This is a genomic window from Methylophaga sp. UBA3603 (genome assembly GCF_002375335.1).
Lineage (GTDB): Bacteria > Pseudomonadota > Gammaproteobacteria > Nitrosococcales > Methylophagaceae > Methylophaga.
This window is the reverse complement of sequence record NZ_DFMC01000007.1, coordinates 57672-115342: the sequence shown is the minus strand read 5'-3', so window position 1 is coordinate 115342 and position 57671 is coordinate 57672. Positions and strand designations below refer to the sequence as shown.

Here is a 57671-nt window from a genome sequence, read left to right as displayed (position 1 = left end):
AAGAAATATCCTGCATACATTTGTGATGACCTAACGGACAAGTCCGCTGAAAACAGGGGCTACACTCAATAGGAATCTGCACCAGTTGGGCATTATCAGAGAGCGGTGGGGTAAAGGCTGGCGATGTCGGGCCGTAAATCGCGATTAAAGGTTTATTGAGTGCAGCAGCAATATGCATTAAGCCGGAATCATTACTGACAACCTGATCGGCTGTGGCAATTAAATCTATGGCTTCGCCCAGTTTGGTTTTGCCACATAGATTCACAACATTCTGTTTATCGGTTATACCTGCAACGATCTGTTCACCTACCGCTGTATCGGCTTTAGAGCCCATAATCAAAACTTGCCAGCCTTGCTGCGTAAGCTGCTCACCCAGCTCTGCGTAATGAGTCGCTGGCCATTGTTTTGCTGGGCCAAATTCAGCGCCCGGACATAAAACCAGACGTTTCTGATTTGGCGATTTAACTGGAGCCAGTTCATTGGATACAGCTTCGGCAATCATTTTTGGGGGAAAATATTCCGGTGCAATATGTGCCTGACTGGCCGGGTGTGCCAGCGATACAAAACGTTGCACCATTAACGGTAAAGCTTGTTTATTGAGTTTGCGAGGATCATTAAGCAATCCATAACGCATTTCGCCAAGCCAGCCGGTGCGAGTTGGTATTTGGGCAAACCAGGGAATAAGCGCCGATTTCCAGGAGTTCGGCAGCACAATAGACTGATCATATTTTTTATGCCGCAAGCCCAGACCTATTTGCCGCCGTTGTTTCCAGCCAAACACACCATGGGTTACCGGCATGCTAATCGCTTCGCGGATTTCAGGCATACGCGCCAGTAAGGGACGGGTCCATTCCGGCGCCAGCACATCAATATTGCCATCGGGATAACGCTGCTTAAGCGCAGCGAATAAAGACTGCGCCATCACCATATCACCGACCCAGGAGGGCCCGATGACCAATATATCGTGTTTAGCTGGCATTAATGCAGCGTGCTATGCGCCAGATAAATAAACACCACCCCTGCAGCAATCAAGGAGATTTGCTGGAATGTTTCGGAAGGCTTTACTTTGCTGTGCAGGCCCGGAATTAAATCGGCCACAGCGATATAAATAAAGCTGGAAGCCGCAACAACCAGGATATACGGCAGAATGTGCTGCATATCAGCCAACAGGAAGTAAGCGGCTACAGCACCGACTACCGTTGCCAGACTGGAAAGCATATTGAAATAAAGTGCTTTGCGCCGTGAGTAACCACTGTGCAACAAGATGACAAAGTCACCCAGTTCCTGGGGGATCTCATGTGCAGCAATCGCCAATGCGGTGACAATCCCCAGATGTACATCCGTTAAAAATGCGGCGGCAATCAACACACCATCAACAAAGTTGTGAATGGCATCGCCAATCAAAATTAAAGCGCCAGCGGCTTTTTTGGTATCTTCCTGATGATGGTGGTGATGGTGATCCTCACCTAGTTCTGGAATATTTTCATGACCATGATGGCTGTGGCAGTGACGCCATAACACCATTTTTTCCAACAGGAAAAAACTCAATAAACCAATCAGTAATGTCAGCCCGATATTATGTGGATCAACCACAAATTCGTGCTCAATCGCATGCGGTAGCAAACCCAGGAAGGAGGCACCAAGCAAGGCTCCAATGGCAAAACTGACCAGATGTGGCACTGCGTGTTGGCGAGTATTGGTGGGTAATAGCAGAAAACTTGACGCAATTATTACGCTTAGCAGCCCCCCCAGAATACTGAAAATGATAATCCAGATTAATAAGTCCATATGCACCTGACCGACAAAAATAATGCGCAAATCATACCTTATTCAGCTGCTATCCATATCAGTGATGCCATTCGCCCGGTAACACCATCGCGGCGAAACGAGAAAAAACGCTGTTTTTCAGTGAAGGTACAATTTTCCCCTCCATAGATTGCAGTTACGCCTTGCGCAATCAGGCGTTGTCTGGCGAGTAGATAAATATCTGCCAAATAACGATCGGTATGTGTTGAGATAAAAGCCGATTCAGCTGCAGCATCCATTACCACAAATCCAGCTTTAACTTCCGGCCCAACTTCAAAAGCCTGTGGGCCAATCGCAGGGCCCAGCCAGACAATGATCTCTGATGATGGCGCTTTGAACTGGGCCAATGTGTTTTCAATAATGCCGTTTTTTAAACCACGCCAGCCAGCGTGAACAGCAGCCACCTGGGTACCTGATTTATCCGTTATTAATAATGGTAAACAATCTGCTGTCATTACCGTGCAGACAGTGTCTGGTGAATCACTGATAATGGCATCGGCTTCAATATCGGCTTGCCAAAGGTTTGCATCGATAACGTCGGTGCTATGGGTTTGCTTAAGCCATAACGGCTCGGCTGGTAATAAAGCCTTTTCAAATAGTCTCTGTCGGTTAGCCGTTACCACCTCCGGATTATCGCCAACATGATCGCCCAAATTTAACGAAAAATAGGGACCCGTGCTCTGTCCACCGTTTCGAGTGGTGGTAATTGCTCTAATATGTTTTGGAGCAGGCCAGTTTACTTCGAGAAATAATTCAGCCATCACTACGCGGTACATGCAGGTAATCACGCCAGGCGGCAAACAGGTTTTCATCGCTGGCTGCACAGGTTGAACGGGGAGTTAAACTGCGGCTGAACACCGGCTCATTATCCAAGGTACAGGCAAATGCACCAGCTTCCTGAATAACCAGCTGCGCTGCAGCATAATCCCAAATTTGCTGCCGTCCATGCAAATACAATTGGGCACGTCCCGCAGCCAGCCAACATAGCTCCAAGGCAATTGAGCCAAGACTGCGTTGTGACCCATAAGGCTTTTCTTCAACCAGTCGTTGAGAAAGGGATATGGGTAAACGTTTGAAATCTATGATGGCCAATGTCTGATTAAGTGCAAGCCCGGAAATTTCAGCTTTTAATCGCTGACCATTAAGCCATGCTCCTGCACCTTTTTTTGCCGCAAAACACTCATTCATTACTGGGTCATAAACCAACCCAAGCGTTACTTCGCCCTTTTCAATAAGGGCAAGGGAAATGGAAAAGAAAGGCATGCCGGCGGCAAAATTACTGGTGCCGTCTATTGGATCGAGACACCAAAGTGCGTCATTACTGTCGAGTAATTCAGCTTGTTGAAGGGCGGTCATTTCCTCGCCCAGCAATTTGATATCCGGGAAATCCCGCTGCAAAACCTCAGTGATGGTCTGCTGCATCAATTTATCTGCAACGGTAACCACGCTGCCATCATGTTTATACTGACGGCTGACAGTATTGAATAATGGCATCAAATGCTGCTGAACTGTGTCAGTCAGGCAGTTTTGAAGTTTGGCGAGGTCGGTATCCATGGCAAAAAGTATATCAGCCATTTAAGGTTTATTATTCAAACTCTGTGATGCAGTCTGTAAACTGCTGATTCATTTTGTCAGTTGAAGCTTGTTTATGCGTGTTTCCCGTTTTTATTGCGCGTCTCTAGTGCCTGCCAATTCACCAATGCAGTTGCCAGATGAGGTTTTCCGCCATGCCGTGCAGGTACTTCGCATGAAGCCTGGTGCTTTATTGAATTTATTTGATGGGCAGGGCCTGGAATATCAGGCGCAGCTGGAGCAGGTTGATAAGCGTCAGGCAACCGTCAGCCTTAAACAGCAAATACACACAGATAACGAGTCTCAATTAGATATCCTGTTGATGCAGGGTATTTCAAGAGGTGAACGGATGGATTACGCCATACAGAAAGCGGTTGAGCTTGGCGTGAAACGTATTATGCCGGTGGTGACCGAGCGCTGTAATGTGCAACTTTCCGGGGATCGTGCCGAGAAAAGAATAAATCATTGGCAAGGTGTCATTATCAGTGCCTGTGAGCAAAGCGGCAGAAGTTATTTGCCTGAGTTATTGCCCATCACGTCAATAGATGCCGCTTTGGAAAATGTGAACGATGCCTGCAAGCTGGTGTTGGATCCAGAGGCGATAAAAAGTTTTTCCAGTATAAAAAAAGCCCAGCAGATCGCTTTACTGATTGGTCCCGAAGGTGGCCTGAGTGAAATAGAGGTACAACGGGCAAATGATGCGGGGTTCACCGGTATTACATTAGGGCCGAGAATTCTGAGAACCGAAACCGCTTCTGCAGCAGCATTAGCGATGGTGCAGGCTGGCTGGGGAGATATCGCGTGAATGATAGTACCATTGTGTTGTTGATTCTGGCGGTCATAGGCTGGATATGGTGGGACAGCCGCGGCGTTGCGGAACATGCCAGCAAGGTTGCCAGTCAATATTGTCAGTCGATGGGAGTGAGTTTTCTCAACGATACCGTGGCCTGGCAAAAAATCCGTCTCAAACGAGGTTCGACCGGCAGAATGCAATTAGAACGTACTTATTTTTTTGAGTTTGCCAGTGATATGCAACAACGTTATCGTGGTGAAATCGTTATGTTGGGCAAACGCGTCAAAACGATCCAACTGGATCCGCACCGTTACAGTTAAGTCATCAGAGGTAGAAGGTATGACCACCAAACTTGCATTAGTCGTTGATGATTCTCGTGTTGCCCGCATGATGCTTTGCAAACTGTTGCAATCTTCTGGATTTTCAGTGGTTGAGCAGGGTAGCGCTGATGAAGCCTTGTTCTGGCTGGAAACCAGTGATCAAACGCCATTAATCATTTTTATGGATTTGATGATGCCGGGCATGGATGGTCTGACAGCAACCCGTCAGATAAAAAACGATGCCCGCTGGCAATCCATTCCGGTGGTTCTTTGCACAAGTAATGACAGTGAAGCGGATAAACTGTCTGCACACGACAGTGGTGTATTGGCTTTATTGTCCAAACCACCTGAAGCGCAACAACTACAATCGATTTTAGCTGCCTTATCATCACCATCAGTGACCACAGAAGAAAAACAACCCTCTGTAGCCGAGCCTTTACAGCCTGTTGAAATTCCCTCAATTCCGTCCATAGAGGAAATTACAGCTGAGGTTGAGCAATCATTATTACCAAGCTGGTTACAACAAGCTCAACAGCAAACAGAGCAGCGTAGTCAGCAGATTGCAGAAAATATCGCCAGGCAGTTGATTGATGAAAAACTGGATGGATTAGCGGCAAGGCTGTCTACTGAGATAAGTCAGCAGATCAGTGGTGAAGTGCAGGAAAAGGTTCAGCATCAACTCAATACGCAAACGGAACAAATGCAGACGGTATTGCTGGAAAAAGCCTCTGATGCCGCTGAAACAGCAATGCAAAACCTGAATCAGTCCAATCACTGGCAACAGCAAGTAACTGCTCAAACCGAGCGCTGGTTGGCCAGTCAGCAACACACGATTGAACAACAACTGGTGACGGCACTGCAACCCAGCATTGAAACAGCAATAGCCGAGCAGCTGTCCGCAATGCCTGACTCGGTCGATCCAATGACCGAAACTCTCAAGCAGGAACTGGCTCAACTGCTGTTACAGCAAAATCAGCTGATTAAGCGGCAGCGTATTACCAATGCTTTATTAATGATCGCGCTGGCGGCGGGTGTATTAGCGTTGTTACAAATCAATTTATTCTGATTTGACGAATTAGTAAAACAATGACGATTCAACAGGCTTTGCAATGGGCCAGATTGCAACTGGTCGCGAGTCAAACGCTGCGACAGGATATTGAAAGTCTGTTATGTCATGTATTGCAGTGCGCACCATCACGATTGATCAGTTATCCGGAACAACAACTTACATCACCCGAGCAACAGAACTTTGTTTCACTGGTGGAGCAGCGCCGGCAAGGCACTCCGATTGCCCACTTGACCGGCAGCCGAGGCTTCTGGTCATTGGATATTGAGGTCAATCAGCATACCCTGATCCCACGACCTGACACCGAGTTACTGGTGTCACTGGCTCTGGAAAAAATTCAGCCGGGAATGTGTATTGCCGATCTTGGAACCGGCAGTGGGGCTATTGCATTGGCAATTAAAGCGGAATGTCATGATATCTGGATGCTGGCAACGGATTATTCTCAGCCGGCCTTGATGCAGGCTAAACAGAATGCGGTAAAAAACCATCTAGACATACATTTTGTTCGCGGCCAATGGTTAGATGCCATACAGCCTGAAGCTCTGGACATCATTATTTCCAATCCACCTTATATTCGTTCAGATGACCCTCATTTAACCGATGGCGATTTACGCTTTGAACCCTTGACAGCATTAGCTTCCGGGGCTGATGGTCTGGATGATATCCGGCAGCTGGTCCATCAATCATCGCGGGTAATAAAGTCGAACGGCTGGTTAATGATAGAGCATGGTTATGATCAGTCGCAGGCCGTTCAAGCATTGTTCCAGCAAGCAGGCTTTAGTGAGATACAGGCTTTTCAGGATTATGGTCAGCAGGATCGCGTGGTCATTGGCAAACGCTCCGTAAGCCGCGAATTCAGGTAATATACTGCTGATGAATGATGAACAGTTGCTGCGTTACAGCCGCCATATTCTTTTGCCGAATTTTGACATCACCGGCCAACAGCGCGTTTTGGAAAGCCGCGTTCTGGTCATTGGGCTGGGAGGATTAGGATCGCCAGTAGCGTTGTATCTGGCGGCTGCAGGTGTTGGGCATCTAGTGCTGGTGGATGACGACATTGTTGAGCTGACCAATCTGCAGCGGCAAATCGTGCATCGACAGACGTCTGTAGGCAAAACAAAAACACATTCAGCTGCGGCGACTTTGCAAAGTTTGAATGACACAATTAAAGTTGAAACCATTGAGCATCGCCTGAACGAAGCCGAGTTAACCCAGCAGGCAACGCTTGCTGACGTGATTGTCGATTGCACCGATAATTTCAGTAGTCGTTTTCTGCTCAACCGGGTGAGTAAGAAAACCAGAACACCGTTGGTGTCAGCTGCGGCTATTCGATGGGAAGGACAGGTTTCAGTTTATGATGCCCGACAAGCCAATGCACCGTGTTATCGTTGTTTGTACGATGATAATGGTGGCGATATTCAGCAAAGCTGTGCGGAGAGCGGGGTGCTCTCACCATTACTGGGCATGATGGGATCCATTCAGGCGATTGAAACACTCAAATTGCTGGCCAATACAGGAACGTCCCTCAATGGTCGTTTATTATTGGTTGATGCGCAGTCAATGCAGATAAGAGAAATGACGTTAAAACAGGATCCGGCCTGCCCGGTATGTCACGATAATGAGAATAGCTAAATGACAGCAAAAACGACGATACGTTTACCGCGAACATTGGTGAATGAGCTATTACATGAAGCACAACTTTCACCGCAGCAGGAAATTTCCGGGTTAATAGGCCGCCATGGACAACGCTGTATGTGTTATCCGGTAGACAGCGTCAAAACCGATGCCAGCGTGTTATTTGCATTAAGTGCCAGTGAACAGTTGGCCGCATTAAAAGAAATGAAAGAACGCAATCAGGAACTGTTCGCCATTTATCACTCTCATCCCGATGCTCCAGCATTACCGTCGGTTATTGACGAGGATGTTGCAGACTATCCACAGGCGTTATATCTGATTATTTCATTGAATACACGCGGTGTTTTGGAAATGCGGGGCTTTCAAAAACATGGACAGAATATCGAAGAGGTTAATTTGATCATATGAGTAAACTTGACGCATCAATCTTAACAAATGCAGCGCAGCAGGCGCTGGATGCGGCTAAAAAGCTGGGGGCATCTGCTGCCGAAGTGGGTATCAGTCAAAGTCTGGGTTTATCGGTAAATGTGCGTCAGGCTGAAATTGAAACGCTGGAGCACAACAAAGATACCGGGCTTGGCGTAACGGTGTATCTGGGGCAAAGCAAAGCTTCTGCCAGTACATCCGATTTGCGGCCTGAAGCCATTCACGAAACAGTGGCGATGGCCTGCAGTATTGCAAAGCACACTCAGGAAGATAAATTTGCCGGGTTGGCCGATGCGTCATTAATGGCTACCTCCTTTCCGGATCTGCATTTGTACTACCCTTGGGAGTTGTCTCCGGAACAGGCGATTGCACTTGCAATGGAATGTGAGCAGGCCGGTCGCGATTTTGATTCGTTAATCAGTAACTCAGAAGGGGCCAGTGTTTCATCACATGAAGGTCAGCGGATTTATGCCAACAGTCACGGTTTTATCGGTCAGACGCAATCCACTCGCCATAGTTTGTCATGTACATTAATCGCCCGTGATGAGACCGGTATGCAACGGGATTACTGGTATGACGTTGCCCGTGACAGTCAGGATCTGACTTCTGCTGTTTCGGTGGGTCGCAAAGCCGCTGAGCAAACGTTGAAACGGCTCAATACCCGTGAAATTGAGACCGGTCATTACCCGGTTATTTTTGCTGCTGAAATTGCCTCATCGTTATTTGGTCAGCTGGTGGGCGGAATTCGAGGCAGTGCTTTGTATCGTAAATCCAGTTTTCTGCTGGATAAACTGGGTGAACAGATTTTTCCATCATTTATGCATATCCATGAACAGCCACATCTCTTTAAGGCGCTGGGCAGTTCGGCTTTTGATGCTGAAGGGGTGGCGACACAAAATCGAGATATTATCCGCGACGGTTTATTACAGGGTTATGTGCTGGACAGTTATTCAGCCCGACGTCTGAATATGACGACCACCGCAAATGCGGGTGGAGTGCATAATCTTACCGTTGATAGTAACGATTTATCATTTCAGGACATGCTGAAGGCGATGGATCGGGGCGTGATTGTGACTGAAACCATGGGCATGGGCGTCAATATTGTTAACGGTGATTATTCGCAAGGCGCTGCCGGATTCTGGGTGGAAAATGGTGAAATTCAATATGCCATTGATGAGTTCACCATTGCCGGTCAGTTGCAGGATATGTTTAAAGGTATCCAAGCGGTAGCTAATGATGTGGACTTACGCAGCAATATCCGTAGCGGATCAGTGTGGATCGATAAAATGATGGTGGCGGCTTAGTTTAAGAATCGATGCTATCGCGGACGAAGCTAGTGATATCAGTTAAATAAGCCACAGCAAATATTGAAAATAGCATCTGCCTTAGGTTTTTAATGCGATGAGCGCTTTGGTTACGTAACGCATTGATTTGACGTGTCAAATCCTGCTCATCATGCAACCAGTCAGTTTTGTTGTTGACCAGCTGACAATGGAAAATATAATAACTTTCCGAATTAAACAGTCTGTGCAACAGCAGATTTTTGGCTTCTGCTGATTGCAGTTCATGTTCACAGATGATCTGCCAGGGCTGATGACCTGAGCGGTAACAATACAGTCCCATTCCATGAGTCACCACATTTTCAGTATGAACGGTTTTCAACTGTAATGTGATCCGCTGAATGGAATTGGAAATCGACTGCCATAATTTGTTGTCGGTATGATTTAACAACTGAGAATGGCCAGCCACCGCCTGCAACACGCGTTTTTGTTGAATATCCAGGCCAAAAAATAACGCTGTATTGAGCGGTGCGTGACTCAGCAGATCCAGATAAACCCGACTGTACTGCATTTGCAATAAATCATCTTCGCGCCGCGACAAGGACTGTTGGTTATCTTTAATGGCCTTTTCAAAAAACTGATTTACAGCGAATGGGCATTGGGTGACCAGGCGTTGCAAACCAAGTTCAGTTTGTTCAGCAAACTTCTGCACTCGCTTAACTTCATACGGCACACTACGTAAATTTAATTGCGGACGCTGTGATTGCCAACGGGTGAAATGTAAGGTTACCCGGGCACCTATCTTCACCGGCAAATCAGCATTGACCGATAACGACAATCCATTAATCGAAACCTCGTTGGTTTGCGACGCATGTTCCTGGCTATTTATAAATAAATTGACGGGGGTAAGCACGTTATAGCGGCTTTGCTGGCGTCGAATAAATGCTTTGAGCGAACTGACGGGGGGTAAGTTAAAAAACACCGCCGGTTTTTCGATATTTTCATCAGCATGAATTTGCTTTTCATCATTGCTCAGCTGTTGCAAGCAGGCCGAAATATCGGTGATTTCTATCAGATTTTTTAATTGTGAAACCTTGCGTGAAAAATCAACGGCAATGCGCGGGTCCGATTGAGCCATGATATCAAAATGCGGATGATAAATTGATTCATCAACTGCCAATGCTGTTACATTGAAATGCCACAGTTGTGTTTTTTCGGGCCAAGGCCAAAATTGTCTTAGCCTTGCACTTTCACTGACATCAATCACCACCAGCTTTTCAGCATGAAGCGCCACAAACCCGCAATTTAAATTGTTTTGCTCAATATGAGAGAGCACTCTTTTCACGACGGACAACAAGTCAGGTGTGTTGATGAAAATCTGATCACAGACAGTGCTGCTATGGAGAGCGGTGACATTGGGCGATTGCTGTTCACCCATCCAGCAGAGCAGGCTGGGCATTTGCTGGCTGTATAAACGTAACAGACAATTTTGGGTCAGATTAAGAATTTCATTATTCAGCTCAGCAGGACTGTGCTGATTTCGATTGCTTAACCAGTTTTGCCACGCTTGACGAATGTCATCACCCACCGAGTCATGAAAGCGTAATACAGCAAAGGTTCGCTGATCCTCATGATGCATCCGGGTAACGTCAAACGCTATTTGTGTGGGTTCAGTATTATGAGCGTCGGGAAAATGTTCAAAACTGACGTTAACGGTATCGTTTTTTTCCAATGCAGATACATGCTTCATGCTGACACGGATAGCATCAATGCTGACATCCAGGGTCATCGCATGGTAGCTAAGTTCACCCACTTGTATGGTGACCGGCAGCGTCAGTAGCATGCGAGGCGCCTGACGACTTACCGGTTTATCCAGCCGGATAAGCAACAAGCCATCGTCCTCAACGGGAGTTGGTTGCTGCTGTTGTGATTGCTGTTGAAACTGACGGATGGCCTGCATCAGTGCTTCGTAAACACCGACGGTGTAACGCCCCCCCATGCGTTCAACCAGCTGCTTGAGTATTAAATAACTACGGTCGTCCAGATAGTGGGTGACATCGCCAAATTCATAAGGCTGACATTCACCGGTCACTTTACCGCGTAAATCAATGATGCGTTGACAGGGTTTTTGTAGTCTTTGTCGATCCAGCTGGGCCAGAAAAGCCTGGTTTTGTGCTTTACTGTTTTCCGTTGCCATTGCCCGAATTATTTCAGTTCATCAGGCGTTTTAGCTTGAATGCTTAACGCATGAATAGCAGAGGGGAGTAATTCAGCCGCTGCGTCATAGACCAGCCGGTGACGCTTGATTAAAGATAAACCGGCAAACGCGTCGCTGACAATAAATACCGTAAAGTGGCCACCACCAGTATTGCCTGCATGTCCTGCATGCAGATGACTGTCATCAGTGATCTGCAACTGAATCGGATCAAGCTGCTGTAACGCCTGTTCCAGTTTTTGTTGTGTTGATAAACTCAAGGTAAGACCTTACGAAATGGTTTAACAGTTACTTTGGCGTACACATCGGCCTCAATATAGGGATCGGCCTCGGCCCAAATCCGGGCGCTTTGCAAGTCGTCAAATTCGGCGACCACTAAACTGCCACTGAATCCGGCTTCACCGGGATCTTCGCTGTCAATTGCCGGATGTGGACCAGCCAAAACTAAACGACCTTCATCCTGTAACGCCTTAATACGACCAAGATGAGCCGGACGGGCAGCCATACGCCGCTGCAGGCTATCGGGCTTATCTTCGCTGATAATGGCATATAACATCAGGACGCATCCTTCGAATCATTATTTCCATTTATATGACGGGATAGATAAATAGCCTGCCCGGCAATAAATACCACTGTAATGGCCAAAGAGCCAAATAATTTAAAGTTCACCCAGGTTTCTTCTGAGTAGTAATACGCGATATAAATATTCAGAAATCCGGAAAAGATAAAAAACAGAATCCACGCAGTATTCAGTCTTGACCAGACCACGGTTGGTAATTGCATATGCGCTGCCATCAGACGTTCAAGCAGGGTTTTATCGGTAAACACTCTGGCACCAATGAAGGCTAATGCAAACAACCAGTTCACCGCGGTGGGTTTCCACATCACAAATTCCGGGTTCTGTAACCAGAGCGTGGCCCCGCCAAGCACCATCACCAGAATAAAGGTGATTAAATGCTGTCTTTCCACTTTGCCGTGACGCAGCAAACCATAAAGAACCTGAACCAGTGTAGCGACCATCATTACCGCTGTTGCAGCATAGATGCCGGCCACCTCATATTCCTGACCATTCCAGTGGTAGACGCCGCCACCAAATTTATAGGCAATGAAAAACAGAATAATGGGCAGGAAATCAGTAAATAGTTTCATCTTTTTGTTCAGTTATTACAGAGATGCCACATTCTAACGTAAAATCAACACCATGACGCACTATGACCTGCATTGCCATTCCACCGCCTCTGATGGCGCATTGTCTCCGAAAGCATTGGTTGAACGAGCTGTTCAGCAAGGAGTCGACGTGCTGGCGCTTACTGATCATGATGGTACAGAGGGCATTACGGCTGCGCTTGAAGCTGCCGCAGATCAGCCACTCACATTGATTCCCGGGGTCGAAATTTCGGTCAGTTGGAATAGCAGCACGGTGCATATTGTCGGGCTGAACATTGATATTGAAAACGTTAAATTGCAAAACGGTTTAGCCAATATCCGCCAATATCGGCAACAAAGAGCCGAACAAATTGCGCAGCGTTTGGAAAAATCCGGTATTTCGGGCGCGCTTGAAGGTGCGGGAAAATATGCATCTAAGACCATGTTAGGACGACTGCATTTTGCACAATTTCTGGTCGAACAAGGTCATGCCTCCAATACGAAAGATGTCTTCAAACGTTTTTTGTTGAGGGGGAAACCTGGATATGTGCCGGGACAGTGGACTGATCTGGAATCCGCAGTTGAATGGATAATCGAGGCGGGCGGCCAGGCGGTTATTGCTCATCCGTTACGTTATAAAATGACTGGTACCAAGCTGCGACGGCTGATTGATGATTTTAAAACAGCGGGCGGACAAGCCATTGAGGTTAGTTCCGGCCATCAGCATCCAGATCAACTGAGAAATGTAGCAGCACTGGCAAAACATTATGAATTGCTTGCTTCCTGTGGATCGGATTTTCATGGTCCGGAACAGACTTGGAGTGAGCTTGGACGCTTCCTCCCATTGCCTGCTTCCTGTAAACCGGTATGGTCTTTATGGCAGTAAGACGGTCATGCGGCATGGGTTATGGTATATACAAGTAATTAACGAACTAAAGAATTAACGAAGGTTTTAGATGAGCCAGTATTTTCAAATTCACCCGGATAACCCGCAACCGCGCCTGATTAAACAAGCCTGTCAAATAATAATGAGTGGTGGCTTGGTGGTTTATCCAACCGATTCGGGCTATGCACTGGGATGCCATTTGGGTGACAAAGGCGCTATGGATCGTATTCGTCGTTTGCGCCAACTGGATGCTGATCACAATTTCACGCTGGTGTGCCGGGATTTGTCTGAGCTATCGGTTTACGCCAAATTCAATAATGCAGTCTTCCGCTTGATTAAAGCGCATACCCCTGGCCCCTATACATTTGTATTACCGGCGACTAAAGAGGTGCCACGTCGATTGCAACATCCCAAACGTAAAACCATCGGTTTACGAATTCCGGTTAACAATATTGCCCTTGCCCTACTGGAAGAACTGAATGAACCCTTAATGAGTTCAACACTTATCTTGCCGGGTGAGACCATGCCTATGACAGAGGCTGATGAAATAGCCGATCAATTGAGTAAACATGTGGATTTGATTATTGATGGCGGAGCATGTGGCAGTGAGCCGACGACCGTGGTCGAGTTTATAAATGACTTACCCGAAGTGGTTCGCGTTGGTATGGGTGATCCTGAACCGTTTGAGGTGGAATGATCATCTATCTTGGTTTATTCCTGTTAATCGCTTTCAGTATCTGGCTTATCGGCATTATTCATGCTGAAGCCGATTGGGGCGGACCGTCAGTTAACTGGCTGGATGGCTGGACTCGCTTAATCTGCCGGTATATTCAGCATTTACCGGAACAGAAAATAAATCTGCCAGAGACTGGCCCGGCGATTATAGTCGCTAACCATGTATCTGGTGTTGATCCCTTATTACTGATATCTGCCAGTAAACGTCCGTTACGCTTTTTGATTGCTCGGGAAGAGTATGAGCGGCCATTGGTCAGTTGGGTTTTTAAAAAGGCAGGTTGTATTCCTGTTGATCGTTCCGGCCGCCCTGAGCAGGCGTTAAGGCAGGCCTTAAGAGCATTGCAGCAGGGTGAGATCATCGCGCTGTTTCCCCACGGAAAAATTCATCTGGATACTGATCCACCGAGAAAAATTAAGGGTGGCGTCGGCAGGCTGGCAAGCTGGTCGGCTGCACCGATATTTCCAGTACGTATTGATGGTGTTGCGGCACAGGGCAAAGTGTTTACTGCACCTTTTATACCGAGTCGGGTGCTGTTAACGATGGGCCAACCATTACAGTGCACCCCGCAATCAATGGAAGAATGTTTGCAGGATATTATTCTGACAATCGAAACGCCGATTCCCCGACCCTAATTTTCATCATAGTGTCTTAATCCCTAGGTAGTCTGAGAAGTTATTTTGCCTGCACTGAAAGACTTTGATGATAACCGACACTACTCCCACCTGGGTTCGTTACTCCCAAACTGCACTGCCATGGTTATTACCGGCATTATTGTTATTTTCGCGGGCCATTGCCGATTTGACTGTACTGTTAACTGGCATTCTGTTTTTAATTTGGTCGTTTCAGCGACATGACTGGCTTTGGGCGAGAAAGCCCTGGTTTCGTTTAAGTCTGCTTTTATGGGCTTATTTATTGCTTGTAAACTTACCTCTTAGCGTTGATCCGTCTGATAGCTTGCTATACGCCATTACCTTTATGCGCTGGCCTTTATTTGCCGCAGCATTAGCTTACTGGTTATTAACAAGCCGCGACCGACAAAAACACTTTCTCATCGCCTTGCTATTCACATCTCTATTTATTGTCTTGGATACTGGCTGGCAATATGTAACAGGTGTGGACTGGTTTGGTATTCCTATTGCTCCAGAAAACCGGTTGACCGGGCCGTTTCGTAATCCAGTGGCTGGGATTATGATGGTGCGGGTGGAATTTATCTTATTGCTTGCGCTAGCAGTATTTTCCAGTTTGCAGTCTACCTATCGGCAAGTGCTGTTTATCGTTGGTATTTTGCTGAGCTTTTTATTGTTAATTTTTATCACAGGCGAGCGCATGGCGTTTATGTTGTGTGTTTCGGCTAGCTTAATGGTATTACTCGGGGTGGCGCTGCAATATCCTGCCAGACAAAAACTGGTGGTGCTGGGCGGATTGCTACTTATTTTAATCATTATTGCTTTGATGTTTTTGCTACCGGAGATATCGCAGCGGATGGTGTTTAGTACGGTCGAAAAATTACAGAATTTCCGGGAATCGGATTATGGCCAGGTGTTTCGCGGGGCCTTCGAAGTTTGGCAGCACTATCCGTGGTTTGGTAGTGGTCTGCACAGTTATCAAGCTGTTTGTAATGAACTAGCGGTAATGGCTAACACTCCTCTTGAATGTACACATCCACATAATCTGTATCTGCATATTGGTGCGGAAACCGGTATTGTTGGAGTAAGTTTATTTTGCTTGATGGTGTTGGCGATCTTTCACCAGGCATTGATGTCATTATGGCGACAAAAAAGCTGGCTGTTGCTGACCATCAGTTCGGCGATTTTGCTACTGAGTTTTTGGCCATTAATTGGTGGTATCAGCTTGTTAAACAACTGGGTGGCGGCCCTGGTCTGGTTAGGTGTTGGTTGGGCACTGACAGTTGATTTGCAGCATTCCTCTGCTGAGCATTCAGCTTGAAACGACACCTTGAGCTTGTAAGTAAGCAATGATTGTCTCGACATTCAGTTCTGACAATGAACTGATGCTGTAAGGCTTGAATTGTTTACGTTCAATTTCAGCACGCTGGGCACAGCTGTGCGGTCCAAAAATCGCCATACCGGCCTTACCCAGATGCGCAGCCAGATGGCTTGGGCCGGAATCGTTGCCAATCACAAAACCGGCTTGTTGAATAACACCGGCCAGTTGAAACCAGTTGAGATCTTTTAACAATTTGCCATTAAATTGCTCGGCTAATTGACTTTCATCTGGCCCGAGCACGGTGACAACATTGATGCCTTTTGTGGCTAATGTTTCAGCAAGTTGAGGATAGAAGGGCCAGCGTTTTTCGGGACGTCTGGCCGAGCAACCGGGCAATAATAAAATAAAACCAGAGTTAATTTCGCACTCAGTCAGCCACTGTTGCATATCATCTGCCAGCCAGCGTAAATCTGCTTGCCGGGCATATTGACTATCAATTCCTGCTTGTTGCAACAACTCAATCTGGCCTTGTAAGCCACTGACTGGAGTATGTTTAGTCGCACGTTGAACCCATGGCGATCTTGGCAATAATAGCTTTCTATACAGTCGAGTGCGTTGCGTGTTCTGCAAATCAATCACCAGATCAAAATCCTGCTCTCTTAATGTTTTTCTGAGTAGCCACCAATCTGACACTCGCCATAACGGCCATCGCTTATCTGTTAAGACAAAATCGATATGGGGGCTGCGCTGCATTAGCAATTGATAGGCGGATGAGGTCAGTAAAGATATTCGAGCATGGTCGAAATACACTCTAATATCATGCAATACGCCATCTGCCTGTAGTAAATCACCGAAAGCGCCATGTTTTATCACTAGAATATGAGGCGATTTCATGATGAGATCAACTTACGGTAGAGTGCCAGCGTCTGATCGGTCATGGCCGTTAAGGTCATGCATTGCTCAGCAACAGCATAGGGTTTTTGCATCAGGGCCGACCATTGGCTCATATCAGCTAACAAACTTTGTAGACGCTCTTTTAATACCTGAGGGTCATCAATTGGCACAATTAACTCTTCCGATAAGATTTCATTGGCGACCGGCACATCTGTTGCCAAAACTCGGCATTGTGTGAGCAGTGCTTCATTGAAAACATAAGAAAAGCCTTCGCGCCGCGAGCTGATAATCAGGGCATCGGCTTGCTGCATTAACGGAATAATATCCTGACGATCGCCTATTAATTGGATATCTGCAGTAGTTGAAAGCGCATCTATCAATGATTGAAGATGTTCTTTTTGCGGACCGTCGCCAGCAATCCATAAGGTAACCGGCAGATCTGCAACCGCCTTAATGAGTACATCAAAGCCTTTAGCAGGCACCAGTCTGCCAACTGCCAGCAAAAGTGGGAATGCATTCGGTTTTTCTTGTAGGCCTTTTGTGATGAGCGGCGTTCGGATGCCGTTATAAATCACCGTGACGTTTTCATCGGCAAAGGGTTTTGCGAGATGCTTGCTTACAGCAATAACCTGATTAAAATGCCGATAAGCTCCGAGCTGTCGTTTGATATTGTGTAAAGTTGCGACACGTTGACCTGAAAAAAAATAACGCAACGAATTCACCAGTGTTGCGGCTTTATTTGCCTGCGCATGCACAATATCAAACTGTCCCTGACGAAATGACTTTCCCAGTGACCATAACAGCCTTGGATCGTGGCGACTGTAATGGCTGGGGATGGCAATGCTTTGAATATGTGTTGGCAATTTTCGAATAAATACTGGGTCGGCAATAACCGTGATTTCATGGCCACGTTCAGCTAACGCAAGACTAAGTTCGTATACATGTTTTTCCAAACCACCGTCGCCACGGCTGGCAAGTACCTGAGCAATTTTCATGAAGCTTTTTCTGGTACTGCGAGCGAATGATAAATAGCGAGCGTATTCTCCAGCATGCTTTTTAGCGAAAACTCCTGATTTTTTGGCACCTCAGGTGGTGTGATCAGCCACTGCAGACTTTTTGCCTGTAAAGCAGCTTTATCTCCGGGTGTAATAAGACCGGCTGGCAATATACGATTCAGCTGTTCAGCAACACCACCATGGTTATACGCAATCACTGGTTTACCTAGGCTTAACGCTTCAAGCGGGATGCGGCCAAAGGCCTCCGGTTCTGTGGAGAGCGAATATACGATTTTCGACATCGCCATTATGTCGCGGATATCGCTGCGGTGCCCAGTAAAAGTGATGTGAGATTGCACGTTTAGTTCGGCAATTCGGTCGGTGATTTCCTGTAAATAACGTTTTTTGCCAGGCTTGGTTTCGCCAACGATCAGACCATGAACTTGAGGATTTATTTTGCTAAGTGCTGCAATAAGCTCTATAAAATCATGCTGGCCTTTCCAACGGGTAATTCGTGCGGGCAAACATAATAGAAGTTTGTCGCGAGTTTGCGGAAACTGCTGATACCATTGCGTCTGCCACGCAGCATTTGGTTGATAACCGAAAGGAAAATCTGCTGTATCAACGCCCCGGTAATTTAATTGCAGCTTGTCACTATTAACCTGGTAATGGCGAAGTACGTATTCACGAATCATTTCTGAGATCACAATGACCTTTTCGCCTTTGGTCATAATGGCGCTGTATGCATTTACTGAATAAGGGCCATGAACGGTGGTAATAAACCGTGGTCGTTGTCGATGTGGGATAGTTTTCAAGGTGAGATAACAAATCCATGCCGGTAGCCGTGAGCGGGCATGCACAATATCTACCTTTTCACTGAGTAAAAAACGACGTAATTTGGGGATCTGCCTTAGCGTTAGCAAGGATTTTCGTCCAATAGGACAGCTGATATGTTTACTGCCTTGCCTGGTAAGTTTTTTGACCAGTCGCCCGCCAGCAGAAATTACGATAGATCGGTGACCTTGCTGAATTAAAAACTTGCCGACCTCCAGCGTACCACGTTCGACGCCGCCTGACGCCAACGAGGGCAATACTTGAACAACGGTCAGTTTCGTCAAAATAAACTATAAAAGTTAGGTGTTGGCAATGGCTGCGCGACCCGGTACCAGTTGTGATAACCAATTAGCCTCAATCCATTCTGCACATCTATCGGCTTCAATAAAGCCATTTACCGGTTGTAAAGCCTGTTGATAGTTTTGTTGATGGTCAAAACGGACAATCAGTTTCTCAGTCAATAATTTTTGCAAACCGTTACTGACCCGGTTTTGGCGTTTAACCGGCACTGGTAAAGTGCCTACCGCAACCCTTGCCGTAAGTGCTTCATAGACCATTGATACCGAATCTTCACTGATCCAGGCGCTACTGACTCTGGCCAGTTGCTCCGCCACCCATCCAGCAGCAGTTTGCTCAAATGGCACCACTTCAAGATTGGTTGCTTCCAATAATTGCACTGACTGTAAGGTTTCAGCTGGTGTGCGGCGAGACGTAGTTAATGTGTAATGAGTATTGGGATTATCAGAGAGCAGTTTACGAATATATTGCATCAATTCTGTGTTATCCCAACCGCAGTGTTTAGAAGGACCGCCGAGCATAATCAACGACTGATTGGCATGATGAGAACCTGTAGCATTTAATGGGTTTAATACGCCGCGGGTTTGCAGAAAATTGCCACCGCCATGGTATTCGTCATGCTCAGGAATAAGACAGAGATCAAATAATCCTACCGGTAGGCTAGGCTGCATCATCAAGACTGTTTTACCACCATAAGCACGCTTGGCGGCAAGCATCGAAAAATGTGTGCGATGACCTGCACCTATAATAAGATCTGGAAGCGGTAAACCTGCTCCGGCAGGCCAGACTCCAGATAACCATTGATAAAATGGCGCTAATTTTCCTGATACCGGAATATCAATCAATTGACACGGACGCATGCGTTGCAATGCATGAGCCAGACCCAATGACTGACTTTCATGACCTGGTTTTCCATCAGTTAACCGCCAGATAATGGTTTCACCTGAAACTGATGCATTCATCTGATCATTGCTCCCAAGTTGGTGAATCAACCCCATGAATTGGCACGGAGTCGTTTGCTCATTGGGATAACCTTAGTTTAAAAGTGTGTAATTCTGATGTCGGAAATATGACAGTGACTGTCACATTTAATTAGGTGCTTTTGGTTGGCTGGATATATAACTTGCCGCGTCCATCTGGCTGGGTTTTGAAGCGGCGATGAACCCAAAGGTACTGTTCGGGGTACTGTTTTACTTGGGCTTCCAGCCAATCATTTAACTTTTGTGCATCTTGCAGAGTATTACCAGAGGGGTAGTTTTCCAGCGCTGGAAATAATTTCATCAAATAACGTCCATCTGGCTGACGGCAAGGCATAAAAGGTATAACCACTGCACCAGATTTTTCAGCCAGACGAGATGGGGCAACTATCGTGGCAGCTGGAAGATTAAAAAACTTGGCAAAGACCGAGGTTTTGCCACCGAAATCCTGATCAGGGGCATACCAGACGATTTTATTGGCTTTTAGCGCCCGCAATAAACCCCTGATATCGGCTTGGAGCAGACTACCTTCACTGTGTTTATGCCGATAGTGCAGCATTACCTGATTGAACAGTGGGTTTTTCATATTGTGAAACATCACATGCATGGGATGTTTTAGCATCATCAAACGACCGCCCAATTCCATGCTGGTAAAATGGCCGGTCATTAGAATGACACCACGACCTTTCTTTACAGCCGATTGCAGATGTTCGAGACCGTCATAATCAACGATTGTTAAAAGAGATCTATCTGAGGCCCACCAACTGAGTGCCGTCTCAAGCGGCATCATGCCGACACTGTATAAGGTTTTTTTCAGTAATATTTTCTGTTCAGATTTTGATAACTCCGGAAAGCAAAGTGCAATATTGCGTTTGGCAACAAAACATTTTTTAGCTGCAAATACGCTTAAGCTCTTGCCTATAATGGAGGCAATGAGTGATCTGCTGGTGGGCGAGAGATAAACGGATAATCGCATTAATGCTAATCCTAGCCAATTGCCCCAAAAACGTGAGGCCAGCAATTTCCAGTGTTTAAGCATAGTATGTAGTGAAGTCCGATAAGCAATTTAACAGTTTGGCAAATTTTAATGACCGAAATATGAATTAGCCTTTTCAGCAAAAAAATAAATTCTGTTTCGACCTCTTGAGATTATCTTGTGTACCCCCCATTTTGTAATTAACTTATTTTTTACAGGGATATTACGATGCAAATCGATAAACTCACCAGCAAGTTCCAGGAAGCACTTGGCGCCGCACAAAGTCTGGCGGTCGGGCGCGATCATCAGATTATTGAACCAGCCCATCTATTGTTGGCGTTAATAAATCAGCAAGGGGGCACGGTAAAACCGTTACTGGCCCAAAGCGGTGTTAACGTTCCAGCTTATCAGGCTGATCTGGAAGCACAGTTAAACCGTTTTTCCCAAGTTGAAGGTGGTAATGGGGATATCCGCATATCTTCAGACTTGAACCGATTATTAAATCAAACGGATAAATTGGCTCAGCAACGTCAGGATCAATTTATTTCCAGTGAGCTTTTGGTACTGGCTGCGGTTGAGGAAAAAAATCAAACAGGTGAATTGCTACGCAAGCATGGGGCTAACAAAACCAATATTAATAACGTGATAGACAAAATTCGTGGGGGCGAACGCGTGACTGATCAAAATGCCGAAGAACAGCGCCAGGCGCTAGAAAAATACACTATTGATCTAACTGCTCGTGCCGAAAGTGGCAAGCTGGATCCAGTGATTGGTCGTGATGATGAAATTCGCCGCACCATCCAGGTCTTGCAACGTCGTACCAAAAACAATCCGGTATTGATCGGTGAACCCGGCGTCGGTAAAACAGCGATTGTTGAAGGTTTAGCCCAGCGTATTGTTAACGGTGAAGTGCCTGAAGGCATGAAAAACAAACGAGTGCTTTCCCTCGATATGGGATCGTTAATTGCTGGTGCCAAATTCCGTGGTGAATTTGAAGAACGTCTAAAAGCGGTACTCAGTGACCTGTCTAAACAGGAAGGTCAGATCATTCTGTTTATCGATGAAATTCACACCATGGTCGGTGCTGGTAAAGCCGAAGGGTCGATGGATGCCGGTAATATGCTGAAACCTGCTTTGGCCCGAGGTGAGTTGCATTGTATCGGCGCGACTACGCTGGATGAATATCGCCAATATGTTGAAAAAGATGCCGCTCTGGAACGTCGCTTCCAGAAAGTGCTGGTGGGCGAACCCAGTGTGGAATCTACCATTGCCATTCTGCGTGGCCTGAGTGAGCGTTATGAAGTGCATCACGGTGTGGATATTACCGATCCGGCCATCGTTGCTGCAGCGACCTTATCGCATCGTTATATCACCGACCGGAATCTGCCGGATAAAGCCATTGATTTGATTGATGAAGCGGCCAGTCGGATCCGTATGGAAATTGATTCCAAGCCGGAAGTTTTGGATCGGCTGGAAAGGCGTTTGATTCAGTTAAAAATTGAGCGTGTAGCGTTGCAGAAAGAATCGGATGAAGCTTCCAAAAAACGTTTGGATACGCTGGAAACCGAAATGAAAAAACTGGCCCGCGAATATACCGATCTGGAAGAAGTCTGGAAATCAGAAAAAGCGGCTTTACATGGTAGTCAGCACATCAAGGAAGAACTGGAAAAAGCTCGGCTGGAACTGGAATCGGCCAATCGTAGCGGTAATCTGGAAAAAATGTCCGAACTGCAATATGGCCGTATCCCTGCGTTAGAAAAACAGTTGGATATTGCCACCCAGGCAGAAATGCAGGACTTCACCTTGCTGCGGAATCGTGTCGGCGAAGAAGAAATTGCTGAAGTGGTTTCCAAATGGACCGGGATACCGGTGTCCAAAATGCTGGAAGGTGAACGCGATAAACTGCTGAAAATGGATGAAGCTTTGCACGAACGGGTTATCGGTCAGGACGAAGCAGTCAACTCAGTCGCAAATGCGATTCGTCGCAGTCGTGCCGGTTTATCAGATCCCAATCGTCCTAACGGTTCATTCCTGTTTTTAGGGCCAACGGGGGTGGGTAAAACCGAGCTATGCAAATCTCTGGCAACGTTTTTATTTGATACTGAAGAAGCGATGGTGCGAATTGATATGTCCGAATTTATGGAAAAACATTCAGTTGCCCGTCTGGTCGGCGCACCTCCCGGTTATGTCGGCTATGAAGAAGGCGGTTATCTGACGGAAGCGGTGCGCCGCAAACCTTATTCAGTGATCCTGCTGGATGAGGTCGAAAAAGCGCATCCGGATGTATTCAATATTCTGTTGCAGGTACTGGATGACGGTCGGCTGACCGATGGACAGGGTCGGACGGTTGATTTTAGAAACACCGTTATTGTGATGACCTCTAATCTGGGTTCCAATGTGATTCAGGAAATGGCCGGCGAAGACAATTATGACGCCATGAAAAATGCAGTGATGGAAATTGTTGGCCAGCATTTCCGCCCGGAGTTTATTAACCGTGTGGATGATGTGGTGGTATTTCATCCGTTACAGAAATCACAAATCCGGGCGATTGCTGATATCCAGCTGTCACATTTGCGCCAACGTCTGGCAGAAAAAGAAATGGGACTGGAATTATCTGATGCGGCACTGGATATGCTGTCTGAAGCAGGTTTTGATCCGGTCTATGGGGCCAGACCTTTAAAACGGGTCATTCAGCATGAGTTGGAAAACCCGTTAGCCCAGGCTTTATTGTCTGGTCGCTTTGTGGCCGGACAGGTTATCAAGGTAGATGTGCAGGATGAAGAATTAACCTTTACCAGTGAGCTGATGCACTAGGGCGTGTTTATCTTCCATCTCCACCACTGCTGGCGACTATTTTTGTGTCCGGCAAGGCGGAAAGCACGTATTGTAGCCTTACTACATAAGTGATTGACAACGCAGGCGGGCGCAAAAATAGTCCCAGCCCTTCGGGTTGTGCCTGAAAAAGCGCCACTTATGTCCACGGATGGACTGTATGCCGGCGCGCCAGGGAGGCGCGCGCCGGTCTGCGTTGCTCGTCACTTATTTAGAATAACTAAAAGCCGCTCCTCGTGCCTTGATTGACGTTTTTTCAGCTCACAACAGAGGCGGAGATGAAAGAGCAACAGACCCTGTTTAAACGGGAATCATTTATCGAGTTGGGTAAAACTGACCCAACTCGATAGTTTAATGAAACCATGATTCAGACTTTGGTTAAAGATTATTTCGCCTGTATTGCCTGTTGAGCCTCAATAATCATTGCTTAATTTGGGAATGGAATCCCAGCAAAGCGCAGCAAGTCACTGATATAATGCTTGACTTTGTCCCCATTTCTCACAGGTAACTAACTCATGTCTGATTTCGGCAAGTTTGTCGATGCTTTCACGCCAGCGGAAGTCGCGGAAAAAGTCAAAACCGTCGGTGTGGATAAGGCCAATATGGCGCTTATTCCATTGGTCATTCTATCCCTGATGGCTGGGGCATTTATCTCGTTTGCTGCTATGTATTACACGGTGGTGATAACCGATGCTAGTACCGCCTATGGCCTTGCAAGACTGGCAGGTGGGTTGGTATTTGCTCTGGGCTTCATTTTGGTGGTAATTGCTGGAGCCGAACTGTTTACCGGGAATACGCTGGTGGTAATGGCCTATGCCAAAGGACAGGTGAGCTTCAAGTCCTTAATGCGTAACTGGGGTATTGTCTATGTCGGCAATCTGGTGGGTGCACTGGTTACAGTATATCTGGTGTATCTATCTGGTTATCTGACAGATGGAAATTACGGTGTGGGGGTGACGGCCATCAAAACTGGTTTGTTAAAAGTAGATCATTCACTCACCGAGGCTTTCATACGCGGTTTACTCTGTAATGTACTGGTCTGTTTAAGCAGCTGGATGGTGTATGCCTCCCGCAGTGTGACCGATAAGGTGATGGCCGTATTATTTCCCATCTCCGGATTTGTGGCCATGGGCTTTGAACATTCGGTTGCCAATATGTACATGATCCCAATTGCGATGCTTGCAGCAACTGACCAGGCAATTGTGGCAGCCGGACATTTTGATGCCGCCCAGTTAGCAACGTTGGATTTTGCCGGTTTAATGGGCAACCTTATTCCGGTCACTCTCGGTAATATTGTTGGCGGCGCAGGCTTTGTAGCGATGACCTATTATCTGGTCTATGTATATGCTCGTCCAAACCGATAAACAGGTCTTAACACTAAAAGGTGCACTGTTGTAATCAACAGTGCACCTTTTTTTGTTTACCACGACTTATAAGGCAGAAACTTTCCATCAAGTGTAATGACAATCCGATCACCTTTGGGATCAGGTTTTTTCTCAATATTCATGGCAAAATCAATAGCACTGACAATACCATCGCCACATTTTTCATGCACAATCTCTTTAATGGTCGGACCATAAACCGACATCATTTCATAGAGACGATATAGCAAAGGATCGGTAGGAACCGTTTGGTCCCATTGCTTGTTTGGGTATTTCTGCAGAGCCAGTTCCACTTCAGTGCCCAGATCCAGTGACTGACACAGTTTTTTGGCGGTATCGGCTGGCATGCTGTTCATTCCAAGGCAGGCTGATGCCGTCCACTCAGATGACATGCCAATGGCTTCACCGATTTTTTCCCAGGTCAGTTCTTTCGTTTCTTTTGCCACCATGATGGCTTGCGTCATAGCAAGTTTATTCATTGTTACTCCAAAATCTATTGTTCGAATAAAAAACCTGACACCACTTTCCGGTGCCAGGCCAACGAGGAAATCAATTCATTTTTTCTGAAAACTCAGCGGTAGGTGCACCGGTTTTGTAATGTGTGGCATACAACATGCCACCAGTCAGAACCAAGCCGCCGACAAGATTACCGAAAATAACCGGGATTTCATTCCACAATAACCAGTCAGCAATGGTGATATCTGCACCCATCAGCATGCCCATCGGAAACAGGAACATGTTAACGACGGCGTGTTCGAAAACCAGTCCAAAAAACACTGCAATAGGCAACCACATTGCGACCACTTTGCCGGCTACTGAATTGGATAACATCGCACCGACAACACCGGTAGAAACCATCCAGTTACACAGAATGCCAGCGACAAAAACGGTTAACCAACCCGCACCGCCGTGTGCGGCAAATCCCAAGGTCCGTGCCTCAGCAGCCTTGGCTATGGCCTGACCAGCTGCGCCGGGTTCAGTGGTAAATGCAAAGGTCCAGGCGATACCAACTAACAGCGCAGTGGTTAAGGCACCAAAAAGGTTACCAATGCCTACCAGTAACCAGTTTTTTAACATCCCGTTAAAGGTGCAGCCACGACGTTTATCCAATAAGGCTAATGGTACTAATGCAAATACACCTGTCAGCAAATCAAAGCCCAATAAATTCAGTAAAACAAATCCGACAGGGAAAACTAACGCGCCAACAATCGGCAAACCGGTCTGTACCGCAGCAGTCACCGCGAATGCCACAGCCAGAGTCAGGATAGCCCCAGCCATATAAGATCGAATTAATACGTCCCGGGTAGCCATTTTGAGCTTTGATTCACCGGCATCGACCATTTTTTTGGTAAATTCACTTGGTATGAGATAAGACATAAACGCTCCAGATTGAATTGATGTAAACAGGTAAGCAGTTAGCATGTTTTATGCCTGACTTGCTTTATGCTTTAGTATCAATTGGTTAGCGTTTTAGGTTGGTGTGGAAAGATGTTTTTTGCACCAAGATGATTCGAAGTGGTGTCTCGGCTGCACAAGCATGAGGCGCACAATCAACGAAATGTTATTTAGAAACTGACTCTGACCAGGTAGTACTATCAAGCAACGCTGGTTGTGGGTGTCCAATGTGATAACCCTGAGCAAAATCCACCCCATAGCCTCTTAACAGCGCTAATATTTCCGCATTTTCGACAAACTCAGCGGTAATCTGGCGATTCAGCCCTTTGGCGACATCAACTAATGCTTTGACAAAAAGTTGATCATCGGCATTTTTATCCAGATTTTTAATAAAGATGCCATCAATTTTGATGATATCGACGGGCAGTTCCCGCATATAGTTAAATGAGGAAAACCCGACGCCAAAATCATCAAGGGAAAACCGACAGCCTAATGCTTTTATTGCCTGCATCATGGCTTTGGCTTGCTGCAGATTAGAGACGGCTACTGTTTCAGTGATTTCAAAAATGATGCCGTTGGGATTGACTTGATGTTCGGCAATTGTGTTTTCCAGTAAAGGCAATAACACAGAGGTATCAATAACCAATCCAGAGAGGTTTATAGCAAAACAAACGTTTCTTCCCTGCTTTTGCAATGCCCCCAGTTGCTGCAGAGCGTGGTGGATAACATAATGATCTATCTGCTGAATCAAACCGACCTGTTCAGCAATTTGAATAAATTTCCCGGGTAGTCGCAGTTCACCGGTGCCAGGATCCCGCATTCGCAGTAAAACTTCGTAGTGTTCTATTTTGTCCGTCTGCAATTCCAGAATCGGCTGATAGAACAACACAAACAGATCCTGTTCCAGAGCCTGTTCAATTCGATGTTTCCATAACACTCGGGCTTGCAGTTGCTCTCGGGTACGATCATCAGGTGAAAAAGTATGGAAACTGCCCTTACCAAAAGCTTTGGCCTGGTACATTGCCAGATCGGCAAACCCCATCAGTTCATGAATACTGGCATCCTGTAACGGGAAGTGCACAATACCGATGCTGGTGGATACTTTGTGGTGAACTGCACCATATTCGAGCTGAATGGTGCTCAGCTCATGGATTACTTTTTTTGCCAATGTGATAGCACCTGCTGAGTCGCTTTCAGGCATTAAAATAGCAAACTCGTCTCCCCCCAGTCTGGCAACCAGATCAGTAAAACGGGTAACCCGTTTTAGGGCACGGGCAACTAGAATCAACAGTTCGTCACCGGCCCGGTGACCACTGGTATCGTTGATGTCCTTGAATTGATCCAAATCGAGATACAGCAGCGTGTTGTGGTGATGATACCGAATAGCCATACGCAGCGATTTTTCGAACTCTTCAATAAATTTACGTCGATTACATAAGTCGGTCAGAGGATCATGCTCAGCCATCCAGATAATGCGTTTTTCAGCGTCTTTTTTATCAGTCATATCCAGGCCAACCGATAAAATTACCGCTTGCTGATTATCATGTTCGAGGCGCGAATGCAGCCAGGAAATCTGCCGGATAAGACCGTTTTTATCAATGAGTTCGGCATCTTGTTGGGCTATTCGCTGATGACCGGCCAGTAATTCATTGAAATGGATATTGGCCTCAGTCCAATGACTGGCAGGAAACATTCTGGCGACATTGGTATTGAGAATTTCATTTTTGTTATAGCCGGTAATTTGTTCGCCATAATCGTTAAACAGCGAAATATCAAATTTTTTATCAATGGTTAAAACGATTAACTGGGCGGTATCAAGCAGGCTTTTTATGAAGTCACGATCTTTACGCAGCTCACGATTCTTAATCTGAACCTGCTGATTGCGCAGTCGTCGGTGCTGATCGAGATGATCCAGCACATTTATCAGTTGATGAGTCAGGTTCGACAGCTCGATAACTTCCTGATCAATACTGCTGAAAGTTGTTTCTGATAAAAGCTGGCGGGCCTGCTGATATTTTTTTGCCGACAATAAAGGAAGGGCCAGCGATATGTGTTCAATCTGAGTTAACGGTTGGGATAGACGTCGCAATACCCATAATGTTAAGGCCAGAGAAAACAGCAGAATCAATACGAGTGGCAAGAGATAGATAGTCAGCAGTTGTGTTTTTTCAAAAAGACCCTGCTGAAAGTTTAAATAACCGATAAGGCAAAGAATGATGAAGCCGGTCAGGCAACTGCCAAAAAAAATGCTGTAGGCCGTTTTCCAATGAAGTTGAAGTTTTGACATCCTGGCCATTTATATCTCATCCATGGGAAGCAATATGCCGGCGATTATGGCATATCACGGAGTGAAAATAATGTGCGCAATCTACTGTTGTTCATCACGAGAAACTTTGCGGAGTACCCAATCCAGAGCGTTGGCAGGTAAAACGCGTTTGAGATACGCAAACAGATACGTCGGAAAAGTAACGTAATAACGAATCTTTGGTCGATCGGCTTCTATGGCATGTACTAACTTATCAACTACTGCTTTGGCTGGAAGGGTGAAAGGTGCTGCTGGCCCTGGCGTTAACAGGCGTTTTTCCATTGCTGTATAGCTGGCCTTATGAGCACTGGTATCTTTATTAATATGCTGCTGATATTTGGTAAAAGCATTTTGCCTGAACTGGCTGGTTATTGGGCCAGGTTCGATGAGCGAAATGGTAATACCTGTACCTTTTAACTCCAAACGCAAGGTATCAGCCAAACCTTCGATGGCGAATTTACTGGCGTTGTATGCGCCCCGATAGGGTAAGGCAATGAGCCCTAATACAGAGCTGTTATAGATGATTCTGCCAGATCCCTGCTGGCGCATCTGTTTTATCACCAGGTTAGTCAGTTCCTGAGTACCAAACACATTGGTCTCAAATTGTTCACGGAGCGCGTCCCGCGTCAAATCTTCCACTGCGCCTGGCTGACCGTAAGCAGCATTATTAAATAACACATCGACTTTACCCTCGAATGCTTTTATTGCTGCCTCAACCATGCCGCCTATCGATTCACTGTTTGCCAAGTCGCAAGATAAATTGCTGATGCCGGCTTGTGAAAGCATGATTTGATCGACAGGTTTTCTGACTGTCGCAATCACATTATGCCCCCGCCGATGTAATATTCTGGCAGCCTCCAAACCAATGCCGCTCGAACATCCGGTAATCAAAATATTGCGTCGCTGTATGTTGGGCTTGTTTTTTGGCATATAAGCAATCAGAGTATGGTTAAATTATAACGGCTAAACATTTAAGCATATTGACCGCTAAATGTTATAGAACGAAACAATTAAGGTGGGCAAAACTCAGGTATGTTACAAGGAAATGATATTAGTCAGACCGATTACGAACGGTTTCGACTTTTTTTGGAACAGGCCTGCGGCATTGTTTTGGGTGATGGCAAACAATATTTAATTGTCAGCCGTCTCACCAAGCTGTTACGTGATGAAAATATTCCCTCAGTTGCCGATCTGTTAAATGCGATACAGCGTGGTCACCCACGTCATTTGCGAGACGCGGTTATTGATGCGATGACAACGAATGAAACGTCGTGGTTCAGAGATGGCGGGCCGTTTGAAGTATTTGAAAAAATGACGTTGGCGGATTTGGAAACGCGGGTTACAGCACCCTGCAGAATCTGGTCAGCAGCCTGCTCTTCGGGGCAGGAGCCTTATACGATCAGTATGATCCTCAATGAATATATTCGTAAAAAGCCGGATAGCAAACTTAAAAGCACACAAATTATTGCCACCGATATTTCTAACAGCATGCTTGCATTGGCACGACGGGGTGTTTATGAAGAACATGCCCTGATAAGAGGAATTTCCCCCGCGAGACGTCAACAGTTTTTCAAACCCTTTGAAGGCCGCTGGCAAATTGTCGATGAAGTTAAACAGCGGGTTCAGTTCAGGGAACAGAATCTGTTGCAAAGCTATACTGGATTGGGTCGGTTTGATGTCATCCTGTGCCGTAATGTGTTGATTTATTTTTCGATGCAACGCAAGACAGATATTCTTACCCGTTTGGCCCAGGCATTAAACCCGGGTGGGTACCTGTTTTTAGGTGCTTCGGAAACGATTAGTGGTTACACCGATGCATTTGATTTGCAACGCACGCCACATGGCGTGGTGTATCGCCGACGTTAGTTTTCGTATTTATCGGATACAGATTTAATCTCTATGGCTTCAGCGGATTGATCACTTGTTGCTGTTTTCGTCGTTTGCGGTTTTTCACACCATCCCAGCCAGCTTCCAATATATTGTAAAACCGTTTTGATTAAACGCCATAAACGCGGTAGCAACCAAATCATTAACATGATGAAAACAATTAGTGCCGCAAGAAACCACAGCGGATGAGTGAGGGCCGTCCACAAACCGGCAATCACCAGCAAGTCTTCGGTAATTGAGGCTGCCCAGTTGCTGAAAGGTTCTGGTGAGGTATTGATCATTAATCTACTGCCGGCTTTAGTGGCATGGGTTGCGGCAGCAAGGCTCCCGCCCAGCAGACCTGCTGTTAATTCGATTGCCGGGCTGACATCTCCTACTGCACTTGCCGCCAACATGGCACCAGCCGGAATACGGATAAAGGTATGCAGAGTGTCCCAGCCGGTATCGACACAAGGCACTTTATCAGCGAAAAATTCCACACAATACATTACTGCTGCGGCCGTCATCACCAGAGGGTCACTGAGAACCTGCAACTCTGTCGGCAAAACCATATGCCCTGTTGTGCCCATATAACCCAGCATAAATACCGCAGCATATAAATTGATACCACTGGCCCAGGCGGCCCCCATACTCAGCGCAATAATACTTACAGCATCCATTTAACGACTCCCGTTTGGTATAGTGGCCAGGGTCTGTTGATCTTTCAGAGTCTCCCGCAGTGATGGCTTTGAAAGATCAACAGACCCCAGAGTTTTTATGGAGTAATTGAATGATAACCCGAGCAGAGCTGATCGCCTATCTTGATGAGCAATTGGAAGTATCGAGATTTCAGGACTATTGTCCGAATGGTTTACAGGTAGAAGGTAAACCAGAGATAAATACTCTGGTGACCGGCGTAACGGCAAGTCAGGCTTTGTTAGAAGCGGCTGTGGAGCACAATGCTGATGCCCTTATGGTTCATCATGGGTATTTCTGGCGTGGCGAAGCTCCCACAGTGACAGGCATTAAATACCAACGTTTGAAAATGTTAATCAATAATGACATGAATCTTATTGGCTACCATCTGCCCTTGGATGCCCATTCCGAGTTTGGTAATAACGTACAACTGGCGAAAATACTGAATATAGAAATTGATGGATTTATTGCCGGTACTGGAGAACCCGCTATCGGTTTTCAGGGGAAACTAGCAACATCACAAACATTAGACGAATTTTCATCCTATATCGCCTGTCAACTGGATCGAAAACCTACCATTATTGCCGGTCATGATCGTTTAATAAAAACAGTTGGCTGGTGTACCGGTGCTGCACAAGGCTATATTCAGCAGGCAGCAGAGTCAGGTCTGGATGCCTTTATCAGTGGAGAGGCTTCAGAGCAGACAACACATTTGGCCAGAGAACTTGGAATTCATTACATCGCAGCAGGGCACCATGCTACAGAACGTTATGGTGTTAAATCCTTGGGAGAGCATCTTGCTCTGAAATTTGGCCTGCAACACTATTTCATTGACATTGATAATCCAGTTTAATGGATAAACCTGCCATCAGGATGATAACCAGTATGAAAGACTATATAGACAAGTTAAAACATTTTTTCCAGGTTCAGCTTTGGCAGGAAACGACTGAAGGCGCCAGCAAACTAAAACGTTTGACACGGCACGCGGGTCGAGTGACTTATGTGATGGCGAGACAACTGTCGACCGGAGAATTAAACCTGCGGGCAATGAGCCTGGTATTTACCACCTTATTATCATTAGTACCGTTGATTGCAGTTGCTTTCTCGGTGCTCAAAGCGTTTGGAGTACATAACCAAATAGAACCCGTACTGCTCAACTTTATGGCCCCACTCGGTGAAAAAGCAGGGGAAATGACTTCCGGCATTATTGGTTTTGTAGAAAACGTCAAAGTTGGCGTGCTGGGTTCGATTGGTTTGGGCATGTTGTTTTACACAATTATTGCTTTGGTACAGAAAGTTGAAAGTGCTTTTAATTTTGTGTGGCGGGTCAAAAGATCAAGGTCGTTTGCACGTCGGTTCACTGATTATATGAGCGTTGTGATGATCGGGCCGGTATTGGTCTTCTCCGCTTTAGGAATTGCCGCAACGGTGATGGATAATGATGTGGTCTCGACCTTACAATCAATCGAACCATTTGGAACATTGCTACTGATACTCAGCAAATTGTTACCCTATTTTATGATTGTGCTCGCCTTTACCTTTCTCTATACCTTCATTCCTAATACCAAAGTGAAACTTGGGCCGGCCCTGGGTGGTGCAATGGTGGCCGGAGCACTATGGATTGGACTGGGAACTTTGTTTGCGACTTTTGTAGCTTCATCATCCAATTACACGGCAATCTATTCCAGTTTTGCGATTTTATTTTTCTTTATGATCTGGCTTTATCTTGGCTGGTATATTTTATTGACCGGATCTCAGGTAGCTTTTTATCTTCAGCATCCAAGATTTGTATTGATGGGCGGAAAAACCCTGGTTTTGAGTCCACGATTACGTGAGAAAAAGGGCTTGTGGTTAATGACCATTATTGCCCGTCGCTTTTGTGAAAAAAAGCCGGCATACAGCCTTTCGGAACTGGAGAAGCTCACCACGTTAAGTAGTGAAAATTTAGAGGAATTATTGGACATTTTGGAGGAAGGTGGCTTTATCGTAGAGGTGGCTGGAGATAAAGATTCCTTTACTATGGCCGGTGATGTCAGCAAAATTTTAGTCAGTGAAATTTTGTTTTGTTTACGTAGTGCCGAGGAAGTGGGTATTTCAACATTACAGCAACACACTGAGCCCAGTATTGAAGCATTCTTTTCTGAAATTAATGAAGCACAGAATACTGTGTTGGATGATTTAAGTTTACGTGATTTAGCCATAGGCAAAAATACAGCATGATTGAGACAAATGCTTTTCAGGGAAAACGTATTCTTCTTGGCGTTACCGGCAGTATTGCAGCCTATAAATCAGCAGATTTAATTCGAAGATTAAAAGAATACGGTGCTGAAGTACGGGTAATGATGAGTGATGGTGGAACGCAGTTTATTACGCCACTTACGCTGCAAACGGTCAGTGGTAATCCCGTGTCATTGAATTTCTTTGATGCTGATGAAGAAGCTGCAATGGGTCATATTAAATTGGCGCGTTGGGCAGACTGGATCCTGATTGCTCCCGCAACCGCTGACTGTCTGGCGAAACTGGCTCATGGCCTGGCGGATGATTTGATTTCCACGGTATGTCTTGCCTCTGAAGCACCGTTGATGGTGGCACCGGCAATGAATAATAAGATGTGGTCACATATCGCAACCCAGCAAAACTGCCAACTGCTAAAACAACGCGGTGTGGAATTTATTGGTCCTGAAAGCGGTGATCAGGCCTGTGGGGAACAGGGCGAAGGTCGCCTAATGGCTGTTGAAAATATTGTGATGCATCTGAGCCGCAAGTTGCAGACCGGTCCTCTGACAGGAAAACAGGTAGTCATTACTGCAGGACCTACGCATGAACCAATTGATCCGGTTCGCTTTATTGCTAATCGCAGCTCAGGGAAAATGGGCTATTCCCTGGCGCAAGCAGCCGTTGAGATGGGTGCAAAGGTCACCCTGATATCTGGGCCGGTGGCTTTGGAAGCCCCGTCTGGTTGCAGCCGTATAATGGTTGAAACGGCTCAACAAATGTTTGACGCTGTTATGCAAAACTTAGCTGGTACGGCAATTTATATCGGTTGTGCAGCAGTAGCAGATTATCGTCCCACGCATCCTGCTTCAGCTAAATTAAAAAAAACGGCTGATGATGATTTATCACTGCAACTTCGTTTGAATCCCGATATTATTACATCGGTTGCCAATGCCGATGAGCGGCCGGAGCTGGTCGTTGGTTTTGCTGCTGAGACAGATGATTTGCAACAATATGCACAACATAAATTACAGCAAAAACGTTTGGATTTGATCGCAGCGAACCAAGTGGGGGATGGACTGGCTTTTGGTCAGGATAACAATGCGCTGGAAATTTTCTGGGAAGGTGGGCATAAGTCCTTGGCTGAAGCTCCGAAACTTGAAATTGCACGCGAACTCATAACATTAATAACAGAGCGTTATCATGCAAAAAATTCAATTTAAGATTCTCGATCCGAGACTGGGCAAATCCATTGAACTGCCGGACTATGCCACCGAGGGTTCTGCCGGAATGGACCTGAGGGCCTGCCTGGATGAAAATCTGATATTACGTCCTGGCGAAACCATTCTGATACCGACCGGAATTGCCATTCATATTGACGATCCCTCCCTGGCTGCGATGATTTTGCCGCGCTCAGGCCTTGGACATAAACACGGCATTGTATTAGGTAATCTGGTGGGCCTTATCGACAGCGACTATCAGGGACAAATTTTTGTATCCTGTTGGAATCGGGGGGATACGCCCTTTGAAATCGTAGTGGGGGAGCGTATTGCACAAATGCTGTTCGTCCCAGTAGTGCAAGTAGGATTTGAGCAGGTCACCGAGTTTACTGCCAGTGAACGTGGTAGCGGCGGCTTCGGCCATACTGGCAGAAGCTGAGCACAACCGTGCTGCTGAAACTGCAAAATCTGAAGCTATTTCGCCGAAGGCTGAGTTCGCTGGCCATTCTGCTGTTGATTTTGATTGTTCTTTCCGGGGTGGCAGCAGCAATCCGGATTAATGATTACCAACAGCAGTCAGCTTCAGAAGCATTCAACCAGACACAAACGGAAAAGCTGGCGCTCGCTGCATCCGGTATGATCGATATGCTACAAGACTGGCAGCAACGTTTTAACGAGATGTCGGCGGAAAATGCACAGGACCCGGTAGCTTTTGGCTGGCCTGATGCATCAACCTCATGTGTTATTTCCTTTATACCTGCTGCTCCAACATCCGACGCGTGTATTCCGGTCAGTTTTGGCACTATTAATAGTCTGCGCCAGGCAGACATGCAAGGTATGGCTGATATTGCTGTTATGCAGCCAAATACGCCTCAGGCGCATATTTTACTGACCAAGAAGCTGGATGCAGCAGGCTATCTGGTGCTTAGCCTGCAAATGACTGAGCTGGAGGATAAGCTGCGTGAACGTTATTTATCGATTGGTACAGGTAGTCTGGCATTACAGCAAGGGGCCCAAAACTGGCTGACTTTGATCGAACAAGGCGATGGTAAAGCTCAGCATTCCAGTCCTGTTTTTACTCAGGCATTACCCGGAGCTTACTGGCGCCTGGCATTCTGGCCTGCTGAAGGGGTGGCTAAAACAGCAGCCTGGCCTGCATTGCTCATGTTAGCCATTATTGTTTGTGCCTTATGCTGGCTGGTGATAAACCGGTTCAGTACGTTAAAACCAAAAAAACAGGCGCAAATTGGAGCACGCCCACGGCCAGTAGAATATACAGAAAATGAAGTTAATATCGATAATACGCCGCCTCCTGCGGTAATACGCGCAGCCGCTCCCAAAGTGAGTAAAACCGAGTCAGTAGATAGAGTCAGGCCAGTAGATATTAAACCGGTTATTTTTAAGGCCTATGATATTCGGGGTATTGTCGGCACCCAATTAAGTGAACCCATTATGCGGGTCTTGGGGCTTGCCATAGGTACGGAGGCACAGCATCAGGAGCAGACCCGGATTATCGTCGGGCGGGATGGTCGGCTTTCCAGTGAGAGTTTCAGTGATGCATTAATCGAAGGTATTCTGGCCAGTGGTTGTGATGTTACTGATATTGGAGCGGTACCAACCCCTCTTGTTTATTTTGCCTCGCAGCACATGCGGACACATTGTGGCGTAGTAGTGACGGGCAGTCATAATCCACAGGGCTACAATGGTCTGAAAATTGTTATCAATGACAAAACATTGTCTGGTGATGCTATTCAGGGCATTTATCATCGTATACAGCATTCTCGACTTTATAGTGGGGAGGGCCAGTTACGACAGGCAGATATCATTGCTAGTTATATTGAAAAAGTAAAACAGACTGTTCCTTTATCCCGCCCGCTAAAAGTCGGTGTGGATTGTGGAAATGGTATTGCTGGTAAAGTGGTTCCGCAGTTGCTAACCGCATTAGGCTGTGAGGTGCATGAACTGTTTTGCAAAGTTGATGGTCACTTTCCCAATCATCATCCCAACCCGGCCCAACCGCAAAATATGCAGGATATTTCTAAACTGGTTCGTGAGAAACATCTTGATATTGGACTGGCGTTTGATGGAGATGGCGATAGACTGGGAGTGGTTGACGGAGAGGGTGAAATTATCTGGCCGGATCGTTTGCTGATGTTGTTTGCCAGCGATATTCTGAAACGCCATAAAGGTTCGACCATTGTTTATGATGTCAAAAGTACGGGCTTGTTGAGGCAGGTTATTACCAAGGCAGGTGGTAAGGCAATGATGTGCGCTTCGGGCCATTCATTAATACGGGCCGAAATGCTCAAACATGAGGCAAAATTAGCGGGTGAGCTGAGTGGACATATCTTTTTTGCCGATAACTGGTATGGTTTTGATGATGCTTTATTTGCCGCCTGCCGCCTGCTGGCGCTGATTGCCGATGATCCACAACGTCGTGGCGCAACAGAAATCTTTGCTGCACAACCGCAAAGTGTTAGCACTCCAGAAATTTTAATTGATTTAGATACAGCAGAATGCCGTCGGTTTATGACACAATTTACACAAAATGCACAGTTCGATGATGGCGAAGTTATCACCATTGATGGTGTGCGGGTGAATTTTAGCAATGGCTGGGGACTTGTTAGAGCATCAAATACTGTTCCCGGTCTCACGTTGCGATTTGAAGCAGAAACTGAAGAAGATCTGGAACAGATAAAACAGCAATTTATTCAGCAGATGCTGCAGGTGAAACCTAATCTAAGTCTTAATTTTTAATCTTACGCTGTTAACGACAAAAACGAATTATAGTTGGTCGTTATTTTACATAAGCAAAAACAATAAAAAAAGCTTGCACTAAACAGACTGTGCGGGACAAGGAAGAAATTTTTAATGAGTTTGAATACACAAAAAGCGTCACATATTGCTCAGGTTCTGACTGAAGCGTTGCCTTATATCCAACGTTTTTCCGGTAAGACACTGGTCATCAAATATGGTGGTAATGCCATGATTGATGAAACGTTGAAAAACAGTTTTGCCCGCGATGTTGTGTTGTTGAAAGCTGTTGGTATTAATCCTGTCATTGTTCATGGTGGTGGTCCGCAAATAGGCCAGCTTTTGGCAAAGATCGGAAAAGAGTCCGAATTTATTAATGGTATGCGGGTCACAGACAACGAGACCATGGATATTGTTGAAATGGTGCTCGGCGGCCAAGTGAACAAAAGCATTGTTAATCTGATCAATAACCATGGTGGACGAGCTGTCGGCTTGACGGGGAAAGACGGTAGTCTGATATTTGCTGAAAAGATGAAATTTGCTTCACAGGAAGAACTTGGCGTTGATGCACCGGAAATGATTGATTTGGGCTATGTAGGCCGCGTAACCAGTATTGATACCAGCGTGATTGATATGTTGATTCACAGTGACTTCATTCCTGTAATTGCACCTATCGGGGTGGGGCAGGATGGACAGTCCTACAACATTAATGCCGATCTTGTTGCTGGTAAAATTGCTGAAGTGTTGCAGGCAGAAAAACTGATCCTATTGACAAACACGCCCGGACTGCTAGATGCTGACGGGACGTTGCTTACTGGTCTGAATGCGAAACAAGTCAATGATTTGATTGCCTCGGGTGTCATTTATGGCGGAATGTTACCTAAAATTGGCTGCGCGTTAGATGCCGTTCAGGCGGGGGTGACCAGCTCACACATCATCGATGGTCGTGTACAGCATGCGGTATTACTGGAAATGTTTACGGATGAGGGCGTTGGTACGCTTATTCGTGGAGGCGGTCGATGACTGAGCAACAATCAACGCGCGCGCAGAATAAACAGTCGCGTCATCAAGCGATATTGGAAGCTTTGGCGACGCAACTTGAAAAACATCCCGGACAGCGAATCACAACAGCGCAATTGGCTGAAAGCCTCGGAGTATCTGAAGCGGCTTTGTACCGCCATTTTCCCAGTAAGGCGAGAATGTTTGAGGGGCTTATCGAATTTTCCGAAGATACCGTTTTTGGCTTGATCCGTAGAATTGTTGATGAAGATGATAATGCGGTCTCTCGATGTGAAAAAATTATGGCATTAATGCTGGGGTTTAGTGCCAAAAATCCAGGTATTAGCAGTGTCCTCGTTGGAACAGCGTTAACTGGTGAAACAGAACGGCTTCGTCATCGCGTGAGTCAATTTTTTGACCGATTGGAGACGCAATTCCGACAAATTCTGCGGGAACGCGAGTTAACCTTGACTCAAGCTGGCGGACGGCCAGTGAATGAAACGGCTAACTTATTACTCAGTATTGTTGAAGGAAGACTTCAACAGTTTGTTCGTAGTGGATTTCGTCAGTCACCGCTTCAGGGATGGGAACAACAATGGCAACTCATCAATACGATTCTGAAGGTCTACGCGTGATTAACGTAGTTTTGATTGGTCGAACAATAGCCAGTTTAATTAATCTGGCTGAACATGATGACTTAAAGATTACCGTTATCGACCCAGAAACTGTTGATACAGCAGTTTTGGCAATAATCGCTGCTGAAGCTGATATTACCGTGTTGGAACAAAACAATGAACGGATTAATGCCGATATTCTATGTTTGGTTCTGGCGACAAATTACGAACATAATCAGACCCTGATTATGTCGGATAAAACACCGGATTTTAATCAACTCAAAGCAACTGGCTTCAGAGCACGGGGTTACATCACACCATCACAGCATGACAAGTTAGTCAAAGCTATTCGAGCCGTACATGATGGTGAGGCATGGTTACCAAGACGTCTGGTCGCCGATATGCTGAATCATTTCGCTGCAGGTGATATGGGGCAATAATCAAACCTGGACAAGAATTAATTTTATCTGGCTGGAATTTTGCTTAACAAAAAAATAAATTTTTTAAAATATTTGTTTTTTTAGTACCAATGTACAGTAGATAGCTTTGTGTAGTCATGGGAGACTATCTGCAAATATGGTCACAAGTGGTTTTTGTTGGCCTTGGGAAGCAGCATTTCATCGGAGAAGAATTTTATGGCCACAGAAGCCGGAATTATTTCAGCCTTAATTGGCACTGCAACTGCCACAGCAGTCGACGGTACTGTGAGAAATTTACAAGTTGGTGACAAAGTTTATCCCAACGAAATTATTACCACGGGTATTGCCGGTGCTATCGAAATTGAATTTCCAGATGGCGGGGTAATGGATCTGGGACGTAATTCTCAAGCTGTTCTCGACAGTGAAGCATTTGAATTGGATGTTGCAGAAGCTGATACACCACCGGCAGCTGATGTGGTCGATGATATAGACGCCATTCAACAGGCTTTACTCGCAGGTGAAGATCCAACACAAGTTGCTGATCCTACTGCTGCTGGTCCAGGCGCACAGCCCACCAGTGAAGGTGGCAGCGAAGCGGTTGTTGTAGATTACCTTGCTCCACGAATTACACCTGATTCAGGTTTTGAAACAACAGGGCCGGGTATTGCTTTCCCTGATCCTCCACCGTTTGAGTTTTTAGTTGATGAGTCGGATGATTTGGATCCCATTATTCCAACAGATCCAACAGATCCAACAGATCCAACAGATCCTAATCAGCCAGATGATCTTAAGCCAGTTGCGGATCCTGTTTTAACCAGTTATGAGTTTGCAAGTCAGACTGAAATAGAATTACCCCAAGATGCTTATGTATTTAAACAATTTTCTGTGGATGGTTTTGTTGATAGCGGTGAAGATAAGTCCAATCCTAGTACGTTTGAGGATATTGCATCCCTGGGGGGGAATGATAATGAAACCGACTTGGCAGGATTGCTTTTTACGTTAAAGGCACCGCCTAGTTTCGGTCAGCTTTTTATAAAAAATGGTGATAATTGGGTTGAATTGAATGAAGGCAATACATTTAATTCAAGCGATTCGATTGTTTGGAGTGCAACTCTTGCTGAGTTTAACTCAGAACTAACATCGAAATCCTATGGCGGTATTAAAACAGGGAGTTCAGCCTGGGAGGGGGTTACTCTTGAAGCGACTAATCTTAATGGTCAGTCTGCTAAAATTGCATTTGATTCAGATGGCATTGGCGTTGCTGGAGGGACAATTGTACCAAATCAGCTGGAACACCGAGGTGGAGCCTCAGAAAAAATAACAATGAGATTTGAGAATCCATCATTAGCAGCCACCATAACTGTCAGTAGACTTATTGCCAATGAAAAAGAGGTTGGGCAAGTCGAAGCTTTTTTGAATGGTGAGTCAGTTGGTGTTTGGACATTTACCACAGCGAACGGTAATCCATTACTGAACGGAGAACCGGTAGATTTTTCTCTGGCAAAGAATAATTTGACCGTTGATCCTGCTGGATCCTCAGGTAATGCGACTTTTACCCTGCCTGATGGTGTAATATTTGATTCACTTGAATTTACTGCTACTAATTATGTTGATGGTAAAAAGTCTACATCAGACAGTAGTGATTACTACATCCAAAAAGTGACCGTAAGTGAAATTCCTGATAGTGAATTCCAATATTCCGTGACTGATGCGGCTGGCAATGAAAGTGATACTGTTAAGGCGGTTATTACTTCAGGTGATGCGGTTTTGGAAAACCCTGATTCTGGCGAACCTAATATTATCAAAGATGGACGTGGAAATAATGAATTGATTGGTACCGATCAAGATGATGTCATTATTGGTGGAGCTGGTAATGATATTCTGACAGGTGGAGATGGGGCTGATTTATTTGTATGGCAGGCAGGGGATGAGTTTAATCTTTCCAATATCTCCGCCCAGGATACCGTTACTGATTTTAATATTGAGCAAGGTGATGTACTTGATTTTGCAGATATTCTTGTTGGTGAAGAGTCCGGGGATTTAGCTGATTATATTCATATTGAAGATAATGGTGTTGATACCGTTATCGAGCTCAAGCCCGAGGGTGCTGGTGGCGACGTCAAACAAACTATTACTTTGCAAGGTACGACTCTTGCTGATATGGGGCTTGGTGGATTTGATACTTCAACGCAACAGGCTGAGATTATTAACAAGCTCGTACAGGATGGTCATGTGAATGTTGATAGTTAACTAGTTAACTCTATACATAAAAGACCCGCATAACGCGGGTTTTTTTATGGGGTTAAACTTCTTGCTAACTTACTAAGTTACCAACAATCATTAGCTGGTGTTCTTTGATTATTATGGTTAATCGTCATTGTTCCGCAACGATCAGCTGCTTGCCCCCCTGTAGGAGCTGCCTGGATTGTATAAGCTGTGGCGGATGGTGCGGCCGTGAAACTTAAGTTATAAAAACTGTTACCTTGCTTTGGTGAATTTATGAAAGGTAAATTGGCACCTGCATAAGTGAAGTTTTCCCCATAATATCTTTCCATAAAACTTACCAGTTCAAGTAAATCAGCCTGTGCATTCGATCTACGAGTCTCTCTAACTTGCTCCAGGTAGGATGGGTAAGCAATTGCAGCAATAATAGCAATGATCGCAACCGTTATCATCAACTCAATTAGCGTAAAACCTCTCTGAGGAGTAGTGTTCATGTTCTCAGTTCCTGTTAATTAGCATTGAGTAACCAAATTTCAGTGACATATGGCAGCTCACTATTTTCTTCATTTTTTGTATTGAAACCGATTAGTTCGCCTGCAGGAAGCTGAGGACCTAACTCACCATGACGAACCAATGCATGAACATTTGTATTACTATCTATCCGATAGGCGGTGTCATTAATTATTATAGTATTTGAATGGCCTGATTCTTCACTGATAACTCCAGTCTGGGTAAAACTGGTGTTAGCACCAGAAAATGCATTTGCACTAAATAACATAAAAACCAGAATAGAAAATATTTTCATACAGGTAACCTTAGTAAATTACTGCAATTGACGCCATGATTGACGTCCCTCATATCCTGGACCAGGATTTTCAATCGTTACTTCAATATTGCCATCAGCACCACTGGTATATTTAATTTCCTGTTGTCCACCGGGTTGATTGACGATACTTGGCGTTGGAATAATACCTACTTTTGATTCTTTTCCGCTGTATGGAACTTCAGTATCTGGGTCACCATCCCCATCTGTATCAATCATAAAGAAGTCTTCAGATGTAAAAACGCCATCTCCATTAACATCAAAGGGCGAATAGGATAATCTTGCACCCGTAGCATAATTCATTTCCATTAACCAACCAGATCCACCGAATGCACAAGGATCATCTGATGGAATTAAAGTAGTAAATATAATCCGCCCATTACGAATAATGGCATTACTTACTTGTCTTTCTCCCAGGTTACCTGAATTTACATCCTGATTAACAAGATCAATGTACCAACCAGAATGTTCTGTCCAATTAATCAGCTCATCAGAAGTAATACGATAATTGAAGCCATCTACAGATACCTGTTGCAGAATTTGTTGTTGTAAAAGATCGCTTCGGTCAAAAGCTATCAGCTCTGACAGTCTTTTATCCCAAATACTATAAAAACTCTGAGTGACTTGATTTTCACTAGAATTATCCCCTACTTCAAAGTATTTACCCGTACCAAATAATAACAAATAGCCATTTTCCCTAGGGTGTTTTACAACTTGAATGCGAGTTGTTATAGGTTGAATATTCGCCCCTGTACAAGTTTCTCCTGCACAAGCCGTGTAGAGTGGTTCAGGATTATCGGAATCAAGATAGGTAAAGTCCCAATTATCCTCATCCTGGCCGGTTACATTTATACTCCAAACGTTTCCGAATAAATCCCCAGCATAAATAGCGTCTACTATATTGTCATTATTAATATCAATTGCTGTTGGGGAAGCGATACCATTTGGTCGTTGAGCACCGGTTGGATCATCATTAGTACCAACCAATGTGTCAAACTTCTTAATCAAACTACCATCTGCAAGATTTATAAGATAAATGACTCCATTACCAGTCTGGCTGTCTTGAGCATCATTACTGTCTAAATTATTGTCTGCAGTATTGTTATAGCCACCGCCAACTAGAGCTGCCCATTCGCCATTATTTAGTCGAACAATACTTGCTTGTCCAAATGTAAACCCAAGATCTCTTTCATCCTGATCTGTAAATTCCCATAAAACTTTACTAGCAACATTTGCCTCTGTATTAAGGCTTGTTGGATCAGTTATATCTAATGCAAACATACCTTGTCCGCCTGCACCTAGTCCTGAAACGAGCACGGTGCGCCAACTACCATTGATAAAGGCATCTACTATTGTCGGGCTGCCATCCACATAGTATTTGTGTGTATAACTGGTATTGCTCAAATTATTTAAATTGTTGTAAACCGCATTGGGAACATAGGCAAATTTTTCAACCCCAGTATCGGCATCAAAAGCATGAAGCATTCCATCATTTGCACCTACAAAAACTAATCCTTGCCGATTAATATTTGCCACCACATAAGCTGAATAAGGACTTGCTGTTTCAGGTTGAGAATTTCCCCAGTTATCTTGATAACGTGAACCTGGGGTTGCTGCATAAGTTGGGGCAGAATTTATAATATCGCCAAGTAAACGATTTCTATTTCTAAGCGTACCACCTTCATTACTGGCTTCATTGGATTGGTCACCACGGATATAATTTAAAATTGATTGACTACCAAGTTGAGTTTGTTGGCTAGCTGAAATTGATGCCCAACGGAAAGGCTGTCCAGAATTTCCATCATAAGTTGCAATAACACGATCATTCGCAGCGGGTATCAGTGTTCCAGCATCCCAAGCAACGCCCCCAAGTGTGGCATCATCGTTAATGCTAAAGGCTAACAACTGACCGCTCCAGTCTCCACTATCAAATCGTGCTTGATAAATTTTACTGTCACCAGATACGGAACCAGAATTTAATGCAACAGAGGCAGCCGAAGAAGTCCTTGATGAAATATTTGACAGAATAGCTGCTAAAGAATCAGCAAAAGTATCAGGGTCTGTCGCGCTAAAGAAGGAACCACGGCTGTTAACAGCAGCGTGCCAAAGATCATCGATATTTTCCTCTGCATCTGCCGAGGGTTCTGGCCAACCTATACTTCCAGACGCTAATGCTTCGAAATCTGTATCAGGATCTAACGTACCATTAACCCCTAGTCCTACTGTAAAATTCACTAAATGCTGCCAGAACGCAGGATCTTCCTGATTTGTAGGGACATTATTAGTTAAATCTTCCCGAAGATCGCGTTTCCAATATTCCATTGCAACATCCGCCAAGGTGTTATCCCACGCATCTGTATATGGATTTACTGGAGTATATTGATAATCATCATTATCTGGACCTGATATCACTTCTCCACTCGTACCATCAGTATTGCCAACCCCTGGGCTAGAGCCATTCCAGTAACCATCAGTTGTTAAAATATGATAGCTCTGACGGCATGAAAGATGTTCTGCATCATTGTTAGTACCCGGTGTATTTCCCCACGGACCGGAGTTATCAGTTCTTTCGAAATATTGGCCAACACTATTGGTGGCGGAGCGAAGAGGAGTTCCTGAGTTGTTAATTACACGCTCGTAAAGGTTGTCAAAAAAATCTGCTCGGTTTGAACCGGAGAATTGTCTCAACCCCTCAATAACCGCCCGATTACTAGTAACACCGTCAATCGTTTTGCTGCCCTGATTAATTGCTGCGAAACCGACACGTAGATTCGAACCTTGTTTGGCAAAAGCTCTGCCGACACCCGCTCTCGCAGTCAAAACTCGCGAGCGATAGTATTGGAACCAATTAGCAAAGTTTTGAATTTCTTCTGCTTTGGTTCTAACAATGCCACTAGGGCTGGTGAAAGTAGTAGAGGATGAGGTTGAAGTAGTAATTTGAACTCTGGTATAGCTGCTTCTAGCTGTACGGCTGCCACCATTATATTTGTAATAAGTGATTGGCCAGAAGCTGTGATTACCGTTACATGGATCCCCGAATGCCTGTGTGAGGTCACTGGTATTCCTAAACCAACAAGCAAACTGGGTTTGTTGATTTACTAAATCAATGCCCCCAAGGGCTGGAATAGCAGGGTTATATAAAGCATTGTTGACATTTGCGTTTCCCATGCTGGTACCGTCGGCATTACTCCATGGTACATAGGTTACATCGGGATTATAAAAAACCGCATTATTAGCTGACGATCGTGTAAAAAAGTTATGAACGTTATCATCATCAAAATTTGCAATTTGATTTGCGTAGGTTACCCCACCATATAAATTGCTAGGTCGTGGGAAAATATAGCTGCTGAAATTTCGATTTTCATCAGGCATTACTTCCCATTGCATAGATCCCGAATCATCAAGTGTAAACATGATATTCGGCTCAATACTACCACCCAGATAAAGTGGAACATTGCTGATATTTAATGTTGTAGCAAAAGCACCATTACTTATTAATAAAATAAATCCCACTGCGTATTTTAAGATGAAATTTTTCATTATCAGTACCTCTTAATAACAGTGCTTTGCAATAAAACTCTGGCCTGGTCAGAACCACCGGTACCGCGAGCTGTAATACGATAATGGACAATGCCGTCAACTGGGGAACCTGTTCCTTTGTTTTCATCATCATTGTCAAAAACTAATTCTTCAATAATATATCTGGGAGGTGTAGCTACGTTAGCGACGTTTACTGAAGCAACTCCATTGGCGCTCCACCAGGCTGCATCGCGCTCCAGCCACCATGGTGCTGCATTCGTTGGAGTAGGATCCATGGCATTTGTATTCCAAGTGTTTTCATTACTGCCGTCTTGGGTTGCAATCGGTTCAGTGACAAATGCAGAGATTCTTTTCTCAGCATCACGTAGTGCAATTTCAGCTGCCTGGAAAGCTAATTCATGATCCCGAAGGTTGGCGGTCATTTTCTCTTCAAGTGAGCTGGTGCTAATACTGGATAGACCTAACAAGGTCATTAACACCAGAATAATCAAGCTGACGATTAACGCCGCACCTTTTTGATTGGTTGCCATTAGTTTATTCATGATGTGCGATTGCGTAGAACAATAGTTTGAGTAAAGACGCGTCTCAGTCGGCGGTCATTAGCAGCAGGAGTAATAGTGGCACCATTGAAGTAATAATCCTGGGGTCCATCCACTACCAGATTGTTTTCCAGACTCACCATTAAAAGACTTATACGAACACTGATTACGTTTGCCCAATTTCCTACTGCATTTGCTGTTCTGTAATCATCTACAGAAAAGTCCTGATTAGTATCAACACCGTAGAGAATTTCCATTCTCTCAACGCCTTCAATAAGCTCCTGAGATGCGTTATCCAGCACTTTTTGATAAAGAGAAGGACCCGAAGCGCCTTGTCGAATATAAAAAGTATTTGCAGAATAAGTATTTAGCCAACCACCACCAAAGTTATCACCTAAATTAGCTGAAGAATTGCCGGGTGAACCCACACCAGCTGCATGTTCTATTGTTCCTGAAGAAGGATCATTGGTAATTTGAAAGATGGCGGCACTATCACAGGTCGTAACCAAAGCAATATTGCTGCAAGTAGCTTCATAGTCTGGACTGGCAGGATCAGGGTCACATGGTGTAAAAGTATTGTCGGTACCGGTTTCAAGTGGCGCAGTAAAGTCAGTGCCATCATGATCGATAATATTTGCATGACCAGAACTAACAGTGCGAATTGTAATGACATCTGACCCAGCGAGAGCATTACCACTAATCGTTGCATCAAGTGCCGGATTAAATGCACCGTTTGTACCTTCACTACCTTCAATGGGTATATCCAAACGCCATAAATAAGCGTTAGCACCATTTAATACATTTTCTAAGGGGCGTTTGTCCTGTTCCACATTGGCATTTTGGTTCTGTAAAGAATCACATCCTCTATAGCCTGAATTAAGCATTATTCGGCTGATATGGTGCAGTGCAAAACGGCCATCTTCCTGCATTCGCGCTTTTGCTTCCTGAACACGATATACTTGACGATTATTAACGAACAATTCAATTACGCCCGCAACTAAGATCAGTCCCAAAACGATGGCTACCATTAATTCAACCAGGGAAAGGCCGCGTTGATTATTCATAAAGCTCCTTCCATCGTTAATGTTTTAGTCGCTAATTCGTTGTAGTTGATATTGTTGGCATTATCTCCTATATGTATGTCACGCCATTCAATTGTGATAGTACAAATGAACTCATTTAAGTTATTAAATGCTGGACAGTTAATGCCGCCTGTACCTCCAGGTAAAGCATTGGAGAGACTTGTTCTCCATTCATGAAGATCCTGGTTAGAAACATTACCTCCAGCGTTGGGTATACCATCTGTAGTGGCAATGACATAAAGACCATTTTGACTCGCTACTCGATTTGCTCGCATACGATTCAGAATATCAGATGCATATAAGGATGCCTGAGTACGAAGATCCGCACTTTGATTGGTTTTTAAAGCGGTTATCTGTAAATGGGCCAAACCTAGCAAACCCACAGATAAAACAAATACGGCAACCATTACTTCCAACAAAGTAAAGCCAGATTGTTTTATTTTCAGCATGCTGCTCCCTCCCGCACTTGCATGCGGCCCGCATTATTGAAAACAATATTTCGCTGATTTGCGTTTGGAGTACACAGCGTAAAAGTTCCCATTGGTAATCCTCCACCAGAGCTTAAAACCTCTCCAGAGGGGCTGAAGGCTATCCAATCCTGATATTTAGCGTCTCCGGTGAGGGTGAGATTGTTTCCCAAAGAATCATAAATTCTCAGGTAGCAGTCTTGTCCCTCTACACTGCAGTCGGTAGCATTTGCGTTACCATCAAATGTTTCATTTCGATTCCAGTCAGTGAAAATTCTCCAACCGCCATGCCATTCACCAGCAGCATTGCCATTACGGAGCATGGTGACCTGAACTCCCCGACGTATTGCTTCGCTTTTGGCGAGCTGTAATGAACCTAAAAAATTATTGGCTTCAGTGGCCAGACGATTATCACGAATCATTGCATTAAAACTTGGGGCAGCAATTGAAACCAAAATAATGACAACAACCAGTGTGATCATTAATTCGATCAGTGTGAAACCATTATTTGCTGCAAACTTTTTCACTTGTTGACGCTCCTTGTAGGTCTTTGTTTTTAACGCTAAAACTATTGTGGGTCAAGCACTTATGCTGCTTGCCCGCCATCTATTTTTTAAATACGTGAGCCAGTTGGCAAATGTATCGTCCCTGACAGGTTTTTCTTCAATTAATACCTAAACAAGCCATGGATTATATCAGCAGTATTCCGCTGGTTCAGTGGAGTGGCAACAGCTTGCCGCTTTGCTTTTTATAGCTTGCCGCAGAACGTTTAAGTGATTGATTAATATTGATAATAAATTGTGGCATGCAAGATGCTTAGGTGATTTCAAGTAAATGATTGTTGTGGAGAAACAGCATGCCGATAAATTTTGATTCTGCTCTTGGGATTCATGCCGATGCTTTGCGTATCAGGACACAGCGGGCAGAAATGCTGGCGACTAATCTGGCCAATGCAGACACGCCAAACTTCAAAGCGAAAGATATGGATTTTCAATCGGCATTGCAAATGGCGGCAGCAGGACAAAAATCTGCCGCTTTGAGTACGACTCATCAGAAACATATTGCCGGTAACAACGAAAATCCATTTGAAGCCGTAACCCAGTACCGGACAACGATGCAAGACTCATTGGACGGTAATACTGTGGATGAACAAGTGGAGCAGGCACAGTTTATGCAAAATGCCGTTCAGTACCAGGCCAGTCTTGAATTTTTAGGCGGACGTTTCCAAGGCCTGACCAAAGCGATTAAAGGAGAATAATCTGCCATGTCATTATTTAACATTTTCGATATTGCAGGTAGTGGAATGAGTGCACAATCACTGCGCCTCAATACCACAGCCAGTAATCTGGCTAACGCAGACAGTGTCAGTAGTAGCGTGAATGAAACCTACCGCACCCGGCAACCAGTTTTTTCCACGGTACTGGATGATGCACAGCAAGGATATAAGGCCGGTTCTGTTCAAGTGTTAGGGATAACAGAAAGTCAGGCTCCGATTCGCCAGGAATACAACCCGTCTCATCCTCTGGCAGATGACAACGGATATGTTTATCACTCAAACGTGGACGCCATTGCAGAAATGGCAAATATGATGTCGGCTTCTCGTTCATACCAGAACAATGTTGAGATTGCCAACACTTCCAAACAATTGCTGCTACAGACATTGCAGCTTGGCAAATAACCGCAGGGAGTCATAGAAATGGCAATAAATGGTGTGAGCGACAATCCCTATGCTTTTCTCAACAGTAAAAGTACAACAAGTACTACAGAAGAGAAAAATGATCCTGGCAAGTTGCAAATGGAGGATTTTATGTCCTTGATGACCACGCAGCTAATGAATCAGGATCCGCTTAAGCCAATGGAAAGCGGAGACTTCCTCGGACAGATAGCTTCCTTTAGTACGGTAAGTGGTATCAGTGATTTACAAGATTCATTTGCTAATTTTGCTAATGCGATGCAGTCAGACCAGGCGTTGCAGGGCTCTTCTCTTGTAGGGCGTTCGGTATTGGTTCCTTCGTCAATTGGTGTGATGACTGCTGACTCACCGATGCGCGGACAAATTAATGTGGCAGATCCTGTTTCTAATCTGGAACTCAAGGTTTACAGCGAAACTGGTGAATTAGTCAGAACCATTCCGATGGGGGCCGCTTCAGGCTATACCAATTTTGAGTGGGATGGTTTGAATAACGATGGTGAAGCGTTGCCTGAAGGCGTCTATCAATTTACCGCCACGGGCACTGTAGATGGACAAAACACGGCATTTGCCACGGCTGTCATGGCCAAAGTCGATAGCGTATTAGTTGGCTCTAATGGTCAGGGATTAACCATAAATCTGGCCGGTATCGGTTCGGTGCCATTCAGTGAAGTTCAAGAAATTATTTAAGGGGTAAACATCATGTCATTTAGTACAGCATTAACAGGCCTCAATGCCGCCACTGCCGATTTGAATGTGAAATCAAACAATATCGCCAATATCAATACCATTGGCTTTAAAGGTTCACGAGCAGAATTCGGTGATGTTTATGCCCTGTCAACATTCGGGAACAGTAATACGGCCATCGGTACGGGTGTCGTGCTGAACAATGTGGCACAACAATTCAATCAGGGAAATCTGGAAGTGACCAATAATTCGCTGGATTTGGCGATTAGTGGTAATGGGCAGGGGTTTTACGCATTGAAACCCGCTCTGGATACTGAACAGGTTTTATATAGTAGAGCTGGTGCATTTAATATTAACCGCGATGGCTACATCACCAATAGTTCTGGACAATATTTATTAGGTTTTCCGGTCAATGCTGATGGCAGTGTTTCGTCTACCGCTTTGGGTGGAACGGATCCGATTCGGTTGCCGGTTGCTGCGGGTGTCCCTCAAGCCACAACAGAAGTGGATATTGCAGCAAATCTTCCTTCAACTGCTACAGATATTGATCCAGTCGCGACACCCATTGATCCTAATGATCCAGAAACCTATACCAATTCTACCTCCAGTAATATTTTTGATTCTTTAGGTAATGAAAGTACATTGACCTATTACTATCAGAAAACCAATGTTGCTAATGAATGGAACGTACAGGTTTATATTAATGAACCCACTGGCAGCCAGACTATACTTGAATTTGCTCCAGGCCAGGATACCAAAACACTGACCTTTGACCCGGCTTTAGGTGGGGCTTTGGATGGTGGGGTAACACCAACGGAAACTTATACGTTTTCCGGGTTGAGTAGTGGTGCAGTTGATTTGAGTTTTGAAATTAATTTTGCTGGTTCAACCCAAAACTCAGCCGCCTTTACCGTGTTGGATACCGATCAGAATGGTTTTCCCACCGGCCGGCTGACAGGCTTGGATATTGATGATACCGGCTTGGTACAGGCCCAATATTCAAATGGTCAAACCACTAACGTTGCCAAAATTGTATTGGCGGACTTTCCTAACCCTCAAGGGTTAAAACAGATTGGTAATACTGCCTGGGAAGCGACATTGGATTCAGGCGATGTGCGGATTGGTGAAGCAGGCACAGGCAGCTTTGGTTTGATTCAGTCAGGTGCACTGGAAACCTCAAATGTCGATTTGACTAAAGAGCTGGTTGGCTTGATTACTGCACAGCGTAATTTCCAGGCAAACTCAAAAGCGATAGAAACTAATAATGCCATTACCCAGACCATCATCAACCTGCGTTAATCTCGCTGAGTTGTTTGATATGCATATAGAAAAAAGAGGCTAACTATGGATCGCATGCTGTTTATCTCAATGAATGCGGCTCAGCAAACCATGCTGGCGCAGGCGACCAATGCCAATAATCTGGCTAACGTTAATACCACGGGCTTTCGAGCTGACTTGGAACAGTTCCGTTCCATGCCGGTGTTTGGCGAGGGTTTGCCCACCCGTGTTTATTCAATGACAGAGCGTCCAGCAACTGATTATCAGCAAGGCAGCGTACAGTCAACCGGTCGTGAACTGGATATTTCTGTTCAAGGCGAAGGCTTTATTTCTGTCATGGGCAAAGATGGTCGTGAAGGTTATACCCGTGCAGGGGACTTACATGTTACCGAGCTGGGGCAATTAGTTACCGGCACGGGGTTGCCGGTAATGGGCGAGGGTGGACCTGTTGCCATTCCACCAGCAGAAAAAATTGATATCGGTGCTGATGGCACAATTTCCATTCGCCCGATTGGTGGTGCTGAAAATGAGTTGGCAGTGATCGATCGAATCAAGCTGGTCAAGCCTGACCTGCAAAACGTTTTTAAAGATCAGGATGGTTTGCTGCGTATGTCGGATGGCACCGAAGCACCGTTGGATGCCACAGTTAAAGTTGCCTCTGGAACCATTGAAGGCAGCAATGTGAATGCTGTGGGTGCTTTGGTCAATATGATTGAACTTCAGCGTAAATATGAAATGCAAGTCAAAATGATGAGCACCGCAGAAGAAAACAGTGCCGCATCGGCACGCTTGTTGCAACTAAATGGTTAGTAACAGAGCAATAGTGTTTTTAGGAGAAACTTTATGAACCAGGCATTATGGATTGCGAAAACCGGGCTTGATGCTCAGCAAACACGGATGTCGGTGATTTCAAATAATCTGGCGAACGTGAACACCACAGGGTTTAAACAGGATCGTGCAGTATTTGAAGATCTGCTGTATCAGACAATTCGCCAACCCGGCGCGCAAACGACTACCGATAATCAACTACCTTCCGGTTTAATGATTGGTACCGGTGTTCGCACAGTTGCCACCGAAAAATTGCATACTCAAGGCAACATTATCCAAACAGATAATGCCCTGGATGTCGCCATTGATGGTCGGGGCTATTTTCAGATCCTGATGCCTGATGGCGATCTCGCCTATACCCGTGATGGGACATTCCAAATTAATTCCGATGGCGATATGGTGATGTCTAACGGCTATCTTCTGGATCCCGGCATCAATATTCCAGATGACGTGCAAAGCGTTACCATTGGTGCCGATGGCACTGTCAGCGTAACGCAGCCCGGGGATAATGAACCGACTGTCATTGGCGAAATTGAATTGGCTGACTTTGTGAATCCTGCTGGTTTGCAACCCGTTGGTGAAAATCTGTTTAAAGAAACCGGTGCAAGTGGTGTGCCTATTGTCGGTACGCCCACACTGGATGGTTTGGGACGAGTCATTGGCGGAGCTCTGGAAACCTCAAACGTCAATGTCGTGACCGAGCTGATTAATATGATCGAAACCCAACGTGCGTATGAAATGAATTCAAAAGCCATTTCCACAGCCGATCAAATGCTGCAGTACGCTAGTCAAAATCTATAACAATATTGTAAGCGCCCCGACATTACAGCTGATGTAGTTCGGGGCTTTTATATGTCTGGTAGGGAGATCCAGTTTTCTTGGATTAAAACACAATTGTGGCATGGACTCTGCAAGCTCAATTTTATAGATATGTTTGTTCCGGAGATCCATATGAAATTCATTTACCGACTATTGGGAATCACTTCGCTGATTTTGCTTTCCGCCTGTGTCAGTAATGAAGTAAAACGTGACCCGGCCTATGCTGCAGTGCGGCCGGTGGCTACTGCTCCAGTAGAACGAAACGATGGTGCTATTTTTGACACGCGTAGCAATATTACCTTGTATGAAGATTATAAAGCTCGTCGGGTCGGCGATATTTTGACAGTACGTTTGCAAGAACGGACCGATGCGGAAAAAGAGGCCACCACGACAGTTGATAAAACCAGCTCCAATAATATTAACAATCCAACGATATTTGGTACTACCCCTCAATTCAGTCTTCCCAGCGGCCTCCCTTTGGCTAATACGGATGATAACAATCTTGCTTTTAGCACAGGTGCTAATAGCAGTTTTGAAGGGGAGGGCGAAAGCGAACAAAACAACTTCCTTACCGGTGATATCAGTGTGTCTGTAGTGGAGGTGTTGTCAAACGGCAATATGATTGTGCGTGGTGAAAAAGTGGTCACTATTAATCAGGGCAATGAGTATGTTCGGTTAACCGGCATGATTAGCCCCCGTGATATTGATGCCACCAATACCATTTCGTCTATTCGAATTGCCGATGCTCAAATCACTTATGTGGGCGATGGACCGGCAAATGATTCCAATGCGATGGGCTGGCTTAGCCGGTTCTTCATCAGCGCGTTAATGCCTTTTTGAGGTTAGCAAAATGAAAACTCTTCTAAATACCTTTTTTGCCGCTTTTTTGCTGTTGATAATGACGACCGCTGAGGCTGAGCGAATCAAGGACTTGGCCTCCATCGGCGGGGTACGGAATAACCAGCTAGTGGGATATGGTTTGGTGGTGGGCCTTAGTAGAACCGGTGACAAGACGGCTTTTACCGGGCAGACACTGAGAAGTATGTTGCGTGAAATGGGGGTGACCTTACCCGCTGGTGTTAATCCGAAAAGTAAAAATATAGCGGCAGTTTCTGTCCATGCTGATTTGCCGCCTTTTGCTAAACCTGGCCAAAACATTGATGTTACTGTGTCATCACTGGGCGATTCCAAAAGTCTGCGTGGCGGCAGCTTGATCATGACGCCGTTAAAAGGTGCTGATGGTGAAATATATGCCATGGCTCAGGGTAATCTGGTGGTGGGAGGCTTTGGTGCTGAAGCGGGCGATGGGTCTCGTGTGACCGTCAATATACCTAGTGCAGGGCGAATCCCCAATGGCGCGACAGTCGAGCGTACCGTTCAGAATGCCCTAAATGTTGGTGACCATATCATCCTGAATTTACATCAGGCAGATTTCACCACAGCGAGCAGATTGTCGGATGCCATCAATCAGACATTGGGACGCGGCACAGCGAGTTCTATGGATGCAGCATCCGTCAGGGTCAATGCGCCGAGAGATCCTAATCAACGTATTCCATTTTTATCGTTAATTGAAAACCTCGAACTGAGCCCTGGTGAGGCTCCAGCTAGAGTCGTCGTCAATTCACGTAGTGGTACCGTGGTGATTGGTCAGAATGTTCGTGTCAGTCCTGCTGCGGTAACCCATGGCAGTTTATCTGTCACCATTTCAGCAGATCCTGAAGTGTCCCAACCCAATGCTTTCTCTGCTGGGCAGACTGTTATCACACCCAACTACGATATTGAAATAACAGAAGAAAATAGCAGGATGTTTGTATTTAACCCTGGTGTGTCACTGGATGAAATTGTCCGTGCAGTGAATCAGGTGGGTGCTGCCCCGGGTGATTTAGTGGCAATTCTTGAAGCATTAAAACAGGCTGGTGCCTTGCGTGCTGAATTGGTCATCATCTAATCTGTCATGACGATTCCTTCTAATATTTCGCAAAATGCAGTTGACTTTCATGGTTTGAATCAACTGCGTGAATCCGCCATTAAACCGGGGAATGAGGCAAGTACTCTGCGACAGGTGGCGGCGCAGTTTGAAGCGCTCTTCACGACGATGATGTTGAAAAGTATGCGTCAGGCGAGTTTGGCAGAAGGTATTTTCGATTCCAATCATAGCAAAACCTATCGTGAAATGGCCGACCAGCAATTGGCAATGGATTTGTCGCAACGGGGAGGGCTTGGTTTACAGGATGTCATTGTTCGGCAATTAGGTGGTCAGACAAATACCAATGCGAATATGCCCTTGCCAGGGCAAACGTTTAGCATTGATACGGTGACTATTCGACAGGATTTACGACGTGCAGTGAAAGAAATTCATGAAAATGCTCAGGATGCAGATAGCAAAGAGATCTTATCCGGCACGGAACACAAAAACTTTCCCCAGCGCTTTAAAACGCCTGAAGAGTTTGTTAACCACCTGTGGCCACTGGCACAACAGGCAGCCGACAAAATGGGGACGACACCTGAAGTTATTTTGTCTCAGGCGGCACTTGAAACCGGCTGGGGGCGATATGTCTTAAAAGATGGTGAGGGACAATCCAGTTTTAACCTGTTTAACATTAAAGCGGATAGCCGATGGGATGGGGATTTCGTTGCTAAAAATGCGCTTGAATATCGTGATGGTAAACCCATAGCCGAGCAATCACGTTTTCGTTCTTACGATGATTATGCTCAAAGTTTTGAGGATTATGTCAGCTTCCTTCAGTCGCAACCCCGCTACCGAGAAGCATTAAAACATGTTGGTGATCCGGAAACCTTTGTAGAAAAATTGCATGAAGCCGGCTATGCAACCGATCCGCAATATGCTGACAAGATTAAACGCATTATGAATGGCGATACACTGGCACAGATTTCGCATAAAAATATTCAGAATCTGGGGTATTAACCTAGAAAACAGCTCGCAGGGGATTATCTAAATGAGCATGCTGAATATCGGTAGTTCGGCGTTATTAGCCGCCCAAAATGCATTAGCGACCACCAGTAATAACATCAGTAACGTTAATACGGCTGGGTATTCGCGTCAGCGTACCGATCAAGGTACACAGCCAGCCAATTTTGAAGGTGGTTACTACATTGGCAATGGTGTTGGCGTCACCGGAGTTGATCGTATCTTCAATCAATTTCTGGTCAATCAACTACGCACCTATACCTCTGCTGAATCTCAGCAAGACGGTTTTTTGACATTTTCCAAACAGGTTGATGATCTGCTTGGCTCTTCTTCACTAAGTATCAGTGGCGGGTTGGAAGCGTTTTTCAATTCTGTTCAGGAAGTTGCCAATGATCCAACGTCGATTGCCGCCAGACAGGTTATGCTTACACAAGGTGACTTGCTGGCCAACCGGTTTAATACGATGGACAGTCAACTGGGCGAGTTGGACAGACAGATTGATAACACTCTCTCGGCGTCAGTCAAGGACATCAATGTGCTTTCTCAGGGGATAAAGGATTTAAACCTCTCTATTTCTGAGTCCCTGGCTGCTGGTTACAACCCCAATGATTTGCTGGATAAACGCGATAAATTGATTGGCGACTTGTCGGAATTGGTCTCGGTGAATGTAGTCGAGCAGGATAACGGTGCAGTAAATGTCTTTATCGGTAATGGACAAGGGCTTGTGGTCGGTAATAGCCGGGTTGAACTGTCAACGATTGCCGACAATAGTACCAATCCCCCCCGTATTGCTATCGGTTATGGTCCCTCACAAATTAATATTACCCAGCAGCTTAGTGGCGGTGAAATAGGCGGTGCTATACTGGCAAGAACGGATGTCGTGGATAGTACGCGTGCCGAACTGGACATATTAGCCGAATCGATCGTGACCGCATTTAATACTGCTCACAGTAATGGTGTCGATCTAAACGGCAATGCCGGCACAGATTTCTTTGATGCTACTGGTACGACAGCCGCTACTATAAGTATGAACATTACGGATACGCGATTAATTGCCGCATCCTCTACCACCGATCCAGGCGTGGGTAATAATGAAAATGCACTGGCCATGGCGGCATTGCAAACCGATAAGACCACCGTGATACTCAATCCCGGCCCTCCTGTGATTTCTCGCTCATTCAATGATCAATATGGCTCAATCGTTTCTCAAGTGGCAACTCGCACTAATCAAGCAACTGTCTCTCAGGAAACACAAGCGGGGCTGGTGAG

At 45.4% G+C, this 57671-nt stretch carries 58 protein-coding genes (2 of these 58 cut by a window edge); 33 read left to right on the top strand and 25 right to left on the bottom strand.

All coding sequences use genetic code 11. The features are described from left to right. The 4 genes in view from waaF to B4F66_RS04245 are tightly spaced (at most 38 nt apart) and all read right to left on the bottom strand, a layout consistent with a single transcriptional unit that may run on beyond the window. Window positions 1-979, bottom strand: the 5' portion of a protein-coding gene (waaF, locus tag B4F66_RS04260; RefSeq protein ID WP_292356117.1) for a lipopolysaccharide heptosyltransferase II. Its footprint begins 35 nt before the window's first position; the window shows 979 of its 1014 coding nt (coding positions 1-979); it begins with the start codon at window positions 977-979; its stop codon lies beyond the left edge, outside the window. Then, the gene (locus B4F66_RS04255; protein ID WP_292356328.1) at window positions 979-1788 is read right to left on the bottom strand and encodes a ZIP family metal transporter; all 810 of its coding nucleotides are present in this window, start codon (window positions 1786-1788) and stop codon (window positions 979-981) included. The genes waaF and B4F66_RS04255 overlap by 1 nt, the downstream gene beginning before the upstream one ends. A gap of 38 nt (window positions 1789-1826) precedes the next feature. Then, the gene (pgeF, locus tag B4F66_RS04250) at window positions 1827-2582 is read right to left on the bottom strand and encodes a peptidoglycan editing factor PgeF (RefSeq protein ID WP_292356330.1); all 756 of its coding nucleotides are present in this window, start codon (window positions 2580-2582) and stop codon (window positions 1827-1829) included. After that, complete coding sequence (locus B4F66_RS04245) at window positions 2560-3381, bottom strand: inositol monophosphatase family protein (RefSeq protein ID WP_292356118.1); 822 nt, start codon at window positions 3379-3381, stop codon at window positions 2560-2562. Before B4F66_RS04245 ends, pgeF begins: the two co-directional genes overlap by 23 nt. 73 nt (window positions 3382-3454) lie before the next feature. Between B4F66_RS04245 and B4F66_RS04240 the strand changes: the two genes are divergently transcribed. From B4F66_RS04240 to pmbA, 7 genes are read left to right on the top strand one after another with little or no spacing between them, the layout of a single operon-like run. After that, complete coding sequence (locus B4F66_RS04240; protein ID WP_292356120.1) at window positions 3455-4183, top strand: 16S rRNA (uracil(1498)-N(3))-methyltransferase; 729 nt, start codon at window positions 3455-3457, stop codon at window positions 4181-4183. Further along, window positions 4180-4491, top strand: coding sequence for a DUF3301 domain-containing protein (locus B4F66_RS04235; RefSeq protein WP_292356121.1), 312 nt, complete (start codon window positions 4180-4182; stop codon window positions 4489-4491). The genes B4F66_RS04240 and B4F66_RS04235 overlap by 4 nt, the downstream gene beginning before the upstream one ends. A gap of 19 nt (window positions 4492-4510) precedes the next feature. Next, on the top strand, window positions 4511-5557 hold the full coding sequence (locus B4F66_RS04230; protein ID WP_292356122.1) for a response regulator: 1047 nt from the start codon (window positions 4511-4513) through the stop codon (window positions 5555-5557). Window positions 5558-5577: 20 nt separating this feature from the next. Beyond that, window positions 5578-6420 (top strand): peptide chain release factor N(5)-glutamine methyltransferase, encoded by an 843-nt coding sequence (gene prmC / locus B4F66_RS04225; RefSeq protein ID WP_292356124.1) that lies wholly within the window; start codon window positions 5578-5580, stop codon window positions 6418-6420. A 10-nt stretch (window positions 6421-6430) separates the two neighbouring features. Further along, window positions 6431-7189 carry a HesA/MoeB/ThiF family protein gene (locus B4F66_RS04220; RefSeq protein WP_292356126.1) on the top strand — a complete coding sequence of 253 codons (759 nt, stop codon included), beginning with the start codon at window positions 6431-6433 and terminating at the stop codon, window positions 7187-7189. Then, on the top strand, window positions 7190-7600 hold the full coding sequence (locus tag B4F66_RS04215; protein WP_292356129.1) for a M67 family metallopeptidase: 411 nt from the start codon (window positions 7190-7192) through the stop codon (window positions 7598-7600). It abuts the gene before it with no gap. Continuing rightward, complete coding sequence (gene pmbA, locus B4F66_RS04210) at window positions 7597-8922, top strand: metalloprotease PmbA (RefSeq protein WP_292356131.1); 1326 nt, start codon at window positions 7597-7599, stop codon at window positions 8920-8922. The genes B4F66_RS04215 and pmbA overlap by 4 nt, the downstream gene beginning before the upstream one ends. Before the next feature lies 1 nt (window position 8923). Here the strand turns inward: pmbA and B4F66_RS04205 are convergent, their stop codons facing one another. The 4 genes from B4F66_RS04205 to B4F66_RS04190 are packed head-to-tail and all read right to left on the bottom strand — an operon-like array spanning window position 8924 to window position 12262. Beyond that, window positions 8924-11095 carry a PilZ domain-containing protein gene (locus B4F66_RS04205; RefSeq protein WP_292356133.1) on the bottom strand — a complete coding sequence of 724 codons (2172 nt, stop codon included), beginning with the start codon at window positions 11093-11095 and terminating at the stop codon, window positions 8924-8926. Window positions 11096-11103: 8 nt separating this feature from the next. Beyond that, a complete protein-coding gene (locus tag B4F66_RS04200) occupies window positions 11104-11373 on the bottom strand; it encodes a BolA family protein (protein WP_292356134.1) in 270 nt (89 codons plus the stop codon). Continuing rightward, the gene (locus tag B4F66_RS04195; protein ID WP_292356137.1) at window positions 11370-11669 is read right to left on the bottom strand and encodes a YciI family protein; all 300 of its coding nucleotides are present in this window, start codon (window positions 11667-11669) and stop codon (window positions 11370-11372) included. Before B4F66_RS04195 ends, B4F66_RS04200 begins: the two co-directional genes overlap by 4 nt. Continuing rightward, window positions 11669-12262 carry a septation protein A gene (locus B4F66_RS04190; RefSeq protein ID WP_292356139.1) on the bottom strand — a complete coding sequence of 198 codons (594 nt, stop codon included), beginning with the start codon at window positions 12260-12262 and terminating at the stop codon, window positions 11669-11671. The genes B4F66_RS04195 and B4F66_RS04190 overlap by 1 nt, the downstream gene beginning before the upstream one ends. A 52-nt stretch (window positions 12263-12314) precedes the next feature. Between B4F66_RS04190 and B4F66_RS04185 the strand changes: the two genes are divergently transcribed. From B4F66_RS04185 to B4F66_RS04170, 4 genes are all read left to right on the top strand, one after another. Continuing rightward, a complete protein-coding gene (locus B4F66_RS04185; RefSeq protein ID WP_292356140.1) occupies window positions 12315-13145 on the top strand; it encodes a PHP domain-containing protein in 831 nt (276 codons plus the stop codon). 70 nt (window positions 13146-13215) lie between these two features. Further along, on the top strand, window positions 13216-13842 hold the full coding sequence (locus B4F66_RS04180) for an L-threonylcarbamoyladenylate synthase (RefSeq protein ID WP_292356142.1): 627 nt from the start codon (window positions 13216-13218) through the stop codon (window positions 13840-13842). Next, window positions 13839-14513 (top strand): lysophospholipid acyltransferase family protein, encoded by a 675-nt coding sequence (locus B4F66_RS04175; RefSeq protein ID WP_292356144.1) that lies wholly within the window; start codon window positions 13839-13841, stop codon window positions 14511-14513. Before B4F66_RS04180 ends, B4F66_RS04175 begins: the two co-directional genes overlap by 4 nt. A 67-nt stretch (window positions 14514-14580) precedes the next feature. Then, the gene (locus B4F66_RS04170; protein WP_292356146.1) at window positions 14581-15828 is read left to right on the top strand and encodes an O-antigen ligase family protein; all 1248 of its coding nucleotides are present in this window, start codon (window positions 14581-14583) and stop codon (window positions 15826-15828) included. Here B4F66_RS04170 and B4F66_RS04165 read toward each other — a convergent pair. The 5 genes from B4F66_RS04165 to B4F66_RS04145 form a co-directional block, all read right to left on the bottom strand. Further along, complete coding sequence (locus B4F66_RS04165) at window positions 15820-16722, bottom strand: glycosyltransferase family 9 protein (protein WP_292356148.1); 903 nt, start codon at window positions 16720-16722, stop codon at window positions 15820-15822. The genes B4F66_RS04170 and B4F66_RS04165 overlap by 9 nt on opposite strands. Further along, window positions 16719-17717: a glycosyltransferase gene (locus tag B4F66_RS04160; protein WP_292356150.1), complete on the bottom strand. Its 999-nt coding sequence runs from the start codon at window positions 17715-17717 to the stop codon at window positions 16719-16721. The genes B4F66_RS04165 and B4F66_RS04160 overlap by 4 nt, the downstream gene beginning before the upstream one ends. Then, window positions 17714-18835, bottom strand: a complete 1122-nt coding sequence (locus B4F66_RS04155; protein ID WP_292356152.1) for a glycosyltransferase family 4 protein — start codon at window positions 18833-18835, stop codon at window positions 17714-17716. The genes B4F66_RS04160 and B4F66_RS04155 overlap by 4 nt, the downstream gene beginning before the upstream one ends. 15 nt (window positions 18836-18850) lie before the next feature. After that, window positions 18851-19810 carry a mitochondrial fission ELM1 family protein gene (locus B4F66_RS04150; RefSeq protein ID WP_292356154.1) on the bottom strand — a complete coding sequence of 320 codons (960 nt, stop codon included), beginning with the start codon at window positions 19808-19810 and terminating at the stop codon, window positions 18851-18853. A gap of 130 nt (window positions 19811-19940) precedes the next feature. Further along, a complete protein-coding gene (locus B4F66_RS04145) occupies window positions 19941-20864 on the bottom strand; it encodes an LpxL/LpxP family acyltransferase (RefSeq protein ID WP_292356155.1) in 924 nt (307 codons plus the stop codon). 165 nt (window positions 20865-21029) lie between these two features. On the opposite strand from B4F66_RS04145, the gene clpB reads away from it, so the two are divergent. Continuing rightward, a complete protein-coding gene (clpB, locus tag B4F66_RS04140; RefSeq protein ID WP_292356157.1) occupies window positions 21030-23615 on the top strand; it encodes an ATP-dependent chaperone ClpB in 2586 nt (861 codons plus the stop codon). 533 nt (window positions 23616-24148) lie between these two features. Beyond that, window positions 24149-24997, top strand: a complete 849-nt coding sequence (locus B4F66_RS04135) for a formate/nitrite transporter family protein (RefSeq protein ID WP_292356160.1) — start codon at window positions 24149-24151, stop codon at window positions 24995-24997. A 56-nt stretch (window positions 24998-25053) separates the two neighbouring features. Here the strand turns inward: B4F66_RS04135 and cynS are convergent, their stop codons facing one another. From cynS to B4F66_RS04115, 4 genes are all read right to left on the bottom strand, one after another. Then, on the bottom strand, window positions 25054-25494 hold the full coding sequence (cynS, locus tag B4F66_RS04130) for a cyanase (protein WP_292356162.1): 441 nt from the start codon (window positions 25492-25494) through the stop codon (window positions 25054-25056). Window positions 25495-25564: 70 nt separating this feature from the next. After that, on the bottom strand, window positions 25565-26392 hold the full coding sequence (locus B4F66_RS04125) for a formate/nitrite transporter family protein (protein ID WP_292356164.1): 828 nt from the start codon (window positions 26390-26392) through the stop codon (window positions 25565-25567). Window positions 26393-26576: 184 nt separating this feature from the next. Continuing rightward, window positions 26577-28706 carry a putative bifunctional diguanylate cyclase/phosphodiesterase gene (locus tag B4F66_RS04120; protein ID WP_292356166.1) on the bottom strand — a complete coding sequence of 710 codons (2130 nt, stop codon included), beginning with the start codon at window positions 28704-28706 and terminating at the stop codon, window positions 26577-26579. Between the two features lie 72 nt (window positions 28707-28778). Further along, window positions 28779-29645 (bottom strand): SDR family NAD(P)-dependent oxidoreductase, encoded by an 867-nt coding sequence (locus B4F66_RS04115; protein ID WP_292356168.1) that lies wholly within the window; start codon window positions 29643-29645, stop codon window positions 28779-28781. Window positions 29646-29747: 102 nt separating this feature from the next. On the opposite strand from B4F66_RS04115, the gene B4F66_RS04110 reads away from it, so the two are divergent. Further along, window positions 29748-30581 (top strand): CheR family methyltransferase, encoded by an 834-nt coding sequence (locus B4F66_RS04110; protein ID WP_292356170.1) that lies wholly within the window; start codon window positions 29748-29750, stop codon window positions 30579-30581. Here the strand turns inward: B4F66_RS04110 and B4F66_RS04105 are convergent. Beyond that, window positions 30578-31261 (bottom strand): DUF4126 domain-containing protein, encoded by a 684-nt coding sequence (locus B4F66_RS04105; protein WP_292356173.1) that lies wholly within the window; start codon window positions 31259-31261, stop codon window positions 30578-30580. The genes B4F66_RS04110 and B4F66_RS04105 overlap by 4 nt on opposite strands. 110 nt (window positions 31262-31371) lie before the next feature. Here B4F66_RS04105 and B4F66_RS04100 point away from each other — a divergent pair, with 110 nt between their 5' ends. From B4F66_RS04100 to B4F66_RS04060, 9 genes are all read left to right on the top strand, one after another. Next, window positions 31372-32130, top strand: coding sequence for a Nif3-like dinuclear metal center hexameric protein (locus B4F66_RS04100; protein WP_292356175.1), 759 nt, complete (start codon window positions 31372-31374; stop codon window positions 32128-32130). Window positions 32131-32162: 32 nt separating this feature from the next. After that, window positions 32163-33497 carry a YihY/virulence factor BrkB family protein gene (locus B4F66_RS04095; RefSeq protein WP_292356177.1) on the top strand — a complete coding sequence of 445 codons (1335 nt, stop codon included), beginning with the start codon at window positions 32163-32165 and terminating at the stop codon, window positions 33495-33497. Next, on the top strand, window positions 33494-34714 hold the full coding sequence (gene coaBC / locus B4F66_RS04090; RefSeq protein ID WP_292356179.1) for a bifunctional phosphopantothenoylcysteine decarboxylase/phosphopantothenate--cysteine ligase CoaBC: 1221 nt from the start codon (window positions 33494-33496) through the stop codon (window positions 34712-34714). Before B4F66_RS04095 ends, coaBC begins: the two co-directional genes overlap by 4 nt. Further along, complete coding sequence (dut, locus tag B4F66_RS04085) at window positions 34695-35150, top strand: dUTP diphosphatase (RefSeq protein WP_318988368.1); 456 nt, start codon at window positions 34695-34697, stop codon at window positions 35148-35150. Before coaBC ends, dut begins: the two co-directional genes overlap by 20 nt. Before the next feature lie 8 nt (window positions 35151-35158). Continuing rightward, on the top strand, window positions 35159-37468 hold the full coding sequence (locus tag B4F66_RS04080) for a phosphomannomutase/phosphoglucomutase (RefSeq protein WP_292356181.1): 2310 nt from the start codon (window positions 35159-35161) through the stop codon (window positions 37466-37468). A gap of 114 nt (window positions 37469-37582) precedes the next feature. Next, entirely contained in the window at window positions 37583-38488 is a 906-nt protein-coding gene (argB, locus tag B4F66_RS04075) for an acetylglutamate kinase (RefSeq protein WP_292356183.1), read from the top strand. Continuing rightward, window positions 38485-39099 carry a nucleoid occlusion factor SlmA gene (gene slmA, locus B4F66_RS04070; RefSeq protein ID WP_292356185.1) on the top strand — a complete coding sequence of 205 codons (615 nt, stop codon included), beginning with the start codon at window positions 38485-38487 and terminating at the stop codon, window positions 39097-39099. Before argB ends, slmA begins: the two co-directional genes overlap by 4 nt. Further along, complete coding sequence (locus B4F66_RS04065) at window positions 39060-39518, top strand: hypothetical protein (protein WP_292356187.1); 459 nt, start codon at window positions 39060-39062, stop codon at window positions 39516-39518. The genes slmA and B4F66_RS04065 overlap by 40 nt, the downstream gene beginning before the upstream one ends. A 195-nt stretch (window positions 39519-39713) precedes the next feature. Continuing rightward, window positions 39714-41747: a retention module-containing protein gene (locus B4F66_RS04060; RefSeq protein ID WP_292356189.1), complete on the top strand. Its 2034-nt coding sequence runs from the start codon at window positions 39714-39716 to the stop codon at window positions 41745-41747. Window positions 41748-41824: 77 nt separating this feature from the next. Here the strand turns inward: B4F66_RS04060 and B4F66_RS04055 are convergent, their stop codons facing one another. Genes B4F66_RS04055 through B4F66_RS04025 form a run of 7 tightly spaced genes read right to left on the bottom strand, consistent with a single transcriptional unit; the run spans window position 41825 to window position 48698 of the window. After that, window positions 41825-42214 (bottom strand): type IV pilin protein, encoded by a 390-nt coding sequence (locus B4F66_RS04055; protein ID WP_292356192.1) that lies wholly within the window; start codon window positions 42212-42214, stop codon window positions 41825-41827. 14 nt (window positions 42215-42228) lie between these two features. Next, the gene (locus B4F66_RS04050; RefSeq protein ID WP_292356194.1) at window positions 42229-42525 is read right to left on the bottom strand and encodes a hypothetical protein; all 297 of its coding nucleotides are present in this window, start codon (window positions 42523-42525) and stop codon (window positions 42229-42231) included. Window positions 42526-42543: 18 nt separating this feature from the next. After that, on the bottom strand, window positions 42544-46083 hold the full coding sequence (locus B4F66_RS04045; RefSeq protein WP_292356196.1) for a pilus assembly protein: 3540 nt from the start codon (window positions 46081-46083) through the stop codon (window positions 42544-42546). Window positions 46084-46085: 2 nt separating this feature from the next. Continuing rightward, on the bottom strand, window positions 46086-46613 hold the full coding sequence (locus B4F66_RS04040) for a pilus assembly PilX family protein (protein WP_292400911.1): 528 nt from the start codon (window positions 46611-46613) through the stop codon (window positions 46086-46088). An 8-nt stretch (window positions 46614-46621) separates the two neighbouring features. Next, a complete protein-coding gene (locus B4F66_RS04035; RefSeq protein ID WP_292356200.1) occupies window positions 46622-47686 on the bottom strand; it encodes a PilW family protein in 1065 nt (354 codons plus the stop codon). After that, entirely contained in the window at window positions 47683-48153 is a 471-nt protein-coding gene (gene pilV / locus B4F66_RS04030; RefSeq protein WP_292356202.1) for a type IV pilus modification protein PilV, read from the bottom strand. Before pilV ends, B4F66_RS04035 begins: the two co-directional genes overlap by 4 nt. After that, complete coding sequence (locus tag B4F66_RS04025; RefSeq protein WP_292356204.1) at window positions 48147-48698, bottom strand: GspH/FimT family pseudopilin; 552 nt, start codon at window positions 48696-48698, stop codon at window positions 48147-48149. The genes pilV and B4F66_RS04025 overlap by 7 nt, the downstream gene beginning before the upstream one ends. A 329-nt stretch (window positions 48699-49027) precedes the next feature. Here B4F66_RS04025 and flgB point away from each other — a divergent pair, with 329 nt between their 5' ends. From flgB to flgK, 10 genes are all read left to right on the top strand, one after another. Next, entirely contained in the window at window positions 49028-49429 is a 402-nt protein-coding gene (gene flgB / locus B4F66_RS04020) for a flagellar basal body rod protein FlgB (protein WP_292356206.1), read from the top strand. A gap of 6 nt (window positions 49430-49435) precedes the next feature. After that, on the top strand, window positions 49436-49849 hold the full coding sequence (flgC, locus tag B4F66_RS04015) for a flagellar basal body rod protein FlgC (protein ID WP_292356208.1): 414 nt from the start codon (window positions 49436-49438) through the stop codon (window positions 49847-49849). Between the two features lie 18 nt (window positions 49850-49867). Beyond that, window positions 49868-50551: a flagellar hook assembly protein FlgD gene (locus tag B4F66_RS04010; RefSeq protein ID WP_292356210.1), complete on the top strand. Its 684-nt coding sequence runs from the start codon at window positions 49868-49870 to the stop codon at window positions 50549-50551. Window positions 50552-50563: 12 nt separating this feature from the next. Further along, entirely contained in the window at window positions 50564-51847 is a 1284-nt protein-coding gene (gene flgE, locus B4F66_RS04005) for a flagellar hook protein FlgE (protein WP_292356213.1), read from the top strand. Between the two features lie 45 nt (window positions 51848-51892). Further along, a complete protein-coding gene (flgF, locus tag B4F66_RS04000) occupies window positions 51893-52636 on the top strand; it encodes a flagellar basal-body rod protein FlgF (RefSeq protein WP_292356215.1) in 744 nt (247 codons plus the stop codon). A 33-nt stretch (window positions 52637-52669) separates the two neighbouring features. Continuing rightward, entirely contained in the window at window positions 52670-53455 is a 786-nt protein-coding gene (flgG, locus tag B4F66_RS03995) for a flagellar basal-body rod protein FlgG (protein WP_292356217.1), read from the top strand. 150 nt (window positions 53456-53605) lie between these two features. Further along, window positions 53606-54313 (top strand): flagellar basal body L-ring protein FlgH, encoded by a 708-nt coding sequence (flgH, locus tag B4F66_RS03990; protein ID WP_292356219.1) that lies wholly within the window; start codon window positions 53606-53608, stop codon window positions 54311-54313. A 10-nt stretch (window positions 54314-54323) separates the two neighbouring features. Continuing rightward, window positions 54324-55421, top strand: a complete 1098-nt coding sequence (locus B4F66_RS03985) for a flagellar basal body P-ring protein FlgI (RefSeq protein WP_292356221.1) — start codon at window positions 54324-54326, stop codon at window positions 55419-55421. Window positions 55422-55427: 6 nt separating this feature from the next. After that, complete coding sequence (gene flgJ, locus B4F66_RS03980; RefSeq protein WP_292356223.1) at window positions 55428-56399, top strand: flagellar assembly peptidoglycan hydrolase FlgJ; 972 nt, start codon at window positions 55428-55430, stop codon at window positions 56397-56399. Between the two features lie 31 nt (window positions 56400-56430). Beyond that, window positions 56431-57671: the 5' portion of a flagellar hook-associated protein FlgK gene (flgK, locus tag B4F66_RS03975; protein WP_292356225.1), read on the top strand. It continues 151 nt past the right edge of the window; the window shows 1241 of its 1392 coding nt (coding positions 1-1241); it begins with the start codon at window positions 56431-56433; the stop codon falls past the right edge of the window.

Bases quoted from the DNA above. Each gene is read 5' to 3' on its own strand.
- B4F66_RS04255 (WP_292356328.1), bottom strand. From the start codon at position 1,788: ATGGACTTATTAATCTGGATTATCATTTTCAGTATTCTGGGGGGGCTG.
- pgeF (WP_292356330.1), bottom strand. From the start codon at position 2,582: ATGTACCGCGTAGTGATGGCTGAATTATTTCTCGAAGTAAACTGGCCT.
- B4F66_RS04245 (WP_292356118.1), bottom strand. From the start codon at position 3,381: ATGGCTGATATACTTTTTGCCATGGATACCGACCTCGCCAAACTTCAA.
- B4F66_RS04240 (WP_292356120.1), top strand. From the start codon at position 3,455: ATGCGTGTTTCCCGTTTTTATTGCGCGTCTCTAGTGCCTGCCAATTCA.
- B4F66_RS04230 (WP_292356122.1), top strand. From the start codon at position 4,511: ATGACCACCAAACTTGCATTAGTCGTTGATGATTCTCGTGTTGCCCGC.
- prmC (WP_292356124.1), top strand. From the start codon at position 5,578: ATGACGATTCAACAGGCTTTGCAATGGGCCAGATTGCAACTGGTCGCG.
- B4F66_RS04220 (WP_292356126.1), top strand. From the start codon at position 6,431: ATGAATGATGAACAGTTGCTGCGTTACAGCCGCCATATTCTTTTGCCG.
- B4F66_RS04215 (WP_292356129.1), top strand. From the start codon at position 7,190: ATGACAGCAAAAACGACGATACGTTTACCGCGAACATTGGTGAATGAG.
- pmbA (WP_292356131.1), top strand. From the start codon at position 7,597: ATGAGTAAACTTGACGCATCAATCTTAACAAATGCAGCGCAGCAGGCG.
- B4F66_RS04205 (WP_292356133.1), bottom strand. From the start codon at position 11,095: ATGGCAACGGAAAACAGTAAAGCACAAAACCAGGCTTTTCTGGCCCAG.
- B4F66_RS04195 (WP_292356137.1), bottom strand. From the start codon at position 11,669: ATGTTATATGCCATTATCAGCGAAGATAAGCCCGATAGCCTGCAGCGG.
- B4F66_RS04190 (WP_292356139.1), bottom strand. From the start codon at position 12,262: ATGAAACTATTTACTGATTTCCTGCCCATTATTCTGTTTTTCATTGCC.
- B4F66_RS04185 (WP_292356140.1), top strand. From the start codon at position 12,315: ATGACGCACTATGACCTGCATTGCCATTCCACCGCCTCTGATGGCGCA.
- B4F66_RS04180 (WP_292356142.1), top strand. From the start codon at position 13,216: ATGAGCCAGTATTTTCAAATTCACCCGGATAACCCGCAACCGCGCCTG.
- B4F66_RS04175 (WP_292356144.1), top strand. From the start codon at position 13,839: ATGATCATCTATCTTGGTTTATTCCTGTTAATCGCTTTCAGTATCTGG.
- B4F66_RS04170 (WP_292356146.1), top strand. From the start codon at position 14,581: ATGATAACCGACACTACTCCCACCTGGGTTCGTTACTCCCAAACTGCA.
- B4F66_RS04165 (WP_292356148.1), bottom strand. From the start codon at position 16,722: ATGAAATCGCCTCATATTCTAGTGATAAAACATGGCGCTTTCGGTGAT.
- B4F66_RS04160 (WP_292356150.1), bottom strand. From the start codon at position 17,717: ATGAAAATTGCTCAGGTACTTGCCAGCCGTGGCGACGGTGGTTTGGAA.
- B4F66_RS04150 (WP_292356154.1), bottom strand. From the start codon at position 19,810: ATGAATGCATCAGTTTCAGGTGAAACCATTATCTGGCGGTTAACTGAT.
- B4F66_RS04145 (WP_292356155.1), bottom strand. From the start codon at position 20,864: ATGCTTAAACACTGGAAATTGCTGGCCTCACGTTTTTGGGGCAATTGG.
- clpB (WP_292356157.1), top strand. From the start codon at position 21,030: ATGCAAATCGATAAACTCACCAGCAAGTTCCAGGAAGCACTTGGCGCC.
- B4F66_RS04135 (WP_292356160.1), top strand. From the start codon at position 24,149: ATGTCTGATTTCGGCAAGTTTGTCGATGCTTTCACGCCAGCGGAAGTC.
- cynS (WP_292356162.1), bottom strand. From the start codon at position 25,494: ATGAATAAACTTGCTATGACGCAAGCCATCATGGTGGCAAAAGAAACG.
- B4F66_RS04125 (WP_292356164.1), bottom strand. From the start codon at position 26,392: ATGTCTTATCTCATACCAAGTGAATTTACCAAAAAAATGGTCGATGCC.
- B4F66_RS04120 (WP_292356166.1), bottom strand. From the start codon at position 28,706: ATGGCCAGGATGTCAAAACTTCAACTTCATTGGAAAACGGCCTACAGC.
- B4F66_RS04115 (WP_292356168.1), bottom strand. From the start codon at position 29,645: ATGCCAAAAAACAAGCCCAACATACAGCGACGCAATATTTTGATTACC.
- B4F66_RS04110 (WP_292356170.1), top strand. From the start codon at position 29,748: ATGTTACAAGGAAATGATATTAGTCAGACCGATTACGAACGGTTTCGA.
- B4F66_RS04105 (WP_292356173.1), bottom strand. From the start codon at position 31,261: ATGGATGCTGTAAGTATTATTGCGCTGAGTATGGGGGCCGCCTGGGCC.
- B4F66_RS04100 (WP_292356175.1), top strand. From the start codon at position 31,372: ATGATAACCCGAGCAGAGCTGATCGCCTATCTTGATGAGCAATTGGAA.
- B4F66_RS04095 (WP_292356177.1), top strand. From the start codon at position 32,163: ATGAAAGACTATATAGACAAGTTAAAACATTTTTTCCAGGTTCAGCTT.
- coaBC (WP_292356179.1), top strand. From the start codon at position 33,494: ATGATTGAGACAAATGCTTTTCAGGGAAAACGTATTCTTCTTGGCGTT.
- dut (WP_318988368.1), top strand. From the start codon at position 34,695: ATGCAAAAAATTCAATTTAAGATTCTCGATCCGAGACTGGGCAAATCC.
- argB (WP_292356183.1), top strand. From the start codon at position 37,583: ATGAGTTTGAATACACAAAAAGCGTCACATATTGCTCAGGTTCTGACT.
- slmA (WP_292356185.1), top strand. From the start codon at position 38,485: ATGACTGAGCAACAATCAACGCGCGCGCAGAATAAACAGTCGCGTCAT.
- B4F66_RS04065 (WP_292356187.1), top strand. From the start codon at position 39,060: ATGGCAACTCATCAATACGATTCTGAAGGTCTACGCGTGATTAACGTA.
- B4F66_RS04060 (WP_292356189.1), top strand. From the start codon at position 39,714: ATGGCCACAGAAGCCGGAATTATTTCAGCCTTAATTGGCACTGCAACT.
- B4F66_RS04055 (WP_292356192.1), bottom strand. From the start codon at position 42,214: ATGAACACTACTCCTCAGAGAGGTTTTACGCTAATTGAGTTGATGATA.
- B4F66_RS04050 (WP_292356194.1), bottom strand. From the start codon at position 42,525: ATGAAAATATTTTCTATTCTGGTTTTTATGTTATTTAGTGCAAATGCA.
- B4F66_RS04045 (WP_292356196.1), bottom strand. From the start codon at position 46,083: ATGAAAAATTTCATCTTAAAATACGCAGTGGGATTTATTTTATTAATA.
- B4F66_RS04040 (WP_292400911.1), bottom strand. From the start codon at position 46,613: ATGGCAACCAATCAAAAAGGTGCGGCGTTAATCGTCAGCTTGATTATT.
- B4F66_RS04035 (WP_292356200.1), bottom strand. From the start codon at position 47,686: ATGAATAATCAACGCGGCCTTTCCCTGGTTGAATTAATGGTAGCCATC.
- pilV (WP_292356202.1), bottom strand. From the start codon at position 48,153: ATGCTGAAAATAAAACAATCTGGCTTTACTTTGTTGGAAGTAATGGTT.
- flgB (WP_292356206.1), top strand. From the start codon at position 49,028: ATGCCGATAAATTTTGATTCTGCTCTTGGGATTCATGCCGATGCTTTG.
- flgC (WP_292356208.1), top strand. From the start codon at position 49,436: ATGTCATTATTTAACATTTTCGATATTGCAGGTAGTGGAATGAGTGCA.
- B4F66_RS04010 (WP_292356210.1), top strand. From the start codon at position 49,868: ATGGCAATAAATGGTGTGAGCGACAATCCCTATGCTTTTCTCAACAGT.
- flgE (WP_292356213.1), top strand. From the start codon at position 50,564: ATGTCATTTAGTACAGCATTAACAGGCCTCAATGCCGCCACTGCCGAT.
- flgF (WP_292356215.1), top strand. From the start codon at position 51,893: ATGGATCGCATGCTGTTTATCTCAATGAATGCGGCTCAGCAAACCATG.
- flgG (WP_292356217.1), top strand. From the start codon at position 52,670: ATGAACCAGGCATTATGGATTGCGAAAACCGGGCTTGATGCTCAGCAA.
- flgH (WP_292356219.1), top strand. From the start codon at position 53,606: ATGAAATTCATTTACCGACTATTGGGAATCACTTCGCTGATTTTGCTT.
- B4F66_RS03985 (WP_292356221.1), top strand. From the start codon at position 54,324: ATGAAAACTCTTCTAAATACCTTTTTTGCCGCTTTTTTGCTGTTGATA.
- flgJ (WP_292356223.1), top strand. From the start codon at position 55,428: ATGACGATTCCTTCTAATATTTCGCAAAATGCAGTTGACTTTCATGGT.